This window comes from bacterium (assembly GCA_019637795.1).
Classification (GTDB): Bacteria; Desulfobacterota; Binatia; order HRBIN30; family CADEER01; genus JAHBUY01.
On the sequence record JAHBUY010000001.1, the window covers coordinates 145001 to 202671 of the forward strand.

Below are 57671 nucleotides of genomic sequence, written 5' to 3' on the forward strand. Positions count from 1 at the left end.
GCGCCTCTCCGGCTGGCTCATGCTCGTGCCGCTGGGGCTACTCGTTCTCGCCGCCACCGCGTTCTACGCCCGACCGCCGGCCGTCGCCGGCCTGCGGACCACGGTCGCGAAGTCATCGCCGCTGGAGACCCACCCCCTGGCCGGCGCCGAGGTGGTCGAGCGCTCCGCAACCGATCGTGGAACCTCCGCCGCTGGTGACCAGATCCTCGCGCTGGCCGGCACCTCCCGCCGTGATGGCGAACGCGACCGCGCCCAGCGCGCCGCCGCAGCAGGCGCCGACACCGCGAGCGCATCGATGCCGGCGGCGGGATCGGATGCGGCCGGCGCCGCCGACGACAGCATCGAGACCGGCAGCCCCGCGGCCGGGGACCACCTCGCCGACCTGCGACAGTCGATCCGCGCGGCATTCGGCGCAGCGCCGGAGAGCGACCTCGGCATGAGCCCAGCCGCCAGCTCGCAGCGCGCCGGGACGGGCGGCGACTCGAATGCCGAGCGCCACCGAGCCGACGACGCGCGATCGGACACCAATGGCACCGGCACCAGCGGCAACAAGGATCAGCCAGCCGATGCGAACGCCGCCGGAACCCAGTCGGTCACGCCCGGCGCGGATCCCAGTGCCGACGAGCAGGGCGCGAAGGGGAGCGGCCGCGGCGGCGCCGGCGCCACCGGCTCGACCGGCGTCCTCGGCGCCGCAGGCTCGCCCCGTCTCGAATCCGACCCCGCGGCGCCGATGGCAATCAAGATCGCCGCCATCAGCGGCGTCTCCCCCAGCCAGACCGAACCGCAGCGTCGCCACCAGGGCGTCACCACCAGCGCGGCCGCCAACGCCAGCCGCACCGCCCCCCTGCCCGATCTCGCCAGCGAACAACTCGCCGACGCGACCATGCAGCAACTCGAGGTCGGCCCCGAACACGAGGCCATCGTCCGCCGCCTCTTCACGCGCGAATGAACGATCCGACCGACATCGTCGATCCGCCCGCCGACCCCGTCGACGAGCCCGCCGTCGCGCCGCGCGACCCCGCCAGCCGCACCCCCGCGCCGGGCAGTCGCATCCTGCCCTCCCGCATGGCACGCGCCGCGGCCCGCGCCGGCGAGCCGCAGGTGGCCGATGCGGCCACGGCCGAGGCGCGCGTCGATGAGTTCCGCGCCGTCTTCGCCAGCCTGCGCAGCGAGCTCGGACGCGTGATCGTCGGCCAGGGCGAGGTGGTCGAGGACATCCTGATCGCCCTCTTCGCCGGTGGCCACGTGCTGATCGAAGGTGTCCCCGGCACCGGCAAGACGTTGCTGGTGCGGACCCTCGCCCAGGCACTCAACCTCAGCTTCAACCGCATCCAGTTCACCATCGACCTGATGCCCGCCGACATCACCGGCACCCGCATGCTGTTCGAGCAGGACGGTCATCGCGAGCTGGTGTTCGCCAAGGGCCCGATCTTCGCCCACGTGCTGCTCGCCGACGAGATCAACCGCGCCACCCCGAAGACGCAGTCGGCGCTGCTCGAGGCAATGGCCGAACGTCAGGTGACGGTCGCCGGCACGACGCACAAGCTTCCCCCGCCGTTCTTCGTCCTGGCGACGTTGAACCCGATCGAGATGGAGGGCACCTACCCGCTGCCCGAGGCCCAGCTCGATCGCTTCCTGTTCAAGGTCTTCCTGCCGTACCCCAACGCCGACGAGATGCAGCGCATCCTCGGCAGCACCACCGGCAGCGAGGTCCCGCAGCCGACCGCGGTCTTCCCGACCCGCAAGGCGGCGGCGCGCGTCGAGGACCTGAAGGCCCTGGTGCGGCAGGTGCTGGTCGCGCCGCAACTGGAGGAGTACGCCGCGGCGCTGGTCCGCGCCACCATTCCGCGCACGTCGAGGTTCGCCCCCAACGGGCCGACGCTGCTGCCCGACGACGACCAGATCGCGCGCTACGTCGCCTACGGCTCGAGCCCACGCGGCGGCCAGGCGCTGTTGCTCGGCGCCAAGGTGCGCGCGCTCCTCGCCGGCCGCGTCAACGTGAGCTACCACGACATCGATCGCGTCGCCGTGCCGGCGCTCAATCATCGCCTGGTGCTCAACTTCGCCGCGCGCGCCGACGACGTCGATCCGCGCGCCCTCATCCACCGGCTGGTCGATGCCGCCAAACGCCTCCACCGGTGACGTCGGCGCCAGCGACGTCGCCTCCGCCCTCCGCCTCGCCAGCGCGCCCGCCTTCCTGCGCACGCTCGATCGGCTGCGCTTCGCCAGCCGGCACAGCGTCGGCCAGCACCCCGGCTCGACGCCGATCTCCCGCATCACCCAACCGGGCGGCCACGAGATCGCCGCGCACAAGCCGTACGCGCCGGGCGACGACCTCCGCCACGTCGACTGGAATGCGCTCGCGCGCCTGGATCAACGCGTCGTCAAGACCTTCCGCGCCGAGCGCGAGGCGCCGCTGCACCTGCTCCTCGATGCCAGCGGCTCGATGAACGCCCCGGCCGCCGACGGCAAGTTCCCGTTCGCCGTCGGCCTCGCGGCGAGCCTCGCCTACGTCGCGCTGCGCCACGGCAACCCCGTCCGCCTCGCCCTGCTCGGCGGCCGCGACGGCGCCCGCCTCGCGCCGCTGCTGCGCCATGTCCAACGCCTGCCCGAGCTGCACCAGTTCCTCGCCCCGGCGGCGGCGGACGGCCCGACCCGCCTGCTCGACGGCCTGCGCGCCTACCTCCGCACGACGCGCCTGCCCGGCACCGCCGTCGTCGTGTCCGATTTCCTCGTCGAGCCGACGGCGTACGAAGCGACGTTCGACGAGTTGCTCGGCCACGGCTACGACGCCGCCGCGATCCGCGTCATCGGCCCGCACGAGCGCAGCGCCGCCGATCTGCCGCGGCGCCTGCGCCTGCGCGACGCCGAGACCGGTCGCGAACGCATCGTCGAGCTCACCGCCGCGCTGCGGCACCGCTACGCCGACGCCGTCGACCAGCACCTCGCCGGCCTGCGTCGGTGGTGCGCCGCCCGCGCCGTCGTCTGCGCCGCCGCCGACACCGCCGGCGGGCTCGACGGCGCCATGCTGCGCGAGCTGCCGCGCGCCGGCCTGCTGCAGTGATGGTCCAGTTCGCGAACCCCGCCGCCTGGCTGTTCGCCGGGCTCTTCGCGGTGCTGATCGCGCTGTATCTGTGGGAGCGCAGCCGACGCACGATCGTCGTCCCGTCGCTGCTGCTCTGGCAGACCATTCCCGACTCGGCGACACGCGCCACCCGCTTCGTCCCCGATTGGCTGTTCGTCCTGCAGGCGCTGCTGCTGCTGCTGCTCATCGCCGGCCTGGCGGGCCCATACCTGTCGCGCGACGGCAGCGAGCATCCGAGCGAGCGCGCGGTCTTCGTGCTCGATACCTCCGCCAGCATGCAGGCGCAGGAGGGGGCGGGCACGCGCTTCGAGCTGTCGAAGCGCGCCATTGGCGAGCGCATCACCGCCCTCGGCGCCGGCGACGAGGCGATGCTGATCGCGGCTGGCCCGCAGCCGGCGGTGATCGTTCCGCCGACCACCGACCATGCCGAGGCGCTGCGTCAGCTCGCGGCGCTGGCGGCGACCGACACCCGCGCCGACCTCGACGCCGCCCTCGCCGCCGCGCAGCGCGCCGCCGCCCGGGCCGACCGGACCACCCGCGTGGCGCTCTTCACCGACACTCCGTTCGATCGCCTCTCCCCCCCCTGGCGGCAGGCCGTCTCGGTCTTCCCCGTCGGCGAGACCGACGACAATCTCTCGATCGACGGCATCCAGATCTACCAGAGCCGCTTCGACGATCCGCGCGCCGCCCGCGCCTTCGTCACCGTCCGCAACCACGCCGGACGCGAGCACCACGGCGTGCTCACCGTGCAGCTCGACGGCACCACCTTTGGCCGCCAGGGCTTCACCCTCCCGGCGCGCAGCGCCACCGGGTTCCCGGTTCCCGCGCTGCCGGGACCAGGCGTGCTCCGCGCGACGCTCGACGCCGACGACGCGCTCGCCGCCGACAACGTCGCCTACGCCGTCGTGCACCCGCTGCGGGCGGTGCGCGTGCTCGTGGTCAGCGACGATCCAACCCTGCTCGGCGAGCTGCGCCAGATCGCCGCCGCGGCGCCCGGCCTCGAGCTCGCCACCATCGCGCCCGCCGCCTACGACGGCACGCAGCGCGCCGATCTGTTCCTCTTCCATCGCGTCGCGCCGCCGCTGCCGACGCAGGGCGCCAGCCTCTACGTCGCCCCCGCCGATCCGCGCGGCCCCTTCCCGCCGCGCGGCCGCCTCGCCCGCGTGCCGCTCGGCGATGCGGCCGTGGGACATCCCGCGCTGCGCAGCGTGCGCCTCGACCTGCCCTTCGCCTTCGCCGACGTCCAGATCCTCGAGGCGCCGAGCTGGGCCGAGACGCTGCTCACCGCGCGCGCCGATGACCAGCAGTTGCCGCTGGCCTTCGCCGGCGAGGTGGGCGGCCAGCGGATCGGCGTGCTCGCCTACGACCTCGCCGCCCAGGGTATGCTGCGCGCGGACCACACCGATCTCCTGCTCCTGCTGCTCGACCTCGTCGACTGGCTGGTGCCGGCGAACGACGACGTGCACGTGATCCCCACCGGCAGCGTCGAGGTCATCGAGTCCCTCCCCTCGTTGCCGCGTCACCTCGTCGATCCGCGCGGCGGCGAGGCGACCCTTCCCGCCGACCAGACGCCGCTGATCGATGCCCGCTACGCCGGCGAGTATCGCGTCACCGCCGGCGACGCGGCGGTGCGGATCTTCGCCAACCTCGCGGACCCCGAGGAGTCGGACATCGGCCGTCCGGCGGCGCGACCGCACGAGGTCGCGCCGCTGATCCGCGCCGGTCTGCCCACCGCGGCGCCGGCGAGCACGCTCGCATGGCCCCTGTACGCCGCCGCCGCGACGGTGCTGATCGTCGAATGGATGGCGGCGAGGCGGCGCGGCTGATGGACACCCCCAGCCTGTCGTACGTGCTCGCGCATCCGACGGCGCTCGGGCTGTCGCTGCGCCACCCGGCGGCGCTGCTGCTGCTCGTCGCGATCGCGGTCTTCGTCCTGCGCCCGCATGCCGGCAGCCGGCTCGCCGGGACGCTGCGCAGCGCCGCCTACGCGGCGCTGGTGCTGGCGCTCGCCGGACTGGCCCTGACGACGCGCATGCCCAGCGACCGCCTGACGGTGGTGGCGGCGGTGGACGTATCGCCGAGCATCGACGCCACCGGCCGCGCCTGGGCGCGGCGCTACCTGGCGCAACTGCAGGCGCGCCTGGTGCCGGGCGACGAGCTGGCGGTGGTGGCCTTCGCCGACGGCGTCGAGCTGCTGCGCGCGCCCGGTCCGCCGGCGCCGCTGCCCGATGCCCTGCCGGCGCCGCCGGTGCCGGCGACCGATCTCGGCGCCGCGCTCGACGCCGCCATGGCCTTGTTGCCCGCCGACGGCGCCCGCCGCGTCGTGCTGCTCACCGACGGCAACCAGACGCGCGGCGACGGCGCGCGCCGCATCCCCTGGCTGCGCGCCGCCGGCGTCCGCGTCGATGCCGCCGTGCCGCCGCACGAGGCGGTGAGCGACGTGCGGGTCGAGCGGGTCATCGCGCCGGCGATGGCCGGCGTCGACAGCCCCGTGCCGGTGCGTGTCGTCGCCCACAACGACGGGCCGCTGCGCCCCGCGGTGCTCAACGTCTACCTCGATGGCGAGATCGCCGACAGCAGCGCGGTCGAGCTGCCGCCCGGCCGCAGCGCCATGACGCTCGCTTCGCGTCTGGTGGACGAGGGGAGTCACCGCCTGCGCGCCGAGCTGCGCGCCCAGGGCGACGCCCAGCCGGCCAACGACAGCCGCGACGTCGGCATCACGCTCCGCGATCCAACCCGCGCCCTCGTGCTCACCACCCGCCCGCGCTCGGTCGTCGCCACCGCGCTGGCGCGCAAGGAGGTGCGCGCCGACGTCCGCCCGCCCGGCGCGCTGAAGACCGTCGAGGCCCTGCGCGACTACCACCTCGTCGTGCTCGAGGATCTCACCGCCGCCGACCTGCCGCCGCCCACCCTCGACGTGCTCGAGCGCTGGGTGCGCGACCATGGCGGCGGGTTGCTGGTCGCCGGCGGCGGCGCGCTGTACGGCGATCCCGCCCTGGCCCGAACGGCGCTGAAACGCCTGCTGCCGGTGACGCTCGAGCCCAATCGACCGAAGCCGGGGCTGCGCGAACCGCTGGCGCTGTTCCTGGTCATCGATCGCTCCAACAGCATGGGCTACAACAGCCGCGTCGGCACCCTGCGCGACGGCGAGAAACTGCGCTACGCCAAGGAGGCGGCGCTGGCGGTCGTCCGCCAGCTCAAGGACCAGGACCTGGTCGGCGTCATCGTCTTCGATTCCAAGCCGCACGAGATCGCCCCGCTGCGACCGCTGGCGCAGAACCGCGCCGCGCTCGAGGACCTGCTGCCGCGCCTGGTCGAGAACGGCGGCACCGACTTCTACGACGCGCTCGCCTCGGCGCGCGAGCAACTGGCGCAGGCGCGCGTCCGCCAGCGGCACATCATCCTGCTCACCGACGGCGACACCAACCGCGCCGCGCCCGAGGAATACCGCGCCCTGACCAAGCAGATCGCCGCCGACCACATCGGCGTCACCACCATCCGCATCGGCGACAATACCGTGAACCTCGAGCTGCTCCAGGGCATCTCGAGCGGCACCGGCGGCGAGTTCCACTACGTCGAGAATGCGCGCCAGCTCCCCGACCTCATGCTGCGCGAGGCCACCAAGGCGCTCGCGCCGGAGGCGAACGGCGCCGAGACGTTCCATCCGCGCGTCAGCGACGCCACCCAACCGCTGCAGGGCCTCGACGAGCCGAAGCTGCCGCCGCTCTCCGGCTACGCCTATGCGCGGCCGCGGCCGGGCGCCGAGGTCCTGCTGCACGTGCCCCGCCTGGACCGGCGCGATCCGCTCCTCGCCGTCTGGCAGTACGGCCTCGGCCGCGTCGCCGCCTTCACCGCCAGCCCGCGCGACGACGCCGAAGCCTGGGTGGCCTGGCCGGCGTTCACCAAGTTCTGGTCGCAGCTCGGCCACTGGACGGCGCGCCAGCACGCCGACGACGAAGTGGCGATCGACGCTCGACGCAGCGGCGGCGTCACCGAGCTCGACGTGCGGGCCTTCGGCCCCAGCGCCGACGCGGCGACGCTGACGGCGCGCCTCGCCCTCGGCGAGACCGCCGCGCGCGAGGTGCCGCTCGTCCCCAGCGAGCCGCGCCGCTTCACCGCCCGCCTGCTCGATCTCGCGCCCGGCCGCTATCCGCTCACCCTCATCAAGCGCACCGCGAGCGGCGCCGTCAGCCAGCGCACGCAGATGGTCACCGTGCCCGCGGCCGATGACACCGCCGACGCTGAATTCCGCCGCAGCGAACCCGACCTCGCCCTCCTCGAACGCCTCACGGCATCGACCGGCGGCTCGCTGAACGCGCCGGCCGACCGCCTCCTCGCCCGCGAGCCGGGCACCCGCGCCGCCATCTACCCGCTGGCGCCGTGGCTGGTGCCCCTGTCGATGCTGCTCTTCCTCGCCGACACGGCGCTGCGGCTGCGGCGTCGCTGACGATCAGCGTCCGCCGCCGCCGACGCCGCAGCGCGGCGCGCGCTCGCGCCCTGTGCATTCGTTCGCCCGCTCTGCCATCGTGCGTGACCGGGGGAATTTCATGCGCCACCGTTCCGTGTTCCTGCTTGCCGCCGCGCTGCTCGCCGCCATCCTGACCGGATGCGGCGACTCCAACGGCGGCGGACCGCCACCAACCGCCACGCCGACGAGCAGCGCCACGCCCGCCACGACGCGTCCGGCGACCGCCACCGTCAATCCGACCGATACCGCGGCCGCGACCGCGCCGGCGAGCACCGCGACGCCGCCACCAACCGGCACCGTGACGCCGCCGCCCAGCAGCACCCCCACCCCGCCGCCGACGATCACGGACACGGCGACGCCGACCGCCACCGCCACGCCGTCGCCCGAAACGGGGCGGGCGGATCTGTCGCAGGAGCTCAGCGGTGGCAACGGCCCCTTCATCGGCGAGGCGGAGACGCCGCCATTGCAGGAGCTCGGATACGTGCAGGTGGAGTACCTCGCGGCCGGCACCGCGGCATCGTACACCGCGCCGATGCCGCTCGGCGCCGATGGCCGGTGGTCGTTCACCGAGAACGGCACCGCGCCGTATCGCACCCGGGTGCTCGTTCGCCGCCCAGCCGACGCGCGGGATTTCAGCGGCACCGTGGTCGTCGAGTGGCTGAACGTCAGCGGCGGCGTCGACGCCAACCCCGACTACACCAGCCTGGCGGAGGAATTGATCCGGCAGGGCCACGTCTGGGTCGGCGTGTCGGCGCAGCTCATCGGCATCGAGGGCGGCCCCGTGCTGGTGGCGGCGCCCGGGGCCGAGGGGCTGGCGGGCAAGGGATTGAAGGCCATCGACCCGGCCCGCTACGGGTCGCTCGCCCATCCAGGCGACGGCTTCTCCTTCGACATCTTCACCCAGGTGGCGCGAACACTGCGCGCGGGCGGTCCGGCGCTCGGCGGCGCGATACCGCAGCGGCTGCTGGCGGCCGGCGAATCGCAGTCCGCCCTCGCCCTCACCACCTACTACAACGGCGTCCAGCCGCTGACCGGCGCCTTCGACGGTTTCTTCGTCCACAGCCGCGCGGCGGTGGCCCTCCCGCTGGTCGGACCCGGCAAATACGCCGATCTCGTCGCCAGCTTCGCCACCACGCCGTGCACCTTCCGGACCGATCTCGCCGTCCCGGTGCTCGATCTGCAGGCGGAGAGCGACGTCGTCGGCGTGCTGAATTCCGCCAGCGTCCGCCAGCCCGACAGCGACTCCCTGCGCCTCTGGGAGGTCGCCGGCACCGCGCACGCCGACGCCCATCTGCTCGGACATCTCGCCAGCGCCGTCGACTGCGGCCTGCCGATCAACGCCGGGCCGCTGCACCTGGTGGCGAAGGCCGCCCTGCGCAGCCTCGACGACTGGGTGCGCACGGGCACGCCGCCGGCGGTCGGCCCGCGCCTCGAGCTGACGGCGACCACGCCGGCGCAGGTGGCGCGCGATTCCGACGCCATCGCGCTCGGCGGCATCCGGACCCCGCCGGTGGACGTTCCCGTCGAAGTCCTCTCCGGCGTTCCCGGTCCGAACCCCGCCCTGCTCTGCATCCTGCTCGGCTCGACGACCCCGCTCTCGCCCGAACGCCTCGCGGCCCTCTACCCGTCGTCGGAGGACTATTCGCGGCGCTACGAAGCCGCCGCGGACGCGACCATCGCCGCCGGGTTCGTCCTCGCCGACGACCGCGACGCCCTGCTCGGTTTCGCCGACCCGTCGGCGCTCCCGCGCTGACCGATCGCGGAGGAACGTCCCGCCTCAGTCCACGACGATGCGATAGGTGACGGCGCCGGTGGCGACGACGTCGCCACCGGCGCTGACCGCGACCTGGTTGAGGAAGATCTCGTTGTTGCGCCGCAGGGTGCGGGCATGGGCGCGCAGGTCGCCGCGCGCTGGGGCATGGAAGTTGACGTGGATGCCCAACGTCGACGCCTTGAATCGCATGTCGAGGCCGACGAGCGACCACGCGGCCAGCGCCCCGGTGGTGTCGATCAGCGCCGCCACCGCGCCCTCGTGCGCCGCGCCGGCGCCATCGTCCGACGCCGGCGCCGCCGGCATCACCAGCACCGATTCACCGCCATGCGCCGCCGCCACCGTCATGCCGAGGCGGGCGATGAACGGCGACGTCACGAACAGATCGGCGCCGCGGATCTTCTCGCCGGCGGCGCCGCCCGACTCGGTCGCGCTGCGCTGGCGCTCGGCCGCGACCGGATTCGCCGCATGGTCGAAGACCCGGTAGGTGACCATGCCGACCGCGATGCGCTTGCCGACGGCGCTGCGCACGTCGACCTGACTGTACGCAAGCTCCTTGCCGCGGCGCAGCACCTCCGCGCTCGCGATCACCTCCTCGCCGATGGCGGCGGCCAGGTAGTTGACGCTGAGATCGAGCGTCGACGCCTCCAGCCCCGGTCGATCCTCGACGCCGGTCCACGCCGCCAGCGCGCCGGCGACGTCGATCAACGATGCCGATACGCCGCCGTGCAGGGCGCGGCCGGGGTTGGAATTCTCGTCCGCGAACGGCAGGCGCAGGCGCACGCGATCGCGCTCGATCGCGTCCACCCGGACGCCGAGCGCGGCGCAGTACGGGATGCCTTCCCAGCGGCGAGCGAGCGCGTCGAGAGCCATGGCGACGGATCCTTACGCAGCGCCGCGGCGCGCGACAAGCCGTCCCGGCTCAGCCCAGGTACGCGGCCGGCGCCAGCGGCCAGGGACGCGCCTGCTCGAGCTGGCGGCCCAGGCGCAGCAGCAGATCCTCGCGGAAGCGCGGCGCGACGAATTGCACCGACGCCGGCAGGCCACTGTCGGTGCGTCCCGCCGGCAGCGCCAGCGCCGGATGGCCGCTGAGGTTGAACGGGTGGGTGAACGGGAAGGCGTCGTGGACGCGGATCGGGCGGCCGGCGATCTCGGTCGGATGGAGCTGGCCGATCGGAAACGCCTCGAGCGGCAGGGTCGGCATCATCAGGATGTCGAAGCGCGCGAAGGCCGCGGCCGTCCATCGCACCAGCTCGGTGCGGCGCCGATACGCGTACGCGAGATCGTCGGCGGCGCGGCGCTGGGCGCGCAGGAAGCCCTCGCGCAGCATCGGATCGAGCTGGTCGGGCGTCGACAGTGCCTCGCCGTGCTTCATGTACTCGGTCACCGCGCCGGTGAGGCTCCACGCCTTGCCGACGAAGGGGAGGCGCGACGTGAACGGCTCGACGTCGTGGCCGAGCTCGGCGACGATGCGCGCGCACGCCGCCACCTCGCGCATCACGTCCGGCTGCACGACGTGGCCGAGATCCCCGCACCAGGCGACGCGCAGGCGCGGCAGCGGCGCGTCCAGCCCGCGCTCGTACGAGCCGTCGGGCGGCGGCAACGCGCACGGGTCCTCCTCGCTGGGGCCGAACGTCGCGTCGGCGATGCGCGCCGCGTCGCGCACCGTCAGGGTGAGCGGCCCCCACACCGCCGTGTCGTCGAAGGTCAGGATCGGCTGCGGTCGCTGCGGCACGCGGCGAAAGGTCGGTTTGAGGCCGACGCAGCCGGTGAAGGCGGCGGGATGGCGGATCGAGCCGCCGCCGTCGGACGCCGTGACCAGCGGCACCAGGCCGCCGACCAGCGCCGCGGCGGCGCCGCCGCTGGAGCCGCCGGGCGTTCGTTCGAGGTTCCACGGGTTGCGGGTGGCGCCGAACAGCGCGTTGCTGGTCTGCATATAGGCGCCGAATTCCGGCGTGTTGGTCTTGCCGATCGGGTAGGCGCCGGCGGCGCGCAGCCTGGCGACCTGGATCGAATCGGCGGCGGCGACGTTGTCGGCGTAGAGCGGCGACCCGAACGTCGTCCGCAGGCCAGCGACGTCCTCGAGGTCCTTGACCGCGAACGGCACGCCGCCGAGCGGCCCGAGGTCCTCGCCGCGCAGCAGTCGCCGCTCGGCCTCGCGCGCGGCGCGCATGGCGCCGTCGGCGTCGAGCGTGACGATGGCGTTGAGGGCGCCGTTGTGGCGCTCGATGCGGTCGAGACAGGCGCGCAGGAGCTCGACCGGCGACAGCGCGCGGCAACGAAGGCGCTCGACCAGATCGGTGAGCGGCAGGTGGAGATCCACGCTCACTGGCCGCTCCAGGCCGAGCCGTGGCCGCCGGCGGCGACAACGGTGCCGGCGACCAGCGCCGCGCGCCGCGGCCTCCCCAGCGGTATCCGCCTCAAGTGAGCCATCCTCGAGAGTCACGGAGGAGCTCCCGGCTCCCCCGCCCGCGACCAAACCCCGATCCGCGCCGCGTTTGCAAGTCGATCCCACTCCTCGCTCCCGCCTTCCACGAAGGCCGGACGAGGACGCCGGCGCGCCCCGGCTCGGATGCTCGCCGGTCGGCTCGCGGATTCTCCGTCGGCCACGACTTCCCCTCGCCGCGCCCGCTGGATAGGGAGGGACACGATGGCGACGCGACTGGGGCCGGAGCGCCCGGGTGGCCAGGGGCTCGACCGCAACCAGGAGGAATCGGGCAATCGGGCGATCCTCGCCCTCCTCACCGATCCCGACAGCGCCGAACACACCGACCTGGTGATCACCCATCGCGACGACGCCTACGAGGTGTGGGCGCGGCGGGGCCTGGTACGCTTCGAGCGCCGGTGCGAGAACGGCGAGCCGCGCTTTCCCGTCGTCGAGCTGCTGGGTGAGAACCCGCTCGCCGATCAGCGCCACGATCGGATCGCCAGTTGCGACGACGAGCTCGCCGCCGCGGCCGCGTCCGGCCACCCGACCGACGACGTCAATCGCGCCTTCATCGAGCCCGCCCAGCTCAGCTATCCGCACGCCTTCGAACGCATCGCCCAACTGTTCGACAGCCCCTTCGCGCCCGATCTGGTCGTCAGCCCGAAGTGCTACGCCTTCGGCCTGCAGCCCGGGCAGCACGGGGCGCTCGACGTCGTCCAATCGCGCGCCCCGCTCGCCTTCGCCGGCCCCGGCATCCGCCCGGGGCTCTACGACGACGCGCCGCGGCACGTCGATATCGCGCCGACGATCTGTCGGCGCCTCGGCTTCCCGCTGATCGACGGCCGCGACTGGAGCGGCCGCACCGCCAGCGAACGCGGCGTCGCGCCGGACGTCTACCTGCGCCGCCAGGATGGCCGCGTGCTCGAGGAGATCCTCGCCCCTGGGCCGGTCGCCGAGCGCGCCTACGTCGTCATCTTCGACGGCCTCAGCAACAGCGAGCTGCAGTGGCTGCTCGACACCGACGATCCGGGCATCGCCAACCTGCGCCGGCTGCTCGATCGCAGCGCCCGCTTCCGCTTCGGCTCGACGGTCAACTTCCCGACCATCACCTGGCCGAGCCACAGCGCCCTCTTCACCGGCGCCTGGTGCGGACACCACGACATCGTCAACCCGACGTACTACGACCGCGCCGCCCGCCAGGCGCTGGCGCCCCAGGGACAGACGATGATGACCGAGACGTTCCTGGGCGCCGGGGTCGAGACGCTGTACGAGGCCGTGCACCGGGTGCGCGGGCCGGCCGCACGCACCGCCAGCATCCACGAGCCGCAGGGTCGCGGCGCCGACCACGCGCCCCTGGAGGGCCGCGTGCTCGGACCGCGCGACCGGTTGAAGGCGCTCACCGCCGAGCTGACGCGGGCGATCAACCCGCGCTGGCTGGCGGACGGCCACGACGCGGTGCACCGAGAGGCGCTGGTCGATGCCCGCGGCCTGGCGCAAGCGCTGGTGCTGTTCGACGATCCAGCCCACCCGCCGCCGCTGCTGACGGCGCACGAGCTCACGCTCACCGACGGCGCCGGGCACGAGTACGGACCGCACGGCGAGGGCCTGCGCGAGGCCGTCGCCGAGACCGACCGCCGGCTCGGCATCGTGCTGGATCTACTGGAGGCGAAGGGCCTGCTCGATTCGACGCTGTTCGTCTTCACCGCCGACCACGGCATGGCCGCGCAGAACGTGGCGCTGGCCGCCAACCCGGCCCGTCATCCCGAGCGCATCGGCATGAAGGCGGTGACCGGCGAGCCGATGATCTGGCTGCGCGATCTCGACGTCGCCGTCGAGCCGGCGCCGGACGGACGCACCGCGCGCGTCGTGGTGTGCGACAACGACGCCGACGCCAGCGGCGAGAAGCCGCCGGTGCCCGGCGCCGCCGTGCGCGTGCTCGGCCGCGGCGACCGCCTGCTGGCGGCGCTGACGACCAACGCGGCCGGCGTCGCCGGGTTCTCGACCCCGGCCGACGTGCCGCGGCGCGACATCGTGCTCTCCATCCACCACGACGAGTACAACCCGCGCCACCTCCGCCTCGACGGCAGCAATCTCGCGATCGACCTGCGCCAGGTCCTCTACGGCGCCTGATCACCGGCGCCGGCGTCCCTGCGCGGCGGCGTCCACTCGCCGCGCCCTGCGTGCTAGCGCTGGCGCATGCACGAGCCCGACGTCTTCCTCCGCACCTTCGCCGTCGCGCTCTGCGTCGCCGCGGTCACGACCGTCATCTTCCAGCGCCTGCGCCAGCCGGTGGTGCTCGGCTACCTGCTCGCCGGCATCGTCATCGGGCCGCACACGCCGATCCCGATCTTCGCCGACCAGCGCAGCAGCGAGACGCTGGCCGAGCTCGGCGTCATCCTCCTGATGTTCTCGCTCGGCCTGGAGCTCAGTCTGCGCCGCCTGCTGCGCAGCGGCGCCACCGCGCTGGCCGTCGGCATCATCCAGTCGAGCGCCATGCTGTGGCTCGGCTATGGCACCGGCCAGCTCCTCGGCTGGTCGACGCTCGAGAGCCTGTATGCCGGCGCGGTGATCGCCATTTCCAGCACCACCATCATCGTCAAGGCGTTCGCCGACCAGCGGGTCACCGGTCGGGTCACCGACATCGTCTTCGGCGTCCTCATCGTCGAGGATCTCATCGCCATCTTCCTGATCGCGGCGCTCACCGCGCTCTCCACCGGCGCCGACCTCTCCGTCGCCGCGCTCGCGGCGACGGCGGGGCGCCTCGCCGCCTTCCTCGCCCTGATGGTGATCATCGGCATGCTGCTGCTGCCGCGGGCGATGCGGATGGTGGTGGCGCTGGAGCGCCCGGAGACCACCGTCGTCGCGGCGATCGGCGTCGCCTTCGGCGGCGCGATCCTCGCCCACGCCGCCGGCTACTCGGTGGCGCTCGGCGCCTTCGTCGCCGGCGCGCTGATCGGCGACTCCGGCGTCGCCAGGCCGGTCGAGCACCTGGTCGGACCGGTCCGCGACGTCTTCGCCGCGGTGTTCTTCGTCGCCGTCGGCATGCTCATCGATCCGGCGCTGATCGCGCACCATTGGGGGGCGGTGGCCGCGTTCACCGTCATCGTCGTCGTCGGCAAGGTGGTCGCCGTCGGCGTCGCCGTCTTCCTCACCGGCCAGGGCATCCGGCTCGCCGTCCAGTCCGGCATGAGCCTGGCGCAGATCGGCGAGTTCTCCTTCATCATCGCCGGCGTCGGCCTCGCCCTCGGCGCGACGCGCGATTTCCTCTACCCGATCGCGGTCGCCGTGTGCGCGATCACGACGCTGCTGACGCCGTGGCTGATCCGCGCCGCCGATCCGTTCGCCAGGCTGGTCGATCGCAAGCTGCCGCGGCCGGTGCAGACCTTCGCCGCCCTCTACGGCACCTGGCTCGAGGGGCTGCGGCGCTCGCCGACGCGGCCGAGCGAGCTGGCGACGGCGCGGCGTCTGGCGCGGCTGCTGCTGATCGACGCGGCGCTGACCGGCGGCGTGGTGATCGCGGCGTCGATCGCCGGCCCCCGTCTCGTGCCGTGGCTCGACGCGCGCATCGGTCTCTCGGCGCACGGCGGCTGGGCTCTGGTCGTCGCCGGCGCGGCGGCCGCGGCCGCCCCCTTCTGGCTCGGCATCCTGCGCAATGCCCGCGCCCTCGGCGTGCTGCTCGGGCGCGCCGCCATGCCGGCGCCGCAGCGCGGCCGCACCGACATCGCCGACGCGCCGCGGCGCGCCTTCGTCGTCGCCCTGCAGGTGCTCATCCTGCTCCTCGTCGGCGCGCCGCTGGTCGTGGCGACGCAGCCGTTCCTGCCGCCGTTCCGCGGCGCCGCGGTGCTGGTGCTCGTGCTGGCCGGCTTCAGCCTCGCCTTCTGGCGCTCGGCGGCCAACCTGCAGGCGCACGCGCACGCCGGCGCCGAGCTCATCGTCGAGGTGCTGGCGGCGCAGGCCGGCGCGCCGGCCGGCACCGGGCTGGAGACCGTGCACGCGCTGCTGCCGGGTCTGGGCGACCCGGTGCCGGTGCGGCTCGCGCCCGGAAGCCACGGCGTCGGTCGCACCCTGCGCCAGCTCGACCTGCGCGGTCGCACCGGCGCGACGGTGCTGGTGATCGTCCGCGCCGACGGCGCGGCGCTGGTGCCGACGGCGCACGAGCGGCTGCAGGCCGGCGATACGCTCGCCCTCGCCGGCGCCTCCGACGCCGTCGCCGCCGCCCGCGACCTGCTGCTGCAGGGCCCGCCGGCGGTTGTCCCCGACGGCGATCCTTCGTAAGCCTGCCGGCCATGCGGGTGCAGATCGCCGGCGTCTCCTCGCTCGAGGAGGCGATTGCCGCCGCCGACGCCGGCGGCGACGCGCTCGGCTTCACGCTCCGCCTCCCGACCGGCGTGCACGACGAGCTCACCGAACCCAAGGCGCGCGGCATCATCGCCGCGCTGCCGCCGTTCGTCGCCACGGTGGCGATCACCTATGTCGAGACGCCGCGCCAGGCGGTCGAGCTCTGCCGCTATCTCGGCGTGACCACGCTGCAACTGCACGGCGCCTTTCCGACCCATGAGATCCCGGTCCTGCGCGTCGGCCTGCCGCACCTCAAGATCATCCGCGCCGTGCACGTCACCGGGCCGGAGGCGCGCGCCCAGGCGCGCGCCCTCGCCCGTCAGGTCGACGCGCTCATCCTCGACACCTACGACCCGGCGACCGGCCGCCACGGCGCCACCGGCAAGACGCACGACTGGCGCATCAGCCGCGACATCGTCGCCGAGGTGCCGGTGCCGGTGATCCTCGCCGGCGGCCTCACGCCCGACAACGTCGCCGACGCCATCGCCGCGGTCCGCCCGTGGGGCGTCGACGTCCACACCGGCGTCGAGAATCCCGACGGCAGCCGCAACCTCGACCGCATCCGCGCCTTCGTGCGCGCCGCCAAGTCCGCGGGCTGAGCCATGGCGGAGCACCGGGGGCAGCGAGGCGGGGTGTCTCGCCAAGCGGAGCGCGATCGCCAATACTGGTTCGCTGATCTCGGAGGTCGACGATGTACGAGCAGATTCTCTACGAGGTGGCCGAGCCCGCCGCCGTCATCACCCTCAACCGGCCCAAGCAGCTCAACGCCTGGACCGACCGCATGGGCGCCGAGGTCAAGCACGCGATGGCGCAGGCCGAGGCCGACCAGCGCGTCGTCGCCATCATCCTCACCGGCGCCGGCCGCGGCTTCTGCGCCGGCGCCGACATGTTCCTGCTCAAGTCGATCAGCGAGGGCGGCGGCGCCGAGCCGATTCCCGCCGAGCTGGCCGCGGCGAGCCCGGGCGATCCGTCGATGGGCGAGGCGTTCCGCGGCACCTACACGTACCTGCTGTCGATCCGAAAGCCGGTGATCGCCGCCGTGAACGGGCCGGTCGCCGGCATGGCGGTGCCGATCGTCGCCTGCTGCGACCTGCGCTTCGCCGGCCCGGAGGCCTCGTTCACCACCGCCTTCTCGCGCCGCGGCCTGATCGCCGAGTGGGGCTCGAGCTGGATCCTGCCGCGCCTGATCGGCCCGGCGCACGCCCTCGACCTGCTGTTCTCGGCCCGCAAGGTCGACGCCGCCGAGGCCGAGCGCATCGGTCTGGTCAACCGCGTCGTCCGCGACGAGGACCTGCTGGCCTTCACCCGCCGCTACGTCGCCGAGATCGCCGCTGGTTGCTCGCCGACCTCGATGAGGATCATGAAGCGCCAGGTCTACCAGCACCTCACCGCCGATCTCGGCAGCGCCGAGAAGGAAGCCATCGGCCTCATGCTGGAGAGCTTCAAGCGCCCCGATTTCCGCGAGGGCGTGGTGTCCTTCCTCGAGAAGCGCCCGCCCCGTTTTCCCCGGGTGTGAAAACCGGATTCGCACCGCGCAACGAAGAAACGGGGAGACGCTGCTAGAATCGCGTGCCAACATTGCCATCCGATGGCTCCGCTCCTCCGTTGCTCCGTGTGAAGGTCTTCCTCTCTGGCGCAGGGTGACACGATGCAGATCTACATCGACGGACAATTCCACGATCGCGAATCGGCGAAGGTCTCGGTCTTCGACCACGGGCTGCTCTACGGCGACGGCGTGTTCGAGGGCATCCGGGTGTACAACCGCCGCATCTTCCGCCACCTGGCGCACCTCGAGCGGCTGTACGACTCGGCGCGCGCGCTGGCGCTGACCATCCCGCTGACCATCGACGAGATGCGGCGGGTGGTCGAGGAGACGGTGCGCCGCAATCGCCGCGAGGACGTGTACATCCGGCTGATCGTCACTCGCGGCGTCGGCGAGCTGGGGATCGACCCGCTGTCGTGCCCGACGCCGAGCGTCATCGTCATCGTCAACGACGTGCGGGTCTACCCGCGCGAGCTGTACGCCGGCGGCATCAAGGTGATGACGTCGGCCACCCGCCAGGTGTCGCACGAGGCCGTCGACCCGCGCATCAAGTCGCTCAACTACCTGAAGAACATCCTCGCCAAGATCGACGCCCAGCAGGCCGGCGCGCACGAGGCGATCATGCTGAATGCCGAGGGCTTCATCGCCGAGTGCACCGCCGACAACCTGTTCGTCATCCGCGGCGGCCACCTGCTGACGCCATCGTCGCAGGACGGCGCCCTCGGCGGCATCACCCGCGGCGTCGTCCTCGAGCTCGCCGCCGAGGGCCGCGTCCCGGCGGCGGAGGCTCGCCTCACCCGCTACGACCTCTACACGGCCGACGAGGCCTTCGTGACCGGGACCGGCGCCGAGCTCATGCCGGTCACCACCGCCGACGGCCGCCCGATCGGCGGCGGCGAGCCGGGTCCGGTCACGAAGCGACTCACGGAAGCGTTCCACGCGCTGGTGCGCAACGAGGGCGACCCCCTGTGGTGACGCGGCGCACCGCCTGCCGCTCTCCGCTCCATCTGCCTCCGTGCCTCCGGGTGAGCATTCCTCCGCCGGATCGAGGCTGACCGGCGGGGACGCTCGAAACGATCGGCTGCCCAGCGCCCGGCCACGCCTCTCCTTCCGCATGTACTCCGAACGCTTCTTCCGCAGCGGCACCCTGCGCGTCCATTTCCGCGACTGGGGAAACGACGGGGCGCCGCCGCTGATCGTCGTGCACGGGCTGCGCGATCACTCGCACTCGTTCGACGACCTGGCGCGCGGCCTGCTCGATCGCTTCCACGTCTACGCCCTCGATCTGCGCGGCCACGGCGACAGCGAGACGACGCCGTACTACGCGTTCGGCCACTTCGTCCTCGACCTGCACAATTTCATCCGCGCCCTGCGCCTCGAACGGCCGATCCTGGTCGGGCATCGATGGGCGGCGAGGTCGTCGCCCACTACGCCGGCAGCTTCCCCGCGGTGCCGGCGCGCGTGGTGATGATCGAGGGGCTCGGCCCGCCGCCGCTCGACATGGCGGCGGAAGTCGGCTGGACGATCCAGGGGTTCTCGCGCATCGACCGCGCCCTCGCCGGCCACCCCGGCCTGAAGGATCTCGACGCGGCGTACCGCCGGCTGCGCGAACGCAACCCACGCCTGAGCGAGGCGAAGGCCCGCGAGTTGGCGCTGCTCGGCACGCGCGCCATCGAGGACGGCACCCTGGAGTGGAAGTTCGATCCGATGCTGGCGACGATGGCGGTCGCCGGCCCCTTCCACCTCGAATACGCCATGGCCATGTGGCGGCGCATCGCCGCCCCGACGCTGCTCGTCCACGGCGCCGAGTCGGGCGAGTTCTGGCGCGGCCGGCCGGGCGATGTCTACCTCGACGCCGACGACCTGGCGCGTCGCCGCGCCTGCTTCCCGACGCATGAATTCGTCGAGATCCCCGGCGCCGGCCACATGGTGCACTTCGACCGCCCGCGCGAGCTCCTGGCGGCCGTGCGCGGTTTCCTGATCCCGGCCTGAGCCGCCGGACACGTTGCGGGCGCCGGCGCGCCGCGCTAGTCGCCCGCATGGCCTCCTCCACTCCATCCCGTCGCTGGCGGCTGCTCCTCCTCGCCTGGGCGCTCGGCGCCGCGCCGGCGCTGGCACAGGCCGGCGGCACGATGCGAGTGGAGCCGGGAGAACCGGCCGATCTGGTGGTCTGGAACCGGCCGATCCTCACCATGCGGGCGCGCATCGGCGAGACCAGTCCGGCGGAACGGGCCGCGCGCGCCGCCGAGCGCATCGCCGCGATCCCCGACAGCGAGCTGGCAGCGGAGATACGGGTGGTCTCCGCCAAGGTCGGCCATCTGGAAGGGCTGATGGCCTTCGCCGGTTCGCGCCAGCTCTTCAGCATCCTGCCGGAGGACCTCGATCCGGAGAGCCCGGAGACGCTCGCCGACGCCGGCCGCGCGGTCGAACGCAACCTGCGCGAGCTGCTGGCGGCGCGCGCCGCGCAGCGCAGTCTGCCGCTGCTCCTCGAGGGCATCGCGCTGAGCGTCCTCGCCACCGCGCTCTTCACCCTCGCCGCCTGGGCGCTGGTGCGCATCGAACGCTGGCTCGAGCCGCGCCTGGCCACGGCGGCCGAGCGCCGCGGCGGCGCCGCGGCGCGCCAGGTCCGTGAGTACGTCGCCCTGATCACCCGCCGCGCGGCGCAGGTCGGCGCCTGGGCGGCCGGCGCCGTCTGCGCCTACCTCTGGCTCACCTTCGTGCTGTCGCAGTTTCCCTACACCCAGCCGTGGGGCCGGGCGCTCGGCAGCGGCCTGCGGCACCTGTGCGCCCGCCTGGTCGCCGGCGTCGTCGACGCGATCCCCGGCCTGATCACGATCGCGATCATCTTCGTCATCACCCGCCTCGTCGTCCGGCTGCTGCACGGCCTGTTCCTCGCCGTCGAACAGGGGCGCCTGTCGCTGCCCGGCGTGCAACGCGAAACGGCGGAGGCGACGCGCCGCATCTCCACCGTGCTGGTGTGGCTGTTCGCCATCACCATCGCCTATCCCTACATCCCCGGCTCGGGGACCGATGCCTTCCGCGGCGTCAGCGTATTCGTCGGCCTGATGCTCTCCCTGGGATCGGCCGGACTGGTGAACCAGGTGATGAGCGGGCTGGTGGTGGTCTACGCGCGGGCGATCCGCCCCGGCGAGTACGTGCGGATCGGCGAGACCGAGGGCCTGGTCTCGGAGGTCGGGCTGCTCTCCACCAAGCTGATGACCGTCCGCAAGGAGGAGATCACCATCCCCAACTCGGTGATGACCAACGCGGCGACGACCAACTACTCGCGCCTCGCCGACATCGACGGCGCGGTCGTCACGACTTCGGTCACCATCGGCTACGACGCCCCGTGGCGCCAGGTGCACGCCCTGCTCATCCTGGCCGCCGAACGCACCGAGCTGGTGCGCAAGACGCCGCCGCCGCGCGTCGCGCAGCGCAAGCTCGACGACTACTACGTCGAGTACCTGCTGCTGGTGAACGTCGACCAGCCGGCGCAGCGACCGCTCATCCTCTCGTTGCTGCACGCCAACATCCAGGACGCCTTCAACGAATTCGGCGTCCAGATCATGTCGCCCCACTTCGTCGCCCAGCCGGCGCAGACCATCGTGGTGCCGAAGGACGGCTGGCGCCCGCCCCCGGCGCCGGCGTCCGACGAACCGTGACGGGACCCGACCGCCGCCGTCGGCGGCGCGGTCGATGACTGCGGGACTCCCTCGCCGGCGCCACCCCCGCGACGTCGACCACGGGATCGGTCGCGACGACACGCGAAGAGGAAGGGACGCGTGCGATGCCCTCCGGCCGCCCACGCCGGCAGCGGCCGTTGCTGCGGCGAACGCCCAGGCTGTGCTATCGCTTCTGACGTCATGAGCGACCCGGTGGCCGAGACGCTGCGCCAGCTCGCCGGCGAGTATGCAACGCTGGTGCGGAACGCCCTCGGCGACCGCGCGGTGTCGATCGTGCTCTTCGGGTCAGTGGCCCGCGGTGATCCGTCGCCGACGTCGGACATCGATCTGCTGATCGTCGCGCGCGATCTCCCGCCGGGCCAGTTCGCCCGCAAGCGCCTGTTGGCGGCCGCCGACGCCGCCTTCGAGCCGGCGCTGCGGGCGGCCGAGGGACGAGGCATCGACACGCGCCTGGCGCGCATCGTCCGCACGCCGGAGGAGGCCTCGCGCCCGATCCCGCTCTACCTGGACATGACCGAGGATGCGGTGCTGCTCCACGACCGGGACGGATTCTTCGCCGGCGTGCTCGACGGCGTGCGCGCCGCGCTGCGACGGCTGGGGTCGAAGCGCATCCGCCAGGGCCGCCACTGGTACTGGGACCTGAAGCCCGACTTCCGCCGCGGCGACGTGATCGAGATATGACCGCGGCGGCGATGGCCCGCAGCTTCCTGCGCCGTGCCGCGGCGGTCCTGCGCGAAGCGGAGCGGCTGCACGGCGACGGCGCGTGGAACCTCGTCGTGCGGCGCTGCCAGGAGGCCGTGGAGCTGGCGCTGAAGGGCGTGCTGCGCGCGGGGCCGGCAGGCGATCGGCATGGCGGCGCCGCGCGCCGCTGACGGGGTGCACCTTGGGAATCTCTGCGCCCGCGGCGCGCGGGGTCACAGCTTCGCCAGCGTCGCGACCCGTTCGCGGTGCCAGGTGGCGTCGCCGAAGGCGAGCTCGTTCCACTTGGCGCGCTTGAACCAGAAGTGGAGATCGTGCTCCCAGGTGAAGCCGATGCCGCCGTGGATCTGCACGGCGCGGTTGGCGACGCGGCTGTAGACGTCGCTCAGACAGGCCTTGGCCATCGACGCGGCGCGCGGCGCCTCGCGCGGCAGCGCGTCGGCGGCGTAGGCGGCGTACCACACCAGGGCGCGCGCCGGCTCGATCTCGCTCACCATCTCGGCCGCCAGGTGCTTGACCGCCTGGAACGAGCCGATGACGCGTCCGAACTGCTCGCGCACCTTGCTGTACTCGACCGCCAGCTCGAGCGCGCGCTGGGCGCCGCCGAGACTGTCGGCGGCGAGTAGCACCGCGGCCGCGTCGCGCACCCGGGCGACCGTCCTCCACCCCCGGCCCGGCGAGCCGAGCACCGCGTCCGCCGGCAGCTCGACGTGCTCGAAGCGCACCTCGGTGGTGCGACGCGTGACGTCGATCGACGGCAGGGGCAGCACCGTCACGCCCGGCGTCTCGCGCGGCACCAGGAAGAGCGTCACGCCCTCCTCGTTGCGCCCGCCGGTCCGGCAGGCGACGACCAGCAGGTCGGCGACGTGCGCGTCGGTGACGAACAGCTTGCTCCCGGACAGCGTCCACGTGCCACCGCGCTTCCGCGCCCGCATGGCGACGCCGGCGGCGTCGAGCCGATCGCTCTCCTCGAGCAGGGCCAGCGTGCCGACCGCCTCGCCGCTCGCCAACCGCGGCAGCCATCGCTTCCTCTGCGCGCTCGCTCCGCCGTGCAGGATCGCCAACGTCGCCAGCACCGCCGACGAGAAGAACGGCCCCGGGACCACCGCGCGACCGAGCTGTTCGCACAGCAACGCCAGGTCGAGCATGCCGAGCCCCGAGCCCCCGTGCTGCTCCGGCACGACGAGCCCCATCCAGCCGAGCTCCGCCATCTTGCGATAGAGCGCGCGCGGATAGCCGTCGCCGCCGCGCGCCACCTCCCGCACCAGCGTCGGCGGACACTCCGCCACGAGGAACTCGGCGGCGGACTGCTGCAGCAGCTCCTGGTCCTGGGAGAGGCCGAAATCCATGCGGTCAGCGGTTGGGAGTTGGGGACGGCGGCAATGGATGGGACGCCGGCGCTCCGACCCCTGAGCTCGTCATCCCTCGCCCCGGCACCCCCTGCCTCATCGCGGCATCCCCAGCCCGCGCTCGCTGATGATGTTCTTCTGGATCTGCGACGTGCCGCCGCCGATGATCAGGCCGAGCGTGAACATGAATTCGTAGGGCCAGATGCCGCGGTCGGCGACCCGCGACGCGCTGCGCGCCAGCGGGCCGTAGTTGCCGAGCAGCTCGATCGCCAGGGCGGCGATGTCGTGGTTGAGCTCGGTCGACACCAGCTTGTTCACCGAGGCGCCGATGCCCGGCTTGCGCCCCTTGAGCGCGTCGGTGAGCTGGCGCAGCGAGTGGTACTTCATCGCCTCGACCCGAATCATCAGCGCCGCCAGCTTCTGCCGCACCACCGGGTCCTCGGCCGCCGGCCGGCCGTAGCGCTGGTGCGTCTGGGCGATGCGCAGCAGGCCGTTGAACATCTGCTGGGTCCGGGTGGTCGAGCCGAGCATGTTGCGCTCGTGGGCGAGGGTGGCGTTCGCCACCTGCCAGCCCTGGTTGAGCTCGCCGACCAGATTGCGGCGCGGCACCCGCACGTCCTCGAAGAAGACCTCGTTGAAGCCGGCGTCGCCGGTCATCTGCACCAGCGGCCGCACGGTGATGCCCGGCGTCCGCATGTCGATCAGGAGGTAGGAGATGCCGCGGTGCTTCGGCGCGCTCGGGTCGGTGCGCACCAGACAGAACATCCAGTCGGCGATCTGCGCGTTCGACGTCCACACCTTCTGGCCGTTGACGATGAATTCGTCGCCGACCAGCTCGGCGCGCGTCTTCAACGACGCGAGATCGGAGCCGGCACCGGGCTCGGAGTATCCCTGGCACCAGATCTCCTCGGCGGTGAGCATGCGCGGCAGGTAGCGGCGCCGCTGCTCGTCGCTGCCGAACTGGATCAGCGTCGGGCCGACCATCTGCACGCCCATCATGCCGATCTGCTGCGGGGCGCGCGCCGCCACCAGCTCCTGGTTGACGATGGTCTGCTCCATGATGCCGAGGCCGCGGCCGCCGTGTTCGGCCGGCCATCCCATGGCGACGTAGCCGGCCTCGTAGAGCGTGCGCTGCCAGTCCTTCAGCCAGCGCACGCGCGCCGGATCGCCGTGCTCGCGGCTCGGCTCCCCGACCTCGCGCTTCGGCACGTTGGCCTTCAGCCAGGCGCGGACGCGGGCGCGGAACGCCTCGTGCTCGGGGCTGAGCGAGAGATCCATCGGCGGCTCAGAAGGCGACGGTCGCCGTGCCGGTCACCAGGCGGTCGCCGTCGGCGCTCTCCAGCAACAGGTCGCACTCGAGGAAATTGCCGTGGTCGCTCTGGTGCTTCTCGGTGACCACGGCGCTCACCACCAGCGGCACGCCCGGCCGCACCAGGGCGCGGAAGGTGGCGCTCAGGCGCTGCAGCCGTCCGCCCACCGCCCAGCCCGTCAAGAGGCGCGCGAACAGCGCCAGGCTCATGTTGCCCGGCACGATCTGCCCCGGCAGCCCCTCGGCGCGCGCCGCCTCGTCGCTCAGGAAGCGCCCACCCGGCATGTCCGCCGCCTCCGCATAGCGCCGCACCTGCTCCGGGCTCAGCGTGCAGCGGAGCGGCGGCAGCTCGTCACCGACGTCAATCGACGCGAAGGGCATGATCGAGATCCACCGATGACCACCGATGGCCACGGATGCACAGGGATGAAAGACGGAGGCCGAACGACGAACCCATCCGCGTGGCCTCGGTGTTCATCGGTGACCATCCGTGTCCATCTGTGTCACCGGAACATCATCTTCTGATCGACGACCGCGACCGTTTCGGCGCGCTGGTTGACCACGGTGGTGCGGAAGACGACGAAGGTCATCGTGCCCGTGCGGCCGGTCTTCTCGTAGACGTCGTGAACGGTGCTGGTGGCGGTGAGGACGTCGCCGGGCAGCACGGGGACGCCGATCTCGATGTCCTTGCCGGCGTCGAAGGCGTGGCGGCCGAGCTGGGTCGGCAGGTGTTGCGGCATGAAATGCCTGCCGCGCAGGCTGAGCGCGAAGGTCGGCGGCGCCACCAACTCGGGTCCGGGTTGGGTCCAGCGCGGGTTGGTCTCGCCGCACGCCGTCGCATAGGCGACGATCCGCTCCGCCGTCACCGGCGGAAACGTCGTGCGGTCGAACTCCTGGCCGACGATGGCGCGCGCGTCCTCGTTCATGCCGCGCCACGCGCCGCGCGCACCTGCTCGCGGAAGTCCACCGGCCGGCAGCGGCCGCGCCGCAGCGCCGTCACCAGGTCCTCGACGGTCCGTATCTCGTCGTCGAGCTCGGTGGCGCAGATGCCGATCAGGCTCACCAGGTGCGCGTCGCTGCCGCCGAAGGCGCCGTAGCCGTAGCGCGCGATCAGATCGTCCACCCGCTCGTTCTCGCCCCGGCGGCTGCCGCCGTTGAGCGCCTCCACCGCTACCACCCCCTCGAGCGGCGGCTTGCCGGCCGCGTAGTGCTCGCACAGCCCGATGGTCGGTCGGCCCGGGTGACACGGCGCGGCGACGCCGCCCATGCGGCTCACCTCGCGGATGACGTCCTGCGCCGGCAGACGCACGTCGGCGAAGTCGAAGCGCCGCGTCATCTCGTCGCTGACGCCGTAGATCAGCACGTGCCCGTAGTCGGTTTCCACCTCGGCGCCGCGCAGGATGAGGATGCCGTACTGGTCCTCGAGCGCCCGGTAATCGGCCCGCGGGTCCCACTGCCGGTGCTCGGTGAGCACGATGCCGTCGATCGGCAGCAGGTCGCGCTTGCGCTGCAGCCACTTGAGATAGGTCTCGAGCGGCGCCCGGCTGTCCTCCGAGGCGTCCGAGTGGGCGTGCAGATCGATGATCATGAATCAGCCGTCAGCTATCAGCGTTCCGTCGTCGCCTTCAAGACGACGCCAACCCGGGCAGCAGCTCGCCGAGGCGGCGGCGGGCGAGCGCCAGGTGGTCGGTGTCGTTGGGATGGAAGTCGCGGCGGAAGTAGGCGCGGATGCCGCGGCGGATGCGGACCAGACCACGCCCCTGGTCGCGCGCCAGCGCGGCCCGGCGCTGGGCCCGGAAGGCGGCGCGGGTCACGCGGTCCTGGCGCACCAGCATCCGCATGCCGGCGAAGGTCCAGCCGAAGAGCGCGACGGTGGCGAGGAGAAAGCCGGCGATGCGGAGCAGGTAGCTGGGGTGGGTGGCGCGCAGGACGTCGAAGGCGACCGCCTTGTGCTCGATCTCCTCGGTGGCGTGCCAGATGATCAGCGCGCGCATGGTTGGATCGGCGTCGGCGAGGAGGTCGAACTCCTCGATCGCGCCGGCGCCGAGCACCGCCGTGTAGTGCTCCGCCCCGGCGGTCATCGCCAGACGCAGCGCCGCCGGCAGGCGGTCGTTGCTGAGCCGGATGAAGCGGTGGAAGCGGCGCAGGAAGCCGTCGATCGCGTAGCCCTGGCGGCGCAGGCAGTCGAAGTACTTCTCGTGCTGGTTGGCGTGCTGCCCCTCCTGCGCGGCGAACTGGCGCGCCTGGCGCAGCAGCACCGGATCGGTGATGCGGTCGAGGTGGTCGTGAACCGCCTTGACGAAGAACCGCTCGCCATCGGGAAAGACCAGATTCAGCCCGTTGAAGAAGTGGGTGGCGAACAGATTGCCGTTCATCCAGTACCGCGCGATCGAGGCGTCGAACTCGAGGTTCGGCTTGCGCAGGGGAATGTCGTGGTCGGATCGCGCGCCGCTGCTCATCGCCATGCCTCCTCCGCCCCCTCTCCTCGCGCTTGGCGGGAGCTGGCGCAAGGGGTCCGGCGGCCGCCGTCCGGATGCATGCGCCCGCCGCTCAACCGCCGCGCCGCCGCCGCCGGCGCGGCGTCGCCACCGTCAGCACCGGCATCATCAGCAGACCGGGCAAGCGGAAGATGCGGCGCTGCGTCTCGACGCGAAAGCCGGCCGCCTCGAGGTGATCGCGGATCTCGCCGGCGGTCGGCCAGCGGAACGGCTCGCCGACCAGCCGCGACGCCGCGGCGGCGAGGTCGGCGACCACCGCGAAGGGCGGCGAGGCGACCGCCAACAGCAGGCGGCCGTCGGGCGCCAGGACCCGCCGGCATTCGGCGAGGGCGCGGCGCTGGTCGGGGAACCAGTGGAACGCCTCGGTGGTGACCACGGCGTCGAAGCGGCGGTCGGCGAAGGGCAGCCGCTGCGCGTCGCCGCGCACCCAGCGCACGCGCCGGCTGCGCCGGCGCGCCTGCGCCAACATGCCGGCGGAGAAGTCGCAGCCGGTGACGCGCGCCCCGCGCCACGCCCGCTGCAGGCGATCGGCGAGCTGCCCGGTGCCGCAGCCGAGATCGAGCACGCGCCGCGGCGGCCGCTCCGCCAGCGCCGCCACCACCGCGTCGTGGATCGGCCAGTAGGCGGCGCGCTGCACCACCGGGAGGTCGTAGACGCGCGCCCACAGGTCGAAGAAGCGGCGATCGGGCCCGGGTGCCGTGCGCATGCGCGGACGGTAGCGTTTTCGATGCCGGACGGGCAGCGGGCGCCGAGCCGCCGCGCGACCCCCAGGACCGGGGCGGCCGGACCGCGCCGGTTTTCCATTGCGCGACGCGCACCCCACCGCTAACCGTTCAGAGATGCCGGCACCGGCCTTCGTCATCACGCTCGACACCGAGCCGGACAACGAGTGGGGCCGGCCGCGGGTGGCGACCACCGAGAACGCCCGCTTCGTGCCGCGCTTCCACGAGCTCTGCCTGCGCCACGGCTTCCCGGTCACCTACCTGCTGACCCTCGAGATGGCCGAAGATCCATTCCTGCGCGACTACCTGCGGCCGCGGGCGCGGGCCGGCGAGTGCGAGATCGGCGCCCACCTGCACCCGTGGAACACGCCGCCGCTGACGCCGCTCACCGACGACGACCTCCGCCACCACCCCTATCCGTTCGAGTATCCGGTGGCGGTGCAGCGGGCGAAGCTGGCGACCCTGGTGGCGTCGATCGAGCGCCAGTACGAGGTGCGGCCGGTGTCCTACAAGGCCGGCCGCTGGGGGCTGGACGGCGCCCACGCGGCGCTGCTCGACGAGCTCGGCTTTCGCGTCGACACCTCGGTCTGCCCCGGCGTCAACTGGGGCCCGAGCAGAGGCGCGCCGAGCGGACGAGGCGGTCCGAACTTCACCGCCGCGCCGCTCCTCCCCTACCGCCTGTCGGGCGACGACGTCTGCCGCGCCGGCGCGCTGCGGGTCTGGGAGATCCCGCCGACCATCGTCTTCTACAGCGCCATCGGCCGCCGGGTCCCCGGCGTGCAGACCCTCTACCGCAAGGTGCGCCGCGTGCGGCGGCTGTTCGACCGCCAGCACCTCGGCGCCCAGTGGCTGCGGCCCTATCCCTACCAGACGGCGGCGCGGTTGCGCCGCGTCGCCGCGCTGGCGCGCGCCGCCGGCGCGCCGGTGCTCAACATGACGCTGCATTCGAGCGAGCTGATGCCCGGCTGCAGCCCGTACAACCGCACCGCGGCGTCGATCGAGGATCTCTATCAGCGCCTCGACCAGTTCCTCGCCGCCATGTGCGCCGACGGCCTCGAGGGCATGACGCTCGACGGCGCGGCAGGACGCGTCGCCGCCGCGAACGGCGGCGCCGCGGCGCACGCGTGATCACCGCGCTCGAAACCCCCATCCCGGACGATGTCCTCGCCTTCCTCGACGACACCGTGTCGCGCCGCGGTCGACGCCACTGGCAGTGGAAGTACGGTCGCGGCACCGCCGATGCGCCGGCGGCATTCTACTGGCGCGCCGCCGACGGCCGCGTGCTCGGCTTCATCGGCCTGATGCGCACCGCGCTGCACAGCGACGGCGGCGTCCACCCCGCCGCCTGGTTCGTCGACTGGTACGTCGCGCCCGGCCAACCCGGCATCGGCATGGGGCTGCTGCGCCGGGCCGAGGCGGCCGCCGGCATGCTGCTCACGCTGCAGGGGTCGGCCGACACCCGGCAGATCCTGCCCCGCCTGGGCTGGAAGGAGAGCGCCGCCGCGGTCACCTGGGTGCGGCCGCTCAGCCGCCGTTTCATCGCCGGCTGGCTGGCGCGCCGCCTGCCAGCGCCGCTGGCGCGGCTGACGGCGCCGCTGGCGGCGCTGGCCCTGCGGCCGCGCCGGGCGCCGCGGCCGCCCGGCGCCGAGTTGGTCGCCGCCGCGCGCCTGCCGTCGTCGTACGACGCGACCGGAGCCCGCCGCGCCGCCGAGGCGACGGCCATGCGCCGCGACAGCGAGTATCTCAACTGGCTCTGCGCCGACTATCCCGACGGCGGCTACGCGCTGTGGCTGGCGCGGCGCGACGGCGCCGACGTCGGGCATCTCGTCACCCGCTGCGACGACGACCGCCAGCGGCGCCGGCGCGGCCGCATCGTCGACGCCGCCTGGCCGTGGGACGACGCCGCGCTCGGCGCCTGGATCGTCGGCGAAGCGGTGCGGGCGCTGCGCGCGGCGGGCGCCGACTACGTCGAATGCCTGAGCTCGAGCGCGCCCCTTGCCGGCGCCCTGGCCGGCAACGGCTTCCGGCGCCGCGCCGCGGTGCCGCTCTGGTTTCATCGCCTGCCGGCCGGGGTGCCGGCGGCCGAGCAGTGGCACCTGACGCTGCTCGACTGCGACCGGGCCTATCGATGACCGACAGCGAGCTCCGCCAGGCCATCGTCGCGGTCGTCAGCGCCGTGCTCCGTCTCCCGGCCGACGCGGTGGCGCGCGGCGTCAGCCCGGAATCGGTCGAGGGCTGGGATTCGGAGAAGCACGTCGAGCTGGTGGTGGCGCTCGAGGACCGCTTCGGCTGCATGTTCGACGCCGACGAGGTGCCGGAGCTGACCTCGCTCGAGCGGATGCAGGAGATCATCGCCCGCCATGGCGCGTGACGCGACGCAGCGGGCCGCGGCGCCCGCCGATCCCGCCGCCGCCGACGCGCTCGGCCGCATGCTGCTGATCCGCGCCGTCGAGGAGCGGCTGCTGGCGCTGTTCGCCGCCGGCAAGCTGTTCGGCACCACCCACACCTGCATCGGCCAGGAGACCTGCGCGGTGGCGGTGATCGGCGCCCTCGACCGCGACCGCGACGTGATCTTCTCCAGCCACCGCTGCCACGGCCACTACCTGATGTACACCGACGCGCCGGAACCGCTGTTCGCCGAGATCATGGGCCGGCGCAGCGGCGTCTGCGGCGGCCGCGGCGGCAGCCAACACCTGTGCGTCGAGAACTTCCACTCCAACGGCGTCCAGGGCGGCATCGTCCCGGTCGCCACCGGCGTCGCCCTCGCCGAGCAGCGCGCCGGCCGCGGCAGCGTCACCGTCTGCTTCCTCGGCGACGGCACCCTCGGCGAGGGCGTGATCTACGAGGCCTTCAACCTGGCGGCGCTGTGGCGGGCGCCGATCCTGTTCGTGCTCGAGCACAATCGCTACGCGCAGTCGACGCCGACCGAACGCACCACGGCCGGCGACGTCGCGGCCCGCGCCGCCGCCTTCGGCATCGCCACCGACCGCCGCCCGGCCGACGATCCGGTGGCGCTCGCCGCCCACCTGCGCCAGGTGGTGGCGCGCGTGCGCCGCGGCGACGGCCCGTTCTTCCAGGTCCTCGACACCTACCGCCTGGCCGCCCACAGCAAGGGCGACGACGATCGCGACGCCGGCGAGCTCGCCGCCCAGCGCGCCGACGATCCTCTGCTACGGCTGCGCGCCCGCGTCGGCGAGGCGACCGCGGCGGCCCTGGAGCGGGCGGCGCTCGCCCGCGTCGAGGCCGCCGTCGCCGCGGCCGACGCCGCGCCCCACGCCACGGTCGATCCCGAGGCCGACGCGCGCGCCTTCGCGGCGCGCGGCCACCATCCCAACCTGCCGTCCGCCTTCGCCCACGCGGTCCGCGATCCCGCCGCGCTGGTCGTGCAGCATCTCAATGGCGCCCTGCACCAGCTCATGGCCGATGGCGACGACGTGCTGCTGATCGGCGAGGACCTGCTCGACCCCTATGGCGGCGCCTTCAAGGTCAGCCGCGGCCTGTCGACCGCGTTCCCGCGCCAGGTGTTGTCGACGCCGATCAGCGAGGCCGGCTTCATCGGCCTCGCGGCCGGCCTGGCGCTGCGCGGCCAGCGGCCGGTGGTGGAGATCATGTTCGGCGACTTCCTCGCCCTCGGCGCCGACCAGATCCTCAACCACATCGCCAAGTTCCGCTGGATGTACAACGACCAGGTGGAGGTGCCGCTGGTCATCCGCACGCCGGTCGGCGGGCGGCGCGGCTACGGCCCGACCCACAGCCAGTGCATCGAGAAGATGTTCCTCGGCGTCCCCGGCCTGGTGACGGTGGCGCTCAGCCTGCGCCACGATCCGGGCGAGCTGCTGCGACGCGCCGTGCGTCTCGATCCGCGCCCGGTGCTGTTCCTCGAGCAGAAGCTGCTCTACGCCAAGCGCCTGCACGTGGCGCCGCCGCCGGGGCTGGAGCTCGAGACGCACCCGAGCGAGGCGGACGCGCTCTACCCGACCGGCATCTGGCGCCCGGCGGGCGCCGCGGGCGACGTCACGCTGGTCACCTACGGCGGCATGACCGAGATCGTCGAGGCGGCGATGGCGGCGGCCTTCGCCGAGGACGAGGTGGTCGCGGAGCTGGTGGTGCCGGCGCAACTGGCGCCGCTGCGCCTCGAGCCCATCCTCCATTCCGTGCGCCGCACCGGCCGTCTGGTGGTGGTCGAGGAGGGCACCGGGCCGTGGGGATTCGGCGCCGAAGTGGTGGCCGCGGTCAGCGAGGCGATGGCGGAGCAGCCGCTGCGCTGCGCCCGCGTCGCCGCGCATCCGCTGCCGATCCCCGGCGCCCGGCCCGCCGAGGACGTCGTGCTGCCGGACGCGGCGCGCGTCGTCGCCGCGATCCGACAGGTGATGCGATGACGCGGGCGGTCGCCATCGCGGATCGGCCAGCGGCGGGCCGCGCATGACCGCCGACGTCCACCCGATTCTCGTCCCGCGCGAGATCGTCAACGCCGACAGCGTCTTCGTCGTGCGCTGGCTGGTCGGCGAGGGGGAGGCCGTGCAGCCCGGGACCACCCTCTGCGAGGTCGAGACCTCGAAGGCGGTGCTGAACGTCGACGCCGAGCGGACGGGCCATGTGCGCCGGCGCGCCAACGAGGGCGACGAGGTGCCGATCGGCGGCGTGCTCGGGTACCTGACGATCGCCGCCGACACGCCGCTGCCCGACGCCGGCCTCTCCGACGCCGCGCCGCCGGCCGCCGTCGCCGCGGTGCAGATCAGCGCCAGGGCGCGGCAGAAGATGGCGGAGCTCGGCCTCGATCCGGCGCTCTTCGCCGGGCGCGGCTTCGTCAAGGAGAAGGACGTGGTCGACATGGCGGCGCAGGTGCACGCGGCGGCGACCGCCGCGCACGACCCGCGCGGCCCGTTCCGCCTCGAGCCGCTGGGCGCCATCCAGCGCCGCGTGGCGCGGGTGATGAGCGAGAGCGTCGCCGCCATCCCGGCGTCGACCCTCGAGCGCCTCATCGACCTCGCCCCGGTGCGCGCCCGCGCCCGGACGCTCGCCGGCGACAGCAAGGCGGTGGTCAGCGAGGTCGACCTGCTGGTCGCCGCCGTCGCGCGCGCCGCCGCCGCGCATCCGCGCTTCAACGGCTTCCTCGCCGACGACTACCAGCTCCACCGCTTCGAGCGGGTGAACGTCGGCGTCGCGGTCGACGTCGAGGGCGACCTCTACGTCGTCGTCGTCCACGACGCCGCCGCCAAGGAGCCGGCGGCGATCGCCAAGGAGCTGCGCGGTCTGCAATTCCTGGCCCTGCGCCGCCGCCTCACCGCCGACCACCTGAGCGGCGGCACGATCACCGTCACCTCGATGCTCGGGCGCGGCGTGCACCGCTTCCAGCCCATTCCCTACCCGCACCAGGCCGCCATCATCGGCCTGGCCGACCCGTTACCCGGCTCGACACAGGCCACCCTGGCGCTGGTCTTCGACCACCGCGTCGCCAACGGCTCGCAGGCCGCCGCCTTCCTGGCGGCGATCGACGAGGGACTGCGGGGATAGGGCGGACGCGGCGATCGCCCCCTCGGGCGCGCTTCGCCTTCAGCTTCGCCACCCGGGCGCCGGTGGGGAGGATCGGGACATCGGGCCGGGCAACCGGCGCCGACCAACCCGCCCCACGTCCCTCACCGCCATCCCGACGCCGTCGCTCTTGCGCGTCGGAAGCCGGCTCGTGTACGGACGCGTCGGGGGACTCGCGTGCGCGGTCGGCACAGGAGCATACGCCTCGTCGGCCTGCTGATGGCCGGCCTCGCGGTCGCGTCACTGACGCCGCGCGCCGGCGCCCAGACCGGCGACTGCGCCAGCGATCCCGTTCGCTGCCTCCCCGGCGGCGGCGGCGCGGCCGATGACTGCCTGCTCGAGTGGCGTCTGCCGATCGCCCCGGATCCGGCGGCGCGCGGCATCGTGATCTGCCACGAAGGCGACCCGCTGTGCGACGCCGATCCGGACATCGGCAATGCCCGCTGCCGCATCGCCATCGCGCTGTGCATCAACAACGGCGACCCGCGGCTCGCCTGCGCCGCCACCGACGTGGCGACGCTGGAGGTGCGCAAGCCGGCCGCGCGCCATGCCCGCGACGCCGCCGATGCCGCCAACCTGGAGACGCTGGAGCGCGCCGCCAACCAGTCGCTCGGCGTCGCCGTGCTCCGCGACCGCGCCGTGTATCTCGCCGGCGCCCCCAACGCCGACGCCGACACGTGCGTCGCGGCGCCGCTCGACGTCTCGCTGCGCGTCCGCCGCTCGGGTCCGGCGCGGCGCGGACGCAAGGTGCTGCGCGTCGAGAGCGCCGACTCGACCGGGCGGCGCGACGGCGACCTGCTCAAGCTGGAATGCCGGCCGAGCACCTGCGGCAACGGTTCGATCGAGCCGTGGGAGGACTGCGACGACGGCAACCGGCTGAACGGCGACGGCTGCGACCAGGGCTGTCGGCTCGAAGCGCCGACGCCGACCCCGACCGCCACGATCCTCCCCAGCGCCACCGCCACCAGCAGCCCGACCGCCACGCTGACGCCGACCGCCAGCGCCACGGCGACGGCGACGCACTCGCCGTCCGCCAGCGCGACGGCCTCCGCGACCGCCACCCCGACGCGCACCGACACGGCGACCGCGACGCCGTCGGCCACCGCCACGCCGACGCAGACCGACACACCGACGCCGACGCCGACCGACACCGCGACGCCCACCCATACCGACACCGCCACGCCGACGGCGACCTCGACCTTCACCGACACGGCGACCGCGACGGTCACGGATACCCCGACGGTCACCCCAACGCCGACGGCGACGCCCCATCTGATCCTCGCCATCAACGCCTACCGGCCGCTGAGCGAGGGCTACGGAGCGCCGTTCCAGCGCCGGCCCGCGCCGTCGCAGCTCAACCTCACCCCGGGCATCGGCGTCCGCATCAACGGCGACGACGACAATGGCAACGGCATCGCCGACTACTCCGACTCGCCGGTCGCCAACGAGAACGACCTCGTCGAACTGACGCTGCAGGTGAGCGCCGCGCCGGCGCCGGCCGGCGTCGAGTACGCGCTGACGCGCAGCGACGGCGGCATCCGCGTGTGGGCCGACCCCGCCAAGGCCAATCCGCTGCTCTATGCCAATGACGACGTCGTCCTCGCCTTCGGCGGCGCCACGCGCACCGTCTGGGTCGAGCGGCTCACCCCCGGCGACACGCTGCTGACCCTGCGGGCGCGGCCGATCGGCGGCGGTCCCGACTTCAGCGCCGTGCCGGCGCGGCTGTACGCCTTCAGCAGCGTCGTCATCGCGCTCGGCGGCGAGAACCAGGTGCCCTCCGACCCGCCGGCCTCCGGCGACGGCGTCTTCAACATCGCCCTGACCCTCTACGACATGGGGTACGACGTCCACATGTACGACGAGGACGACGTCGGCAGCAGCGGCGCCGGCCCGGTGTACGACGAGGTGGTGCGCGCGGTCAGCCAGCGCGGCGTCGGCGTGGTGGCGATCTTCGGCTACAGCCACGGCGGCGGCTCGACCCGCGATCTCGCCAACCGGCTGAACGCCAACCGCGCCGGCATCGGCACGTTCACGCTCGCCTACACCGCCTACATCGACGGCATCCGCAACTCGTCGGACATCGACATCACGTCCGAGACCCGGTTGCCGCCGACGACCGCGTACCACGTGAACTACTACCAGCGGAACGATCTCTTCCTGCGCGGCAACTCGGTCCCCGGCGCCGACGTCGACATCAACGCCGGCGCCCAGCCCTGGGGCGGCGGATTGGTCCACACCTCGGTCGACGACGCCCCCGAGGTGCGCGGCGGCGTCCTCGACGGCCTGCTCGCGCACGTCACCCCGTGACGGCTGGCGCCGGCGCCGGGCGACATTAACCCACGAACCGACACCCACCGAGGAGAGGCGACATGGCTACATCCCATCGCGCAGTGAACATCGCCGCCTGGATCGCGAGCGTGTTGCTGTTCCTTCTCTTCACCGTCGTCGCCTCGCCGCCCAAGCTGCTGGGCAACCCGCAGGCCGTCGAGGGCTTCGCCAAGAGCGGCTATTCGGACGCCTTCCGGCTGTTCATCGGCGCCAGCGAGTTTCTCGGCGGCATCGCGCTGCTGATCCCGCGCCTCGCCTTCTGGTCGGCGGCCGGCCTGATCGTCATCATGATCGGCGCCATCTACACGCACCTCGCCGGCAACGACGCGGCGAACGTCGGCCCAGCCGCCGTCGCCTTCGCGCTGCTGATCCTGATCGCCTACGCCCGCCGCTCGCGGGCGCTGTTCCTGTCATAGACGCGCGGCGCGGTCACCGTTCCTCCGGCGGCGGCAGGTGGCGGAAGGCGCGGTACAGAAGCAGGTCGTAGGCGATCTTCATCGCGGCGCCGACGTAGAGCGGGCCGGCGAGCGCCCCGCCCTGCATCAGGGCGCCCGCGAAGGCGGGGCCGACGGCCCAGCCGGCGAGGCGGACCAGGTTGGTGACGCCGGCGGCGGTGGTGCGCTCCGCCGGCCGCACCACCGCCATGGTGTAGGACTGGCGAGTCGGCACGTCCATCTCCACCAGGCCCTCGCGCAGCACGAACAACGCGGCGGCGATGGGAAAGGTCGGCGCCCACGGGATGGTGATCAGCAGCAGGCTCGACGGGATGTGGGTGAAGACCATCGTGTTGACCAGCCCGATGCGCTTGGCGAGCCACGCCGCGGCGAGGTGGGATCCGGCGTTGGCGATCCGGGCGACGAAGAACAACGGCCCCAGCAGCCCGCCGCCGACGCCGAAGCGCTCGGCGAGGAAGTAGGCGAGCAACGCCGTCGCCAGGAAGCCGCCGGCAATGCTGTCGACCGCGAACAACCCGGCCAGTCGGGCGATGATGCCGCGACTCTCGGGGCTCAGCCGCCGTTCGGCCGCGGTCGTGGCGTCCACTTCGACCGCCGGCGAGAGGGCGGCGTAGAGCGCCGCGCAGAGCACCGCCAGCGCCGCCGGCGCCGCCATCGTCAGGCGCAGGACCGCGAGGTCGTCGCCGCGCCCGAGCAGCGCCGGAATCCCGGCGGCGAGACCGCCGAGCGCATGGCCGACGTCCTGGAGAACGCTCAGCCAGGCGAACGCCGTCGTGCGTCCGCTGTCGTCGGTGGTGGCGGGCAGCGCCGCCTGCTCCACCACCAGCGCCGCGCCGCGATCACGCCCCATGCCGTTCACCATGCCGACCGCGGCGGCGACGGCGATGACTCCGGCGGACGAGGCCCCCGCCACCGCCGCCGCGCCGGCGGCGCTGAGCAGCGACAGGCCGATCAGCCAGGCGCGGCGCCGGACCCGATCGCCGATCATGGTCACGGCCAGAACGGCGCTCGCCGCGCCGGCGAGGCCGACGCCGACGATCGTCCCGATCAGCGCCGGGCCGAATCCCAGGTCGGCCAGGTAGAGGCCGAGCATCACGCCGACCATTCCCGTCGCGAAGGCGCGCAGGAAGCCGGTGGCGTAGAGGAGCGCGCGATCGCGGACGGGAGTCACACCGGCGCGAACGTCGGCAGCGTCACCGCCGCCGTCGCATCCTCGAACGCCACCTGCACCGCCATGCCGATGCGCACCGCCTCCGGCGCGCAGCCGACGATGTTGGCCAGCAGGCGCACGCCCTCCTCCAACTCGACGTAAGCGAGGACGTACGGCAGCGCATCGCGAAACCCCGGCGCCTGATTCTGGTGCGTCACGGTGAACGTGTAGACCGTCCCGCGCCCCGAACAGCGCACCCACTCGACGGCGTCCGAGAGGCACGTCGGACACAGCGCCCGCGGGTAGTGGCGCAGCGCGCCGCAGGCGGCGCAGCGCTGGATCACCAGCTCGCGCCGCTGACACGCCTCCCAGAAACCCTTTGACTCCTCGTCGATCCGCGGCAGCGGCTTGGCGTACTTCGCATCAGCCATGGTCGGACCCCCGAGCGCCTTGGCGCGGCGACGCGGAGCACCGGCGCGTGCCGCCTCGCTCCGCTCTTCCGCGCCTCCGCGTGGACGCCGTCCTCATCGTCCGAGCACCAGGGTCACGCCGCTGTGGCGCAGGCCGAGCATGCCGCCGGTACCGTGGCAGAGCGCGATCGCGCAGTCCGCCACCTGGCGCGGGCCGCACTCGCCGCGCAGTTGCCGCACCGCCTCGATGACCAGGAAGATGCCGCGCATGCCGGGGTGGTTGGACGAGAGCCCGCCGCCGTCGGTGTTGGTCGGCAGCGCGCCGCCGAGGCCGAGGCGGCCGTTCTGGACGAAGGCGCCCCCCTCGCCCTTGGCGCAGAAGCCGAGATTCTCGAGCGTCAGCAGGACGGTGATGGTGAAGGAATCGTAGAGCATGCAGAGGTCGATGTCGGCGTGGTCGACGCCGGCCATCGCCAGGGCGCGCGGTCCCGATGCCTTCGCCGCCATGTCGGTGAGGTCGCGCCGGCCCATGGCGGTGTGGCACAGCGACTCGCTACCGCCGAGGATGCGCACCGGCGCCTTCGCCAGGTCGCGCGCCCGTTCGGCGCTGGTGACGACGATGGCGCCGCCGCCGTCGGAGATGATGCAGCAGTCGAGCAGGTGCAGCGGCGACGAGACGACCCGCGACGCCAGCACGTCGGCGACGGTGATCGGGTCGCGGTATTTGGCGCGCGGGTTGAGCCCGGCGTGGCGGCGCATCGTCACCGCGATCTCCGCCAGTTGCTCGGCGGTGGTGCCGAACTCGTGCATGTGGCGCTGTGCGGCCAGCGCGTAGGCGTTGAGCACCGTCGGCCCGAAGGGGACCTCGAACTGGTCCGGCGGGTCGCCGCTGGTGAGCCCGCCGGTGCCGACCGCGAACCGCTCCGACGACGCCGTGCTGCCATAGACGATCAGCGCCGTCTCGCAAAGGCCGGCGGCGATCGCGGCGGCGGCGTGCAGCACGTGGGCGACGAACGAGGAGCCGCCGATGTTGGTCGCATCGTGGAAGCGCGGCGTCAGGTTCAGGTGCTCGGCGAGGGTCATGATGCCGATCGGACCGACGCCGGCGGTGAGAAATCCGTCGACGTCGCCAATGGTCAACCCGGCGTCGGCGAGGGCGCCGCGCGCCGCCTCGGCGCAGATCTGGTATTGGGTCTTGTCCGGCGCCCAGCGCGTCGGGTGTTCGTACACGCCGGCGATGACGGCGCGATCGAGGAGGCTCATCGCGGCAGCTCCGCGAGAAACTCGTCGACCGCGGCATTGAAGGCCGCGGGCTGCTCGCTGGTCAGCATGTGGCCGGCGCCGTCGATCACCACCAGGCGCGCGCCGGCGATGCCGCGTTGCAGCGCCTCGGCCTGCGCGGGCGGCGCGAAGTGGTCGTCGCGGCCGGTGATCACCAGCGTCGGCACCCGCACGGCGGCGAGCCGATCGCCGAGATCGACGCCGTCGCAGGCGAGCAGGTCCGTATAGCGGACGCGCGGATCGGTCTTCACCTGCTCCATGAAACACTCGCGCACCACCGCCATGTCGACCGCGGGCGAGAACAGGTTCATGGCGAAGGGCTGGGTGGCGCGCCCCATGGTGACCTCGCGCCAGGTGTCGAGGCTGGCCTGCGGAATGGCGAAGGCGGTCGGCGTCGCCACCAGCACCAGGGCGCGCACCCGCGCCGGGTGGGCGAGGGCGAAGGCGAGCGCCACGGCGCCGCCCATCGCGCGGCCGACCAGCACCGCCGGTCGCAGCCGGAGCGCATCGGCGAATCCGGCCAGGCAGCGAACGTGGGCGTCGAGGTCGGGCAACCCCTCGGTGCTGCCCGAGCGGCCGTGGCCGGGGAAGTCGAGCGCCACCGCGGAGTGCGCGGCGGCGACGTGCGCGAGCTGGCGATGCCAGGTGTGCGCGTTCGAGCCGGCGCCGTGGAGGAAGAGCAGCAGCTCGCCGCGCGCGAGCGCCGGCGGCACGCCGGGCAGCGTCGAAGCCCCGGTGTGGAAGTAGCTCAGCGCCGTGCCGTCGACGGTGACGTATTTCGAGAACATGCGCGGCGGGAAGATGGCGGAGCGGTGCCTGCGACGCAAGCCGCGTCCGGTTGTCCGCGCCGGTTGTGCGCGCCGGTTGTTGCCGTGGCCGCGCCGGCGATGCTAGCCCCCGCCGCATGCAGCGCGTCCGCATCGGGCTCATCGGCGGCGGCATGATCGGCAGCACGCACGCGGCCGTCCTGCAGACGATCGCCCAGGCGATGCCCGATCGCCTCGAGCTGGTCGCGGTGGCCGATCCCGATGCCGCGACGCGCGACCGCTTCCAGACCCTCTACGGCTGGGCCGAGGTCTATCCCGATCACGCCGCGCTCCTGCGCGGCGCGGCGGTCGACGCGGTGTTCGTCTGCACGCCGACCGTGCACCACGCGGCGATCGTGCGCGACGTCGCCGCCGCCGGTCGCCATCTGTTCTGCGAGAAGCCGCTCGCCATGTCGCTGCCCGAGGCGCGGGCGATGCACGCCGCCGTCCAGCGCGCCGGCGTGCGAGCGCAGATCGGGCTGGTGCTGCGCTTCTCGGCGATCTACGGCGTGATCCGCGACCTGCTCGTCGACCCGGCCCTCGGCGCGCCGATGGCGGTCGTCTTTCGCGACGACCAGTGCTTTCCGATCCGCGGTCTGCACGACACCCGCTGGCGCGCCGATCGCCAGCAGACGGCGGGTGGCACGCTGATCGAGCACGGCGTCCACGATCTCGATCTGCTCGCCTGGCTCTTCGGACCGATCGCGACGCTGCGCGCCTGGCGGCAGAACCACGCCGGCCACGACGGCGTCGAGGATTACGTGGCGGTGGAGCTCGCCTTCGCCACCGGACTGCGCGCCCAGTTGGTGACGATCTGGCACGACATGCTGCAACGGCCGTCGAACCGGCGGCTGGAGGTCTTCTGCCGCCGCGGGTTCCTCGCCAGCGAGGCCGACATGCGCGGCGACATCGAGCTGCAGCGCGGCGACGACCCGCTCGAGCTCCTGCGCTGGCCGGCGATCCACGAGCGCTTCGCGGCGCGGCGCGGCCGCGCCGCGGACCGCTTCGCCGACTGGTACGGCGTTCCCTATCTGCTGCAGGACCTGTCGTTCATCGAGGCCCTGCTGGCCGACCGCGATCCCGACCCCGGCCTGGAGGTCGGCGTCGAAGCGCAGCGCCTGGCCGCCGCGGTGTACGAAGCCGCGGAGCGGGGAACCGAGATCGACGTCGCGGCGTTTCCCTCATAGCCACTCCATCAGCATCGCGATCCCGATCAGCACGAAGAGGGCGGCGCTGACCTTGCGGACCACGCTCAGCGGGATGACTTCCGCCAGGCCGGCGCCGACGGCGACGCCGAGGGCGCTGACCGCCACCAGGGCGAGGCTGGCGCCGACGAATACGGCCACCGGCCGTTTCGTCGAGGCGCTCAACGTGACCGCCGCGAGCTGCGTCTTGTCCCCGAGCTCGGCGAGAAAGATGGCCCCGAAGGTCGATACGATCAGCTTCCAATCCAATGCCGTCTCCTGGAGGGCGCCGCTCCGTCGGCGCCTGACGATCTGGAGCGAATGCTCCCCCTTCAAGCGGCGCCGACGGAGCGGCGCCCTCCATCACTATTGGGTCACGACGATCACGCCCTCGACGGGCTGCAGCAGCAGGCGGCCGGTGACCGCCGCCTCCCGGCCGCGGGTCGAGATGACGACGTGACCATGCGCCGGCAACGACACCTCGACCGGCACCTCGCCGAAATTCAACCCCACGACCAGCCGCTGCGCGGCGTGGTCGCGCGCGTACACGAAGGCGCCGGGCGGGGCGTCGAGCACCCGCAGGGTGCCCTCGAGCAGCGCCGGCGACGTCTTCCGCCACCAGATGACGCGGCGGTAGAACGACAGCAGGGAGCGCGGGTCGTCGCGTTGCGCGGCGACGTTCACCGTCGGCCACTCCGCGCCGAGCGGCAGCCAGGGCGGCTCGGCGCTGAAGCCGGCGTGCGGCGACGCGTCCCACGGCATCGGCGTGCGCTCCGGATCGCGGCCGAGGGCGGGGAAGCGCTTGCCGACCGGATCGCAGATGCGCTCGGGTGGGATCTCGCCGTCGCGCATGCCGAGCTCCTCGCCGTAGTAGAGGAACGGCGTGCCGCGCAGGGTGAGCAGCATCAGGGCGGCGACGCGGGCGCGGGCATCGCCGTGCTCGGGATGGTCGAAGCGGGTGCGGTGGCGCGGCGCGTCGTGGCTGGACAGCACGTAGGTCGGCTGCGCGCCCGGCGGCCACAGGCGTTCCACCTCCTCGACCCGCTGACGGAACAGCTCGGCGTCCCACGGCGTCCACTGGAAGGCGAAGTTGAAGGCCAGCGGCAGCTCGTCGAGGGCGGCGCCGTGGTAGGCGGCGACCTTGGCCGGTTCGAGCAGGTAGACCTCGCCGACCATCGTGCGGTCGCCGTGCTGGTCGAGCAGGCGACGCCAGCCGCGGATGATCTCGTGCACCTCCGGGCGGTCGTGGTCCCAGACGTGCTGCTGGCCGAAGTAGTCGCGGATCGGGTGCGGATCGTCGGCGTCGGGCGGCGGGTTGTCGCGGAACTGGTCGTCCTTGATCAGCTTGTGGATGACATCGACGCGGAATCCGTCGACGCCGCGCCGCAGCCAGAAGTCGATCGCCTGCCGCATCGCCGCCACGACCGCCGGGTTGCGCCAGTTGAGATCGGGCTGCTCGGCGAGGAAGGAGTGCAGGTAGTACTGGCCGGTGGTCGGGTCGAGCGACCACGCCGGACCGCCGAAGCTGCTCACCCAGTTGGTGGGGGGGCCGCCGTCCGGGGCCGGATCGCGCCAGATGTACCAGTCGCGCCTGGCGGCGGCGCGGCTGCGGCGCGACTCGATGAACCAGGGGTGCAGGTGCGAGGTGTGGTTCGGCACCAGGTCGAGGATGACCTTCATGCCGCGGCGGTGCGCCGCGGCGAGCAGGTGGTCGAGATCGCCGAGCGAGCCGAACAGGGGATCGACGGCGGTGTAGTCGCTGACGTCGTAGCCGAAATCGAACATCGGCGACGGATTGATCGGCGTCAGCCACAGCGCGTCGACGCCGAGCGAGCGGGCCGTGCCGTCGTTGAGATAGTCGAGGCGCGCCGTGATGCCGGCGAGATCGCCCACGCCGTCGCCGTTCGCGTCCTGGAAGGAGCGCACGTAGATCTCGTAGAAGACGGCGCGCCGCCACCACTCCCGCATCGTTCCGAGCGCCTCCGTGGTCCTCTGCCGCGTCAGTCGCCGTACGCCTCCACGCACTCCCTGAACAGCCGGTGCCAGTTGGCGACCGTGCCGAGCTGCTTCAGGTAGGCGTCGAGCCCGATCAGCGCCCGCGCCAGGAACACGCGGTGACCGGGGGCTTTGAAGAGGCGGTTCTCGATGCCGATGGTGGCCACCTGCATGCCGCGCTCGAGGACGTCGTACTTCCGCGGGTCGTACTTCCTGTCGATCAGCACCGGCTCGAAGATCAGGCGCATGATGCGCAGCATCGGCGCCGGATCGTCGCCGCGGTCGAGGAAGCCGAGGCGCACCAGCGCGCTCGCCATGGCCGGCGTGTCGTTGCCCAGCATCGCCGTCGCCAGCGCGTGATAGGCGCGGCGGATCTGCTCGGGAAAGACGCGGATGCTGCCGAAGTCGAGGATCGCCAGGCGGGGGTGGAAGGTGACGAGGTAGTTCCCCGGGTGGGGATCGGTGTGCAGGGTGCCGAACTCGAAGATCTGCCGCCAGGTGACGCGGAAATACTTGATCGCCACCCAGTCCTTCGTGTCCTGGTCGATGCCCGGCTTGAGGATGTCGGCGAGCGGGTAGCCCTCGAGGCGGCTCATGGTCAGCACCCGGCGCGACGAGTACTCGGGATAGACCTCGGGGATGACGACTTCGGGGTCGTCGCGGAACATCTTCTGGAAGAGGGCGATGTTCTTCGCCTCGTTGACGTAGTCGAGTTCCTCGTGCAGGCGCTCCTCGAGCTCCTGGTAGACCTCGCGGTTGTCGATCTTCTGCTGCATGACGTCGCGGCCGATGAGCTGGAAGACCTGCAGCAGCGCCTTGATGTTGGAGAGATCCTGCTCGACGGTCTCGTCGACGCCCGGATACTGCACCTTCACCACCACCTCGGTGCCGTTCTTCAGCACCGCGCGGTGCACCTGGCCGAGCGAGGCGGCGGCGAAGGCCTGCTCGTCGAACTCGCGAAACAACTGCTCCGGGTGCTTGCCGAGCTCGCGCTTCACCTGGGCGCGGATCTCGGCGTAGGCCATCGGCGGCACCTGCGACTGCACCACCGACAGGACGCGCAGCGCCTCCGCCGGCAGCATGTCGTCGCGCATCGACAGCATCTGCACCAGCTTCATGAAGGCGCCCTTCAGTTCCTTCGAGCTCTCGACGATGCGCACCGCGTTGCGGATGTGCGTGTCGAGCAGCGCCTGCTGCCGCTTGTCCTTGGAGCGGAACGGGCTCTTCAGCGCCTCCCACACGTAGGAGGTGCCGACCGAGGTGGCCAGCTCGCCGACCTTGAGCACCCGCTTGGCGCGCCCGCGCGTCAGGCGACTCTCGTGGCGACCGGCCGGCATGCGCGGCTTATAGCCGGGCCCGCCCGCGAAGTGGAGGGCGGGCGCGCACGCGCGCGGTGCTCAGGCGCCGGAGATCGGCGGCGGCGCGTCCGCGCCGCGCTGATCGCGGTTGATCAGGGCCGCCGCGATGCCGGCGCCGAAACCGTTGTCGATGTTGACGACGGTCACGCCGGCGGCGCAGGAGTTGAGCATCGCCAGCAGCGCCGCCAGGCCGCCGAAGCTGGCGCCGTAGCCGATGCTGGTGGGGACGGCGATGAGCGGCCGATCGACCAGGCCGCCGACGACGCTCGGCAGCGCGCCCTCCATGCCGGCGACCACGATCAGCACGCTCGCCTGTCGCAGCCGATCGTGGTGGGCGAAGAGGCGGTGGATGCCGGCGACGCCGACGTCGTAGACGCGGTCCACGGCGTTGCCCATGAGCTCGGCGGTGAGCGCCGCCTCCTCGGCGACCGGCAGGTCGGCGGTGCCGGCGGCGGCGACGACGATGGTGCCGCGCCCGCCCACCGCGGTCTCCGGATGCCGCCAGGAGGCGGCGCGGGCGTGCGCGTCGTAGGTGAGCATCGGCAGCTCGGCGCACACGGCCGCCGCCGCGTCGGGATCGAGGCGGGTGACCAGCACGTTCTGCTCGCGCGCCAGCAGCGCGCGGGCGATGGCGACGATCTGCGCCGGCGTCTTGCCGGGGCCGAAGATCACCTCCGGGACGCCGCTGCGCAGCGCCCGGTGATGGTCGACCTTGGCGAACCCCAGGTCCTCGAACGGCAGGTGGCGGATCGCCTCGACCGCCGCGTCCGGCGCCAGCTCGCCACGCGCCACGCGATCGAAGATGCTGCGCAACCGCTCCGGCGTCATCGGAGCGCGATTCTCGCACGGCCCACGCCGCAGCGCGACCGGCCGCCCACGCGGGTCAGGCGAAGTGATCGAAGCCGCGCTGGCGCGGCGTGACGGGGCGGCCCGCGGCGTCGACGACGCGCACGCCGCGGTCGCGGGTGCACTCGCCGATGCGGGTGATCGGGCAGCCGAGGGCCGCGGCGGCGCGCCGCAGCGCCGGTTCGCGGCGCGGCGGCACGGCGAACAGCAGCTCGTAGTCCTCCCCGCCGGCGAGGGCGAGGGCGAGGCCGGCGCGGCGCACCGCCGGCGAGCAGGGCAGGCGCGCCAGCTCGACTCGGGCCCCGGCGCGGCTGGCGGCGCAGAGATGGCCGAGGTCCTGGAGCAGGCCGTCGCTGATGTCGATCATCGCCGACGCGATGCGGCGGCGGGCCAGCACCGCGCCGGCGGTCAGGCGCGGCGTCGGCGCGCGCCAGCGGCGCACGGCGGCGGCCGTCGCATCGCCGCGCCGCAGATGCCGCACGCCGAGGGCGGCGTCGCCGAGTCGGCCGGTGACGTAGAGCGCGTCGCCGGGCCGGGCGCCGGCGCGGGTCACTGGCCGCGGCGGCGCCACGCTCGACCAGGGCCAGCGAGGCGGAGAGCGCGCCGGCGCGCGACGGGTTGCCGCGCCGACCAGCGTCGCCCCGGCGCGCCGCGCCGCCGCCGCGACGGCGCGCGAGATCGCGACCGCGTCGGCCGCCGCGCCGCGGCGCGGCGCCGCGATCTGCAGCACGCACCAGAGCGGCGTTCCGCCCATGGCCGCCAGGTCGCTGGCATTGATCGCGAAGAGGCGGCGCCCGAGCGCGGCGGGCGTCAGCCAGGCGCGGCGGAAGTGGACGTTCTCCACCAGCGCGTCGACGGTGAGCAACAGCGTCCGCCCGCCCGGCGCCAACACGGCGCAATCGTCGCCCGGGCCGAGCCGCACGCCGCGCCCGGCGCCGGGCAGCGTCGGCAGCAGTCGCGCCAGCAGGGCGTGCTCGCCCGCCGGACGGACGCTCCGCCCTCGCCGTGGCACGGGCGGCGCCTCGCTCCCTCAGGGGGCGCTGGCGGCGCCGGCGAGCGTGTCGGCGGCCGCCGGCGCAACCGCCGCCTGCGGCGAATTGCTGGCGCGGCTGGACGCCGGGATCTCGCTGATCGTGCCGTTGCTCAGCTTGAGCAGGAAGAGCTGCCGCTGGATGCCCTGCGGCAGGATGCCGATGGTCCCCGCGGCCCCCTCGACGGTGCGCGGCGTCTGCAGGGTCTGCGCCATCTGCAGCCGGCTGCGGGCGCCGCCCTGGAGCGCGCGGGCGACCAGCATGCCGGCATCGTACGCCTGCGCCTCGAGGATCTCGGGGGTCGCGCCGCCGTACGCGCCGCGATAGGCGGCGACGAATTCCTGCGTCGCCCGCCGCGTGCTGCTGGGGAAGAAGCCGTCGACGAAGATCGCCCCGTCGAGGTCGGCCGACGCCGGGCCGAGGGCGCCGGGATCGTTCCAGCCGTTGCTGCCGAGCAGCGCGACATCGGGATGGGCGGTGCGCAACTGGCTGGCGAGCGGGATGGCGCTGTCGGCGAAGTCGGGGATGAAGACCGCCTGCAAGCCGTCGCCCTTGATCCACTTGTCGACGCTCAGCAGCTCGACATTGAACTCGCGCTGGTGCGGATCGTAGACGATCGACCCGACTACCGTGCCGCCGCGCCGCGTCACCTCGTCGCGGAACGCGGACGACAGCGCCACGCCGTAGGGATCGTTGGGATAGAGGATGCCGAAGCGGCGCAGACCCTGCCGGCCGATGGCGTACGCGGCCAGCTCGGCCGCCTGGCTGGCGGAGGTCATGGCCGGCTGCTTCACCCACTGGCCGGTGGCGCTGTCCTGCTGCGACAGCAGGATCGTCGGCACGCCGGCGGTCTCCGCGCGCGGCGCCACGACCTCGGCCACCTTGCTGCGCAGCGGCCCGATGACGGCGATGACGTTGGGATCGGTGATGAAGGCGTCGAACGCCTGCCGGCCGACCGCGGGATCGCCCTTGTCGTCGCGCACGTCGAGCTGGCCGGCGAGGGCGCCGACGCCGAGCTTGATGCCGTTCAGCGAGCGTTGGCCGTAGGAGGCGAATTCGCCGCTCAGCGGCAGGAGCACGCCGATGCGCGCCGTCGACGGCACCGGGGCCTGGGGATTCGCCCCCGGCACCGGCGGGCCCGACGGCGCCGGCATGCCCGGCCTGGGCGACGGCGGCGGCAGCGCGGCGGTGCCGGGGGCCGGCTTGGCGCCGGCGCGGCCGCCGCCCGCGCCCTGCAGGCGCTCGTCGACCAGTTGCTGCAGCGGCGGCTCGGTCAGCACCTGGCGGGCGCGCGCCAGCGAGCTCGCGTCCATGCGATCGAGCGCCTCGGCGATGTGCTGCTTGGCATCGCGCCGCTCCGCGCTGTCGGAGACCTGCCAGCCCTGCTCCCACCAGCGCAGCGCGGCCATGGTCTTGCCGCGCGCCATCTCGGCGTCGCCGCGCAGCGCATACACCTGCGGGTACTCCTTGTCCGGCAGCCGGCGCTCCATCTTGTCGAGCGCCGCCAGGCACTCGGCGTACCGGCCGCGACGATACTCGGACAGCGCCATGCGGTAGTAGGCGCGCGGCACCAGCTCGGGAAAGTCCTCGCTCGATTCGCTGTCGAGGAAGATGCCGTAGGCGCGCGCCGCCTTCTCGTAGTTGCCGAGGCGGAAGTTGTCCTCGGCCTGGCGGTAGGGCAGCGGTTGGTCTTCGAGGGGGACGGTGCGGCCGCCGCAGGCGCCGAGGACGGCGAGCAGCAGCAGGAGGCCGGCGACGCGCGCGCTCCGCCGGGCCGGCGCGCCGTTTGGGTGGCCACCGGGCCGGACGCGGAGCGAGAGCATCAGCCGAACATCTCCTTCACCTTGTCGAAGAACCCCTTGGAGATCGGATGTACCTCTTCTCCGCTCAGGCGCGCAAATTCCTCCAGCAGCTCGCGCTGCTTGGCGGTGAGCTTGCGCGGCGTCTCGACGATCACGCGCACCAGCGCGTCGCCCTGGCCGTAGCCGCGCAGGTCGGGCACGCCCTTGCCCTTGAGGCGGAAGACGTTGCCGGACTGGGTGCCGGCGGGGATCTTCATCTTCACCTTGCCGTGCGGCGTCGGCACGTCGATCTCGGCGCCGAGCGCCGCCTGGGTGATGCCGATCGGCACCTCGCAGACGATGTTGGAGCCGTCGCGGCTGAAGAGCGGGTGCTCGCGGACGTGCACGATCACGTACAGATCGCCGGCCGGACCATTGTGGTGGCCCGCCTCGCCCTCGCCGCGCAGCTTGAGGCGCGAGCCGGTATCGACGCCGGCGGGGATCTTGACGCTCAGCGCCTGCTGCGTGCGCACCGCGCCGCTGCCGCCGCAGGTGCGGCAGGGATCGCGCAGGACGCTGCCCTGCCCCTGGCACTGGCCGCAGGACTTGGCGATGCTGAACAGGCCCTGCTGGAAGCGGATCTGGCCGCTGCCCCGGCAAGCGCCGCAGGTCTCGCGCGGCGCGCCGTCGCGCGAGCCGCTGCCGCCGCAGTCCTCGCAGGTGGCCAGGCGGGGGATGCGCAGCGTCTTCTCGGCGCCGAAGACGGCCTCCTCGAAGGTGATCTCGAGATCGTAGCGGAGATCGTCGCCGCGCCGGGCGCGCGAGCGGCCGCGCCGGCCGCCGCCGAAGAAGTCGCCGAAGACCTCGCCGAAGATGTCCTCGAAACCGGCGGCGGAAAAGTCGAAGCCGCCGAAGCCGGCGCCCTGCTCGAAGGCGGCGTGTCCGAAGCGGTCGTACTGCGCCCGCCGCTCCGGGTCGCTGAGAATCTGGTAGGCCTCGGAAGCTTCCTTGAAGCGCTCCTCGGCCTTCTTGTCGTCCGGATTGCGGTCCGGGTGATGCTTGAGGGCGACCTTGCGGTACGCCTTCTTGATCTCCTCGGCGGAGGCCGTGCGCTCGATGCCGAGAACCTCGTAATAGTCGCGCTTCGCCACCACGCCTGATCCTCTGCCGACAGTACAGAAGCCCTCCCCCGAAAGTCGAGGGAGGGCTTCCGATGCTGTCAGGTGTCGGCGGTCGGCTCTCGGCCTGATGCGTCCGGCAGCATCGGGGGGATCCCCTCGCGCATGCTGAGACCGCAGAGGGCTGAGGCCGACCGCTATTTCACCTCTTCGAAATCCGCGTCGACGACGTCATCGCCGCCCTTGCCGGAGGGGCCATTGCCGCCCGGCGGTGGCGCCCCGTCGCCGCCAGGGGCGCCGCCGGCGCCGCGACTCGCGGACGCCTTGGCGTACATCGCCTCGGCGAGCTTGTGCTGCGCCTTGTTCAGCCGCTCCATGGCGCCCTGCATCTGCGTCGCGTCGTTGCCCTCGAGCGCGCTCTTGGCGTCCTTCAGCGCCTCCTCGATGGTCGCCTTGCTCGCGGCGTCGACCTCGCCGCCGTGCTCGGCGAGATTCTTCTCGGTCTGGTAGACCAGACCGTCGAGCTGATTGCGCGCCTCGACCGCCTCGCGACGCTTGCGATCCTCGTCGGCATGCTCCTCGGCGTCGCGCACCATCTGCTTGATCTCGGCCTCGTTGAGACCGCTCGAGGCGGTGATCTTGATCGACTGTTCCTTGCCGGTGCCGAGGTCCTTGGCGCTGACGTGGACGATGCCGTTGGCGTCGATGTCGAATCCGACCTCGATCTGCGGCAGGCCGCGCGGCGCCGGGGGAATGCCGATCAGGTCGAACTGGCCGAGCAACTTGTTGTCGTTGGCCATCTCGCGCTCGCCCTGGAAGACGCGGATGGTGACCGCCGACTGGTTGTCGGCCGCGGTCGAGAAGACCTGGCTCTTCTTGGTCGGGATGGTGGTGTTCTTCTCGATCAGCTTGGTGAAGACGCCGCCCAGCGTCTCGATGCCGAGCGACAGCGGCGTCACGTCGAGCAGCAGGACGTCCTTCACCTCGCCCTTGAGCACGCCGCCCTGGATGCCGGCGCCGATGGCGACGACCTCGTCCGGGTTGACGCCCTTGTTGGGCTCCTTGCCGAAGATCTTCTTCACCCGCGCCTGCACCGCCGGCATGCGGGTCATGCCGCCGACGAGCAGGACCTCGTCGACCTCGCTGGCCGAGAGCCCGGCGTCGCGCAGCGCCGTCTGGCAGGGGCCGTCGAGCCGATCGAGCAGATCGGCGCACAGCGCCTCCAGCTTGGCGCGGGTGAGCTTCATGTTGAGGTGCTTGGGCCCGCTCTGGTCGGCGGTGATGAACGGCAGGTTGATGTCCGTCTCGCTGGCGCTCGACAGCTCCATCTTCGCCCGCTCGGCCGCCTCCTTCAGGCGCTGCAACGCCATGCGATCCTTGCGCAGGTCGATGCCCTGGTCCTTCTTGAACTCGTCGGCCAGGTAGTCGATGACCCGCTGGTCGAAGTCCTCGCCGCCCAGGAAGGTGTCGCCGTTGGTCGACTTCACCTCGAAGACGCCGTCGCCGAGCTCGAGGATCGAGACGTCGAAGGTGCCGCCGCCGAGGTCGAAGACGGCGATCTTCTCGTCCTTCTTCTTGTCGAGGCCGTAGGCGAGCGCCGCCGCCGTCGGCTCGTTGATGATGCGGAGGACGTTGAGGCCGGCGACCCGCCCGGCATCCTTGGTCGCCTGGCGCTGGCTGTCGTTGAAGTACGCCGGCACCGTGATGACCGCCTCGGTGACCTTCTCGCCCAGGTAGTCCTCGGCGGTCTGCTTCATCTTCTGCAGGATGATCGCCGAGACCTCCTGCGGGCTGTACTGCTTGCCGCGGCTCTCCACCCAGGCGTCGCCGTTGTCGGCCTTGACGATCTTGTAGGGCGCCACCTTCAGCGCCTTCTGCACCTCCGGATCCTCGAAGCGGCGGCCGATCAGCCGCTTGATCGCGAACAGGGTGTTCTCGGGATTGGTGATCGCCTGCCGGCGCGCGATCTGGCCGACCAGGCGCTCGCCCGCTTCCGTGAATGCGACCACCGACGGCGTCGTGCGGCTCCCCTCGGAGTTTTCGATCACCTTCGGGTCGCCACCTTCCATGATGGCCACGCACGAGTTCGTGGTGCCCAGATCAATGCCGATTACCTTTGCCATGTAGGGGAGTCTCCTTGGCGCTGATTCCTCAGCGGCAGGCGGGAGTTAATCATCGTCCTTCGGGCTTTCAACCGGACCTCTGGCCGACACGCTCACCTTCGCCGGGCGGACGACGCGATCGTGCAGCGCGTAGCCGGGCAGGAACTGGCGCACGACGCGATTCGGCTCGGTGTCCGGCACGTGCTCGCTCGCCACCGCCTCGTGGCGGGTCGGGTCGAAGGCCTCGCCGGCCGCCTCAATGCGGGTGATGCCGTGACGCGCCAGCGCATCGAGCGCGCCCTGGAGCACCAGCCGGACGCCCTCGACGAGCGGCTGGCCGTTGCCGCCGCCCTGCGCGTGCTCGACGGCGCGCTCCAGGTTGTCGATGACGTCCGCCAGGTCGCGGGTGAGGTGGGCGGCCGCGTAGCGGACCGCTTCGGCATGATCGCGGTGGATCCGCTTCTTGTAGTTCTCGAACTCGGCGCGCTCGCGCAGGTAGAGATCGCGGAACTTCTCGGTCTCGGCCCGTTGGGCCTCGAGCTCGGCCGCCAGGCCGGCGCTCGACGGCGGGGCGGGATCGCCGCCCGCCTCGGGGGTCGCGGTGGAGTCCTTCGGTTCTTCGGATGCCATAGGGATGATGCCTCTCGAACCGACGCTCGCGGGCGATGGGGGCGTCGGGCCGGCGCAAGCTAAGCTTCGACGCTGCCTTGTCAACCGAACGGACCGATGTTTTGTTGCCGACGTGGCCGAGTCGCGCAGCAGCCGGGCCGTCGTGCTCCGCTGGCGGTCCTACGGCGAGAGCGACAAGATCGCGACCCTGCTGACCGAGGACGCCGGCAAGCTGACCGGCATCGCCAAGGGGGCGAAGAACTCGCGCCGGCGGTTCGCCAACTCGCTCGAGCCGTTGGCTCGGGTGCGGGTCCACTTCCGCCAGAAGCCCGGCGCCGGCCTCGCGTTCCTCGAGAGCTGCGAGCTGTTGGCGCCGAGCGCCGGCTTCTGCGAGCCGTCGCGCTTCGCGTACGGCAGCTACGTCGCCGAGCTGACGGATCGGATGACGGTCGAAGAGGACCCGCACCACAACGTCTTCGGCCTGCTCGAGGAGGCGCTGGCCCAGATCGAGCGCGGCCCCGCCACCAGCGCCCTCCTGCGCGCCTTCGAGCTCCAGTTGCTGGCCGCGGCCGGCTTCGAGCCCCAGCTCGACGCCTGCCATCGCTGCCGCCGCCCCTGGCGGGACGAGGAGCGGGCGTGGATCGCCACCCACCATGGCACCGTGGCCTGCGATGCCTGTCGCAGCGCCGAGGAGGCGACCGAACCGGTCTCCGGCACCGTCCTCCACCGCCTCGATCGGCTGAAGAACCTGCCCCTGGAGGCGTGTCGCGGCGTGCCGCTCGGCCCGCTCAGCGCCGACGCCGGTGTCCTCACCAGCCGGCTGCTCTCCCTGCATCTCGCCCGCCCGCTGCAATCGGTGAAGCTGATCGGGCAACTGAGCCGGCCCCCTCAACGAGACAGCGGGGCCCGGTAGCCGGGGACCACCCACGAATGGCGCGGATGGCGCGGATGCAGATCCCGACCTCAGGCGTGAAATCCGTGCAATCCGTGGTTTGTAGTCTCCGGCAGCCGTGCTAGTGGCTGGCGGCTCACCCCTCAGGCAGGCGGCACCCCGAGATGACGACCGAAGTGACGATGGAGAAGATCGTGAACCTCGCCAAGCGGCGCGGGTTCACCTTCCAGTCGAGCGAGATCTACGGCGGCCTCAACAGTTGCTGGGACTACGGTCCGCTCGGCGTCGAGCTCAAGCGCAACGTCAAGAACGCCTGGTGGCGCGACATGGTGCAGACGCGCGACGACATCGTCGGCATCGACTGCTCCATCCTCATGCACCCGAGGGTGTGGGAGGCCTCCGGCCATCTCGCCGGCTTCACCGATCCGCTGGTCGACTGCCGCGAGTGCAAGGGCCGCTTCCGCGCCGACCACATCGCCGACGCCCAGTGCCCCCTCAAGCCGAGCAAGGCGCCGGGACAGTTCGAGAAGTGCGATCTCACCGAGGCGCGGCAGTTCAACCTCATGTTCAAGACCTTCATGGGCCCGGTCGAGGAGAACGCCAGCGTCGTCTACATGCGTCCCGAGACCGCCCAGGGCATCTTCGTCAACTTCAAGAACGTCCTGACCACGGCGCGCGCCAAGATCCCCTTCGGCATCGCCCAGATCGGCAAGTCGTTCCGCAACGAGATCACGCCCGGCAACTTCCTCTTCCGGACGCGCGAGTTCGAGCAGATGGAGATGGAGTTCTTCGTCAAGCCGGGCGACGACGACCGTTGGTTCGAGTACTGGACCACGACGCGCCGCGATTGGTACGTGAGCCTCGGCATCCGGCCGGAGAAGCTGCGCCTGCGGCCGCACGCCGCCGACGAGCTGGCGCACTACGCCAAGGGCTGCGCCGACGTCGAGTACGAGTTCCCCATCGGCTGGTCGGAGCTCGAGGGCATCGCCAACCGCACCGACTTCGACCTCAAGCGCCACTCCGAGTTCAGCGGCAAGGATCTCACCTTCTTCGACGACGAGACGCGCGAGCACTACACCCCCTACGTCATCGAGCCGGCGGCCGGCGCCGACCGCGCGACGCTCGCCTTCCTGGTCGACGCGTACGACGAGGACGTCGCCGACGGCGAGGCGCGCACCGTGCTCCGCCTGCACCCGCAACTGGCGCCGATCAAGGCGGCGGTCTTCCCGCTGTTGCGCAAGGACGGGCACCCGGAAAAGGCGAAGGAGATCTACGATCTGCTGCGCCCGCACTTCGCGGTCGACTACGACCAGGCGGGCGCCATCGGCCGCCGCTACCGTCGCCAGGACGAGATCGGCACCCCGTACGGCATCACGGTCGATCACCAGACGCTGCAGGACGGGACGGTGACGCTGCGCGATCGCGACTCCATGCAGCAAGAGCGGCTGCCCATCGATCGACTCATCGGCGAGCTGGCGCAGCGCCTGGCCCGGCCGTGGAGTAGATAGCGTTTTCACACAGACACGGAGGCGCGGAGTGGCGGGGATCTCTCCGTTGCGCCGGGCCGCCGTGTGAATTCTTCTTTCGAGGCGGGACATGGGTGGACGAGTCTCCAAGAAGGTGGTCCGGGTCGCGGCCAAGCGCCCGGCGGCGACGGCGAAGGCCAAGAAGCCGGCGAAGAAACCCGCCGCGAAGCCGCGGCACGTCTACGCGTTCGGCGGCGGCAGGGCGGACGGCAATGCCGGGATGAAACACCTGCTCGGCGGCAAGGGCGCCAACCTCGCCGAGATGGCCGGGCTCGGCCTGCCGGTGCCGCCGGGGTTCACCATCTCCACGGAGGTCTGCACCTACTACTACGCCAACAACCAACACGTGCCCGCGACCCTGCGGGCCGACGTCGAGCGCCAGCTCGCGACCGTCGAACGCCTGGTCGCCAAACGCTTCGGCGACCCCAGCAATCCGCTCCTCGTCTCGGTGCGCTCCGGCGCCCGCGCCTCGATGCCGGGCATGATGGACACCATCCTCAACCTCGGCCTCAACGACGAGACGGTGCAGGGCCTGATCGCGCTGACCGGCAGCCCGCGCTTCGCCTACGACTCCTACCGCCGCTTCGTCGCCATGTACGGCGACGTCGTCCTCGGCCTGAAGCCCGAGCACAAGGACGAGATCGATCCCTTCGAGGAGATCCTCGAGCGCAAGAAGCACGCCCGCGGCGTCGCCCTCGACACCGAGCTCACCGCCGACGACCTGCGCGAGCTGGTCGCCGAGTTCAAGGCCGCGATCCGCGCCCGCCGCGGCGTCGACTTCCCCGAGAGCGCGCACGACCAGCTCTGGGGCGCCATCCGCGCCGTCTTCGGCTCGTGGATGAACGACCGCGCCATCACCTACCGCAAGCTCAACGGCATCCCCGAGGAATGGGGCACCGCCGTCAACGTCCAGGCGATGGTGTTCGGCAACCTCGGCGACGACTCCGGCACCGGCGTCGCCTTCACCCGCGATCCGGCCACGGGCGAGAACGCCTTCTACGGCGAGTACCTGATGAACGCCCAGGGCGAGGACGTCGTCGCCGGCACCCGCACGCCGCTGCCGATCCGCGAGCTCGAACGCGCCAACCCGCAGGTCTACCGCCAGTTGCTCGACATCCGCCGCGTCCTCGAGCGCCACTACCGCGAGATGATGGACATCGAGTTCACCATCCAGCAGGGCGCCCTGTACATGCTGCAGTGCCGGGTCGGGAAGCGCACCGGCAACGCCGCCATCCGCATCGCCGTCGAGATGGTCGACGAGAAGCTCATCGGCTGGAAGGACGCGCTGCTGCGCGTCGACCCCGAGCAGCTCAACCAGCTCCTGCGCCCGACCTTCCTCCCGGCCGAGAAGGCGCGCGCCGAGCGCGAGCACCGGTTGCTCGCCACCGGTCTGAACGCCGGCCCCGGCGCGGCCAGCGGGCGCGTCTACTTCAACGCCGAGGACGCCGAGGCCGCCGCGGCGCGCGGCGAGTCGGTCATCCTGGTGCGCATCGAGACCTCGCCGGAGGACATCCGCGGCATGGTGGCGGCGCAGGGCATCCTCACCGCCCGCGGCGGCATGACCAGCCACGCCGCGCTGGTGGCGCGGCAGATGGGCAAGGTCTGCGTCGCCGGCTGCGACGCCCTGCACATCGACTACCGCGCCCGCACCCTGCACGTCGACGGCCACGCCGACGTCCTGCGCGAGGGCGACGACCTGTCGATCGACGGCACCACCGGCGAGGTGTTCCGCGGCCGCATCGACACCCATCCGAGCGAGGTGGTGCGCGTGCTCATCGACCGCAGCCTCGCGCCCGAGGCCGCGCCCGTCTACCAACTGTACGCGCAGCTCATGACCTGGGCCGACAAGGCGCGCACGCTCGGCGTGCGCGCCAACGCCGACCAGCCCGACCAGAGCATCGCCGCGGTCGCCTTCGGCGCCGAGGGCATCGGCCTCTGCCGCACCGAGCACATGTTCTTCGGCGAGGAGAAGATCGGCCCGATGCGCGCGATGATCCTCGCCGACACCCTCGAGGAGCGCCGCGCCGCGCTCGCCACGCTGCTGCCGCTGCAGCGCGCCGACTTCGCCGGCCTCTTCCGCACCATGGTCGGCCGGCCGGTGACCATCCGCACCCTCGACCCGCCGCTGCACGAGTTCCTGCCGCACGAGACGGCGGAGCAGCAGGCGCTCGCCGACGAGCTCGGCATCCCGCTCGCGAAGATCCAGGAGCGCATCGCCGCGCTGCACGAGTTCAATCCCATGCTCGGCTTCCGCGGCTGCCGGCTCGGCATCGTCTACCCCGAGATCACCGAGATGCAGGCGCGCGCCATCTTCGAGGCGGCGGTCGAGGTGCAGCAGAGCGGCATGCCCGTCCACCCGGAGGTGATGATCCCGCTCGTCGGCCACGTGAAGGAATTGGCCCTGCAGGCGGCGATCGTGCGCCGCGTCGCCGCCGAGGTGATGCAGGCCAGCGGCGCCAAGCTCACCTACAACGTCGGCACCATGATCGAGATCCCGCGCGGCGCCCTCACCGCCGACGCCATCGCCGCCGAGGCCGAGTTCTTCTCCTTCGGCACCAACGATCTCACCCAGACCGCGCTCGGCGTATCGCGCGACGATGCCGGCCGCTTCCTGGTGCCGTACGTGTCGACGTACGAGATCTATCCCCGCGATCCGTTCCAGACGATCGACGAGGATGGCGTCGGGGCGCTGATCCGCATCGCCGTCGAGCGCGGCCGCGCCACCCGGCCGAAGCTGAAGATCGGCATCTGCGGCGAGCACGGCGGCGACCCGCAGTCGGTCGGCTTCTGCCACCGCGCCGGGCTCGACTACGTCTCGTGCTCGCCGTACCGCGTGCCGATCGCGCGCCTGGCGGCGGCGCACGCGGCGCTGACTCCGTGATCACCGGCCGCACACGGGTCGTCGGCATCATCGGCGACCCGGTCGCGCACAGCCGGTCGCCGGCGATGCACAACGCGGCCTTCGCCGCGCTCGGGCTGGACTGGGTGTACGTCCCGTTCCCGGTCGGCGGCGACCAGGTCGCCGCGGCGGTCGCGGCCGTGCGGGCGCTCGGCATGGCGGGCCTCAACGTGACCGTCCCGCACAAGGAGGCGGTCCTGCCCCACCTCGACGCGCTGACCCCCCTGGCGCGCCGCGTCGGCGCGGTCAACACCATCGTCAATCGCGCCGGCCGCCTGCTCGGCGACAACACCGACGTGCACGGCTTCGCCGCCACCCTGCGTCAGCAGCGGCTGCGCCTGCGCGGATGCCATGCGCTGGTCATTGGCGCCGGCGGGGCGGCGCGCGCCGTGCTGACCGCGCTCGCCGACGGCGGCGTCGGCCGCCTGACGATCGCCAACCGCACCGCCGCGCGCGCCAGCGCGCTCGCACAGCG

At 72.7% G+C, this 57671-nt stretch carries 50 protein-coding genes (2 of these 50 running past the window's edge); 28 read left to right on the forward strand and 22 right to left on the reverse strand.

All coding sequences use genetic code 11. The features are described 5' to 3' along the window. The 6 genes from KF840_00705 to KF840_00730 form a co-directional block, all read left to right on the forward strand. Positions 1-949, forward strand: partial view of a hypothetical protein gene (locus KF840_00705; GenBank protein ID MBX3023405.1) — the 3' portion only. The gene continues 401 nt to the left of window position 1, outside the view; only the last 949 of its 1350 coding nucleotides appear in the window; its start codon lies off the left edge, out of view; it ends in the stop codon at positions 947-949. A gap of 116 nt (positions 950-1065) precedes the next feature. Further along, a complete protein-coding gene (locus KF840_00710) occupies positions 1066-2142 on the forward strand; it encodes an AAA family ATPase (protein ID MBX3023406.1) in 1077 nt (358 codons plus the stop codon). Beyond that, entirely contained in the window at positions 2117-3064 is a 948-nt protein-coding gene (locus KF840_00715; protein MBX3023407.1) for a DUF58 domain-containing protein, read from the forward strand. Before KF840_00710 ends, KF840_00715 begins: the two co-directional genes overlap by 26 nt. Further along, positions 3064-4911 carry a VWA domain-containing protein gene (locus KF840_00720; protein ID MBX3023408.1) on the forward strand — a complete coding sequence of 616 codons (1848 nt, stop codon included), beginning with the start codon at positions 3064-3066 and terminating at the stop codon, positions 4909-4911. Before KF840_00715 ends, KF840_00720 begins: the two co-directional genes overlap by 1 nt. Then, entirely contained in the window at positions 4884-7532 is a 2649-nt protein-coding gene (locus tag KF840_00725) for a VWA domain-containing protein (GenBank protein MBX3023409.1), read from the forward strand. Before KF840_00720 ends, KF840_00725 begins: the two co-directional genes overlap by 28 nt. Positions 7533-7632: 100 nt before the next feature. Continuing rightward, positions 7633-9306, forward strand: a complete 1674-nt coding sequence (locus KF840_00730) for a hypothetical protein (protein ID MBX3023410.1) — start codon at positions 7633-7635, stop codon at positions 9304-9306. 24 nt (positions 9307-9330) lie between these two features. Here the strand turns inward: KF840_00730 and KF840_00735 are convergent, their stop codons facing one another. Beyond that, the gene (locus KF840_00735; GenBank protein ID MBX3023411.1) at positions 9331-10197 is read right to left on the reverse strand and encodes a hotdog fold thioesterase; all 867 of its coding nucleotides are present in this window, start codon (positions 10195-10197) and stop codon (positions 9331-9333) included. Between the two features lie 49 nt (positions 10198-10246). Beyond that, positions 10247-11653: an amidase gene (locus KF840_00740; GenBank protein MBX3023412.1), complete on the reverse strand. Its 1407-nt coding sequence runs from the start codon at positions 11651-11653 to the stop codon at positions 10247-10249. 321 nt (positions 11654-11974) lie between these two features. Here KF840_00740 and KF840_00745 point away from each other — a divergent pair, with 321 nt between their 5' ends. The 10 genes from KF840_00745 (at position 11975) to KF840_00790 (ending at position 22188) form a co-directional block, all read left to right on the forward strand. Continuing rightward, on the forward strand, positions 11975-13882 hold the full coding sequence (locus tag KF840_00745; protein ID MBX3023413.1) for an alkaline phosphatase family protein: 1908 nt from the start codon (positions 11975-11977) through the stop codon (positions 13880-13882). Between the two features lie 66 nt (positions 13883-13948). Next, positions 13949-16027, forward strand: a complete 2079-nt coding sequence (locus KF840_00750; GenBank protein MBX3023414.1) for a cation:proton antiporter — start codon at positions 13949-13951, stop codon at positions 16025-16027. An 11-nt stretch (positions 16028-16038) separates the two neighbouring features. Then, positions 16039-16689 carry a phosphoribosylanthranilate isomerase gene (locus KF840_00755; protein MBX3023415.1) on the forward strand — a complete coding sequence of 217 codons (651 nt, stop codon included), beginning with the start codon at positions 16039-16041 and terminating at the stop codon, positions 16687-16689. Positions 16690-16781: 92 nt separating this feature from the next. Further along, positions 16782-17606, forward strand: coding sequence for an enoyl-CoA hydratase/isomerase family protein (locus KF840_00760; protein ID MBX3023416.1), 825 nt, complete (start codon positions 16782-16784; stop codon positions 17604-17606). 132 nt (positions 17607-17738) lie between these two features. After that, positions 17739-18608 carry a branched-chain-amino-acid transaminase gene (gene ilvE / locus KF840_00765; protein MBX3023417.1) on the forward strand — a complete coding sequence of 290 codons (870 nt, stop codon included), beginning with the start codon at positions 17739-17741 and terminating at the stop codon, positions 18606-18608. 139 nt (positions 18609-18747) lie between these two features. After that, positions 18748-19101 carry an alpha/beta fold hydrolase gene (locus tag KF840_00770; protein MBX3023418.1) on the forward strand — a complete coding sequence of 118 codons (354 nt, stop codon included), beginning with the start codon at positions 18748-18750 and terminating at the stop codon, positions 19099-19101. After that, entirely contained in the window at positions 19038-19625 is a 588-nt protein-coding gene (locus tag KF840_00775) for an alpha/beta hydrolase (GenBank protein MBX3023419.1), read from the forward strand. The genes KF840_00770 and KF840_00775 overlap by 64 nt, the downstream gene beginning before the upstream one ends. Before the next feature lie 47 nt (positions 19626-19672). After that, the gene (locus tag KF840_00780; GenBank protein MBX3023420.1) at positions 19673-21295 is read left to right on the forward strand and encodes a mechanosensitive ion channel; all 1623 of its coding nucleotides are present in this window, start codon (positions 19673-19675) and stop codon (positions 21293-21295) included. 201 nt (positions 21296-21496) lie between these two features. Further along, positions 21497-21997, forward strand: a complete 501-nt coding sequence (locus KF840_00785) for a nucleotidyltransferase domain-containing protein (protein MBX3023421.1) — start codon at positions 21497-21499, stop codon at positions 21995-21997. Continuing rightward, complete coding sequence (locus KF840_00790) at positions 21994-22188, forward strand: HEPN domain-containing protein (protein MBX3023422.1); 195 nt, start codon at positions 21994-21996, stop codon at positions 22186-22188. Before KF840_00785 ends, KF840_00790 begins: the two co-directional genes overlap by 4 nt. Before the next feature lie 42 nt (positions 22189-22230). Here the strand turns inward: KF840_00790 and KF840_00795 are convergent, their stop codons facing one another. The 7 genes from KF840_00795 to KF840_00825 form a co-directional block, all read right to left on the reverse strand. Continuing rightward, complete coding sequence (locus tag KF840_00795) at positions 22231-23364, reverse strand: acyl-CoA/acyl-ACP dehydrogenase (protein ID MBX3023423.1); 1134 nt, start codon at positions 23362-23364, stop codon at positions 22231-22233. 96 nt (positions 23365-23460) lie between these two features. Further along, positions 23461-24642, reverse strand: coding sequence for an acyl-CoA dehydrogenase family protein (locus KF840_00800; protein ID MBX3023424.1), 1182 nt, complete (start codon positions 24640-24642; stop codon positions 23461-23463). Positions 24643-24649: 7 nt separating this feature from the next. After that, the gene (locus KF840_00805) at positions 24650-25054 is read right to left on the reverse strand and encodes a MaoC family dehydratase N-terminal domain-containing protein (GenBank protein MBX3023425.1); all 405 of its coding nucleotides are present in this window, start codon (positions 25052-25054) and stop codon (positions 24650-24652) included. Positions 25055-25176: 122 nt separating this feature from the next. Next, positions 25177-25599 (reverse strand): MaoC family dehydratase N-terminal domain-containing protein, encoded by a 423-nt coding sequence (locus KF840_00810; GenBank protein ID MBX3023426.1) that lies wholly within the window; start codon positions 25597-25599, stop codon positions 25177-25179. Beyond that, positions 25596-26261, reverse strand: coding sequence for a PHP domain-containing protein (locus tag KF840_00815; GenBank protein MBX3023427.1), 666 nt, complete (start codon positions 26259-26261; stop codon positions 25596-25598). Before KF840_00815 ends, KF840_00810 begins: the two co-directional genes overlap by 4 nt. A 37-nt stretch (positions 26262-26298) precedes the next feature. Continuing rightward, positions 26299-27132, reverse strand: a complete 834-nt coding sequence (locus tag KF840_00820; GenBank protein ID MBX3023428.1) for a metal-dependent hydrolase — start codon at positions 27130-27132, stop codon at positions 26299-26301. A gap of 91 nt (positions 27133-27223) precedes the next feature. Further along, the gene (locus KF840_00825; protein MBX3023429.1) at positions 27224-27877 is read right to left on the reverse strand and encodes a methyltransferase domain-containing protein; all 654 of its coding nucleotides are present in this window, start codon (positions 27875-27877) and stop codon (positions 27224-27226) included. Positions 27878-28010: 133 nt separating this feature from the next. Here KF840_00825 and KF840_00830 point away from each other — a divergent pair, with 133 nt between their 5' ends. The 7 genes from KF840_00830 (at position 28011) to KF840_00860 (ending at position 36169) form a co-directional block, all read left to right on the forward strand. Next, positions 28011-29021 carry a deacetylase gene (locus KF840_00830; protein ID MBX3023430.1) on the forward strand — a complete coding sequence of 337 codons (1011 nt, stop codon included), beginning with the start codon at positions 28011-28013 and terminating at the stop codon, positions 29019-29021. Then, on the forward strand, positions 29018-30025 hold the full coding sequence (locus tag KF840_00835) for a hypothetical protein (protein MBX3023431.1): 1008 nt from the start codon (positions 29018-29020) through the stop codon (positions 30023-30025). Before KF840_00830 ends, KF840_00835 begins: the two co-directional genes overlap by 4 nt. Positions 30026-30093: 68 nt before the next feature. Continuing rightward, complete coding sequence (locus KF840_00840; protein MBX3023432.1) at positions 30094-30264, forward strand: acyl carrier protein; 171 nt, start codon at positions 30094-30096, stop codon at positions 30262-30264. Further along, positions 30254-32272 (forward strand): pyruvate dehydrogenase, encoded by a 2019-nt coding sequence (locus KF840_00845; protein ID MBX3023433.1) that lies wholly within the window; start codon positions 30254-30256, stop codon positions 32270-32272. The genes KF840_00840 and KF840_00845 overlap by 11 nt, the downstream gene beginning before the upstream one ends. A gap of 43 nt (positions 32273-32315) precedes the next feature. Next, positions 32316-33407, forward strand: a complete 1092-nt coding sequence (locus KF840_00850; GenBank protein ID MBX3023434.1) for a 2-oxo acid dehydrogenase subunit E2 — start codon at positions 32316-32318, stop codon at positions 33405-33407. Between the two features lie 237 nt (positions 33408-33644). Next, positions 33645-35732 carry a hypothetical protein gene (locus KF840_00855; protein ID MBX3023435.1) on the forward strand — a complete coding sequence of 696 codons (2088 nt, stop codon included), beginning with the start codon at positions 33645-33647 and terminating at the stop codon, positions 35730-35732. Between the two features lie 62 nt (positions 35733-35794). Next, positions 35795-36169, forward strand: coding sequence for a DoxX family protein (locus tag KF840_00860; protein ID MBX3023436.1), 375 nt, complete (start codon positions 35795-35797; stop codon positions 36167-36169). A 13-nt stretch (positions 36170-36182) separates the two neighbouring features. Here KF840_00860 and KF840_00865 read toward each other — a convergent pair whose 3' ends face one another. The 4 genes from KF840_00865 to KF840_00880 all read right to left on the reverse strand — a co-directional run bounded on the left by KF840_00865 (position 36183) and on the right by KF840_00880 (position 39837). Then, positions 36183-37379, reverse strand: a complete 1197-nt coding sequence (locus tag KF840_00865; GenBank protein ID MBX3023437.1) for an MFS transporter — start codon at positions 37377-37379, stop codon at positions 36183-36185. After that, positions 37376-37789, reverse strand: a complete 414-nt coding sequence (locus KF840_00870; GenBank protein ID MBX3023438.1) for a Zn-ribbon domain-containing OB-fold protein — start codon at positions 37787-37789, stop codon at positions 37376-37378. Before KF840_00870 ends, KF840_00865 begins: the two co-directional genes overlap by 4 nt. A 93-nt stretch (positions 37790-37882) precedes the next feature. Then, positions 37883-39031 carry a thiolase gene (locus KF840_00875; protein MBX3023439.1) on the reverse strand — a complete coding sequence of 383 codons (1149 nt, stop codon included), beginning with the start codon at positions 39029-39031 and terminating at the stop codon, positions 37883-37885. Beyond that, on the reverse strand, positions 39028-39837 hold the full coding sequence (locus KF840_00880) for an alpha/beta fold hydrolase (GenBank protein MBX3023440.1): 810 nt from the start codon (positions 39835-39837) through the stop codon (positions 39028-39030). Before KF840_00880 ends, KF840_00875 begins: the two co-directional genes overlap by 4 nt. A 116-nt stretch (positions 39838-39953) precedes the next feature. On the opposite strand from KF840_00880, the gene KF840_00885 reads away from it, so the two are divergent. Next, positions 39954-41042, forward strand: a complete 1089-nt coding sequence (locus KF840_00885) for a Gfo/Idh/MocA family oxidoreductase (protein ID MBX3023441.1) — start codon at positions 39954-39956, stop codon at positions 41040-41042. On the opposite strand, the gene KF840_00890 is transcribed toward KF840_00885, so the two are convergent. The 9 genes from KF840_00890 to KF840_00930 all read right to left on the reverse strand — a co-directional run bounded on the left by KF840_00890 (position 41037) and on the right by KF840_00930 (position 51900). Continuing rightward, positions 41037-41309, reverse strand: coding sequence for a TMEM165/GDT1 family protein (locus tag KF840_00890; GenBank protein ID MBX3023442.1), 273 nt, complete (start codon positions 41307-41309; stop codon positions 41037-41039). The two genes, KF840_00885 and KF840_00890, sit on opposite strands and share 6 nt — an antisense overlap. Before the next feature lie 96 nt (positions 41310-41405). Then, positions 41406-43007, reverse strand: a complete 1602-nt coding sequence (locus tag KF840_00895; protein ID MBX3023443.1) for a DUF3459 domain-containing protein — start codon at positions 43005-43007, stop codon at positions 41406-41408. A gap of 32 nt (positions 43008-43039) precedes the next feature. Continuing rightward, the gene (locus tag KF840_00900; protein MBX3023444.1) at positions 43040-44371 is read right to left on the reverse strand and encodes an AarF/ABC1/UbiB kinase family protein; all 1332 of its coding nucleotides are present in this window, start codon (positions 44369-44371) and stop codon (positions 43040-43042) included. Between the two features lie 60 nt (positions 44372-44431). After that, complete coding sequence (larB, locus tag KF840_00905) at positions 44432-45220, reverse strand: nickel pincer cofactor biosynthesis protein LarB (protein ID MBX3023445.1); 789 nt, start codon at positions 45218-45220, stop codon at positions 44432-44434. A 55-nt stretch (positions 45221-45275) separates the two neighbouring features. Then, entirely contained in the window at positions 45276-46205 is a 930-nt protein-coding gene (thiL, locus tag KF840_00910; protein ID MBX3023446.1) for a thiamine-phosphate kinase, read from the reverse strand. A 63-nt stretch (positions 46206-46268) separates the two neighbouring features. Then, on the reverse strand, positions 46269-48092 hold the full coding sequence (locus KF840_00915) for a penicillin-binding protein activator (protein MBX3023447.1): 1824 nt from the start codon (positions 48090-48092) through the stop codon (positions 46269-46271). Next, on the reverse strand, positions 48092-49201 hold the full coding sequence (gene dnaJ, locus KF840_00920; GenBank protein ID MBX3023448.1) for a molecular chaperone DnaJ: 1110 nt from the start codon (positions 49199-49201) through the stop codon (positions 48092-48094). Before dnaJ ends, KF840_00915 begins: the two co-directional genes overlap by 1 nt. 164 nt (positions 49202-49365) lie before the next feature. Next, the gene (dnaK, locus tag KF840_00925) at positions 49366-51291 is read right to left on the reverse strand and encodes a molecular chaperone DnaK (GenBank protein ID MBX3023449.1); all 1926 of its coding nucleotides are present in this window, start codon (positions 51289-51291) and stop codon (positions 49366-49368) included. 45 nt (positions 51292-51336) lie between these two features. Beyond that, entirely contained in the window at positions 51337-51900 is a 564-nt protein-coding gene (locus tag KF840_00930; GenBank protein MBX3023450.1) for a nucleotide exchange factor GrpE, read from the reverse strand. Between the two features lie 112 nt (positions 51901-52012). Between KF840_00930 and recO the strand changes: the two genes are divergently transcribed. From recO to KF840_00950, 4 genes are all read left to right on the forward strand, one after another. Further along, the gene (gene recO, locus KF840_00935) at positions 52013-52792 is read left to right on the forward strand and encodes a DNA repair protein RecO (GenBank protein ID MBX3023451.1); all 780 of its coding nucleotides are present in this window, start codon (positions 52013-52015) and stop codon (positions 52790-52792) included. Between the two features lie 161 nt (positions 52793-52953). Then, positions 52954-54279, forward strand: coding sequence for a glycine--tRNA ligase (locus KF840_00940; GenBank protein ID MBX3023452.1), 1326 nt, complete (start codon positions 52954-52956; stop codon positions 54277-54279). Between the two features lie 88 nt (positions 54280-54367). Beyond that, positions 54368-57178: a pyruvate, phosphate dikinase gene (gene ppdK, locus KF840_00945; protein ID MBX3023453.1), complete on the forward strand. Its 2811-nt coding sequence runs from the start codon at positions 54368-54370 to the stop codon at positions 57176-57178. Next, positions 57115-57671, forward strand: the 5' portion of a protein-coding gene (locus tag KF840_00950; protein ID MBX3023454.1) for a shikimate dehydrogenase. 340 nt of this gene lie beyond the right edge of the window; only the first 557 of its 897 coding nucleotides appear in the window; the start codon lies at positions 57115-57117; the stop codon falls past the right edge of the window. Before ppdK ends, KF840_00950 begins: the two co-directional genes overlap by 64 nt.

What these genes read in the sequence shown, in the direction of transcription:
- KF840_00710 (MBX3023406.1), top strand. Translation starts at nt 1,066, where the DNA reads ATGGCACGCGCCGCGGCCCGCGCCGGCGAGCCGCAGGTGGCCGATGCG.
- KF840_00715 (MBX3023407.1), top strand. Translation starts at nt 2,117, where the DNA reads ATGCCGCCAAACGCCTCCACCGGTGACGTCGGCGCCAGCGACGTCGCC.
- KF840_00720 (MBX3023408.1), top strand. Translation starts at nt 3,064, where the DNA reads ATGGTCCAGTTCGCGAACCCCGCCGCCTGGCTGTTCGCCGGGCTCTTC.
- KF840_00725 (MBX3023409.1), top strand. Translation starts at nt 4,884, where the DNA reads ATGGATGGCGGCGAGGCGGCGCGGCTGATGGACACCCCCAGCCTGTCG.
- KF840_00730 (MBX3023410.1), top strand. Translation starts at nt 7,633, where the DNA reads ATGCGCCACCGTTCCGTGTTCCTGCTTGCCGCCGCGCTGCTCGCCGCC.
- KF840_00735 (MBX3023411.1), bottom strand. Translation starts at nt 10,197, where the DNA reads ATGGCTCTCGACGCGCTCGCTCGCCGCTGGGAAGGCATCCCGTACTGC.
- KF840_00745 (MBX3023413.1), top strand. Translation starts at nt 11,975, where the DNA reads ATGGCGACGCGACTGGGGCCGGAGCGCCCGGGTGGCCAGGGGCTCGAC.
- KF840_00750 (MBX3023414.1), top strand. Translation starts at nt 13,949, where the DNA reads ATGCACGAGCCCGACGTCTTCCTCCGCACCTTCGCCGTCGCGCTCTGC.
- KF840_00755 (MBX3023415.1), top strand. Translation starts at nt 16,039, where the DNA reads ATGCGGGTGCAGATCGCCGGCGTCTCCTCGCTCGAGGAGGCGATTGCC.
- KF840_00760 (MBX3023416.1), top strand. Translation starts at nt 16,782, where the DNA reads ATGTACGAGCAGATTCTCTACGAGGTGGCCGAGCCCGCCGCCGTCATC.
- ilvE (MBX3023417.1), top strand. Translation starts at nt 17,739, where the DNA reads ATGCAGATCTACATCGACGGACAATTCCACGATCGCGAATCGGCGAAG.
- KF840_00770 (MBX3023418.1), top strand. Translation starts at nt 18,748, where the DNA reads ATGTACTCCGAACGCTTCTTCCGCAGCGGCACCCTGCGCGTCCATTTC.
- KF840_00775 (MBX3023419.1), top strand. Translation starts at nt 19,038, where the DNA reads ATGGGCGGCGAGGTCGTCGCCCACTACGCCGGCAGCTTCCCCGCGGTG.
- KF840_00780 (MBX3023420.1), top strand. Translation starts at nt 19,673, where the DNA reads ATGGCCTCCTCCACTCCATCCCGTCGCTGGCGGCTGCTCCTCCTCGCC.
- KF840_00785 (MBX3023421.1), top strand. Translation starts at nt 21,497, where the DNA reads ATGAGCGACCCGGTGGCCGAGACGCTGCGCCAGCTCGCCGGCGAGTAT.
- KF840_00790 (MBX3023422.1), top strand. Translation starts at nt 21,994, where the DNA reads ATGACCGCGGCGGCGATGGCCCGCAGCTTCCTGCGCCGTGCCGCGGCG.
- KF840_00795 (MBX3023423.1), bottom strand. Translation starts at nt 23,364, where the DNA reads ATGGATTTCGGCCTCTCCCAGGACCAGGAGCTGCTGCAGCAGTCCGCC.
- KF840_00800 (MBX3023424.1), bottom strand. Translation starts at nt 24,642, where the DNA reads ATGGATCTCTCGCTCAGCCCCGAGCACGAGGCGTTCCGCGCCCGCGTC.
- KF840_00805 (MBX3023425.1), bottom strand. Translation starts at nt 25,054, where the DNA reads ATGCCCTTCGCGTCGATTGACGTCGGTGACGAGCTGCCGCCGCTCCGC.
- KF840_00810 (MBX3023426.1), bottom strand. Translation starts at nt 25,599, where the DNA reads ATGAACGAGGACGCGCGCGCCATCGTCGGCCAGGAGTTCGACCGCACG.
- KF840_00815 (MBX3023427.1), bottom strand. Translation starts at nt 26,261, where the DNA reads ATGATCATCGATCTGCACGCCCACTCGGACGCCTCGGAGGACAGCCGG.
- KF840_00820 (MBX3023428.1), bottom strand. Translation starts at nt 27,132, where the DNA reads ATGAGCAGCGGCGCGCGATCCGACCACGACATTCCCCTGCGCAAGCCG.
- KF840_00825 (MBX3023429.1), bottom strand. Translation starts at nt 27,877, where the DNA reads ATGCGCACGGCACCCGGGCCCGATCGCCGCTTCTTCGACCTGTGGGCG.
- KF840_00830 (MBX3023430.1), top strand. Translation starts at nt 28,011, where the DNA reads ATGCCGGCACCGGCCTTCGTCATCACGCTCGACACCGAGCCGGACAAC.
- KF840_00845 (MBX3023433.1), top strand. Translation starts at nt 30,254, where the DNA reads ATGGCGCGTGACGCGACGCAGCGGGCCGCGGCGCCCGCCGATCCCGCC.
- KF840_00850 (MBX3023434.1), top strand. Translation starts at nt 32,316, where the DNA reads ATGACCGCCGACGTCCACCCGATTCTCGTCCCGCGCGAGATCGTCAAC.
- KF840_00855 (MBX3023435.1), top strand. Translation starts at nt 33,645, where the DNA reads ATGGCCGGCCTCGCGGTCGCGTCACTGACGCCGCGCGCCGGCGCCCAG.
- KF840_00860 (MBX3023436.1), top strand. Translation starts at nt 35,795, where the DNA reads ATGGCTACATCCCATCGCGCAGTGAACATCGCCGCCTGGATCGCGAGC.
- KF840_00870 (MBX3023438.1), bottom strand. Translation starts at nt 37,789, where the DNA reads ATGGCTGATGCGAAGTACGCCAAGCCGCTGCCGCGGATCGACGAGGAG.
- KF840_00875 (MBX3023439.1), bottom strand. Translation starts at nt 39,031, where the DNA reads ATGAGCCTCCTCGATCGCGCCGTCATCGCCGGCGTGTACGAACACCCG.
- KF840_00880 (MBX3023440.1), bottom strand. Translation starts at nt 39,837, where the DNA reads ATGTTCTCGAAATACGTCACCGTCGACGGCACGGCGCTGAGCTACTTC.
- KF840_00885 (MBX3023441.1), top strand. Translation starts at nt 39,954, where the DNA reads ATGCAGCGCGTCCGCATCGGGCTCATCGGCGGCGGCATGATCGGCAGC.
- KF840_00895 (MBX3023443.1), bottom strand. Translation starts at nt 43,007, where the DNA reads ATGCGGGAGTGGTGGCGGCGCGCCGTCTTCTACGAGATCTACGTGCGC.
- KF840_00900 (MBX3023444.1), bottom strand. Translation starts at nt 44,371, where the DNA reads ATGCCGGCCGGTCGCCACGAGAGTCGCCTGACGCGCGGGCGCGCCAAG.
- larB (MBX3023445.1), bottom strand. Translation starts at nt 45,220, where the DNA reads ATGACGCCGGAGCGGTTGCGCAGCATCTTCGATCGCGTGGCGCGTGGC.
- KF840_00915 (MBX3023447.1), bottom strand. Translation starts at nt 48,092, where the DNA reads ATGCTCTCGCTCCGCGTCCGGCCCGGTGGCCACCCAAACGGCGCGCCG.
- dnaK (MBX3023449.1), bottom strand. Translation starts at nt 51,291, where the DNA reads ATGGCAAAGGTAATCGGCATTGATCTGGGCACCACGAACTCGTGCGTG.
- KF840_00930 (MBX3023450.1), bottom strand. Translation starts at nt 51,900, where the DNA reads ATGGCATCCGAAGAACCGAAGGACTCCACCGCGACCCCCGAGGCGGGC.
- KF840_00940 (MBX3023452.1), top strand. Translation starts at nt 52,954, where the DNA reads ATGGAGAAGATCGTGAACCTCGCCAAGCGGCGCGGGTTCACCTTCCAG.
- ppdK (MBX3023453.1), top strand. Translation starts at nt 54,368, where the DNA reads ATGGGTGGACGAGTCTCCAAGAAGGTGGTCCGGGTCGCGGCCAAGCGC.